Annotated in this window: 55 protein-coding genes and 1 pseudogene; 28 read left to right on the top strand and 28 right to left on the bottom strand. The window is 41.4% G+C overall.

Features of this window, described 5'->3' with window-relative positions; translation table 11 throughout:
• The first annotated feature begins 427 nt into the window (after positions 1 to 427).
• The 7 genes from G8761_RS13675 (at position 428) to G8761_RS13645 (ending at position 5,878) form a co-directional block, all read left to right on the top strand.
• Positions 428 to 1,180: a nucleoside phosphorylase gene (locus G8761_RS13675; RefSeq protein WP_166027561.1), complete on the top strand. Its 753-nt coding sequence runs from the start codon at positions 428 to 430 to the stop codon at positions 1,178 to 1,180.
• Between the two features lie 80 nt (positions 1,181 to 1,260).
• On the top strand, positions 1,261 to 1,866 hold the full coding sequence (locus G8761_RS13670; RefSeq protein WP_166027560.1) for an ECF transporter S component: 606 nt from the start codon (positions 1,261 to 1,263) through the stop codon (positions 1,864 to 1,866).
• A gap of 75 nt (positions 1,867 to 1,941) precedes the next feature.
• Positions 1,942 to 2,709, top strand: coding sequence for an energy-coupling factor transporter transmembrane component T family protein (locus G8761_RS13665; protein ID WP_166027558.1), 768 nt, complete (start codon positions 1,942 to 1,944; stop codon positions 2,707 to 2,709).
• The gene (locus G8761_RS13660) at positions 2,706 to 3,551 is read left to right on the top strand and encodes an energy-coupling factor ABC transporter ATP-binding protein (RefSeq protein ID WP_166027557.1); all 846 of its coding nucleotides are present in this window, start codon (positions 2,706 to 2,708) and stop codon (positions 3,549 to 3,551) included. Before G8761_RS13665 ends, G8761_RS13660 begins: the two co-directional genes overlap by 4 nt.
• On the top strand, positions 3,548 to 4,360 hold the full coding sequence (locus tag G8761_RS13655) for an energy-coupling factor ABC transporter ATP-binding protein (protein ID WP_166027555.1): 813 nt from the start codon (positions 3,548 to 3,550) through the stop codon (positions 4,358 to 4,360). Before G8761_RS13660 ends, G8761_RS13655 begins: the two co-directional genes overlap by 4 nt.
• Positions 4,361 to 4,689: 329 nt before the next feature.
• Positions 4,690 to 5,094, top strand: coding sequence for a sporulation protein (locus tag G8761_RS13650; protein ID WP_166027553.1), 405 nt, complete (start codon positions 4,690 to 4,692; stop codon positions 5,092 to 5,094).
• A gap of 16 nt (positions 5,095 to 5,110) precedes the next feature.
• Positions 5,111 to 5,878 (top strand): TerC family protein, encoded by a 768-nt coding sequence (locus G8761_RS13645; protein ID WP_166027551.1) that lies wholly within the window; start codon positions 5,111 to 5,113, stop codon positions 5,876 to 5,878.
• A 525-nt stretch (positions 5,879 to 6,403) separates the two neighbouring features.
• On the opposite strand, the gene G8761_RS13640 is transcribed toward G8761_RS13645, so the two are convergent.
• Complete coding sequence (locus G8761_RS13640) at positions 6,404 to 7,741, bottom strand: MATE family efflux transporter (protein WP_166027549.1); 1,338 nt, start codon at positions 7,739 to 7,741, stop codon at positions 6,404 to 6,406.
• Between the two features lie 149 nt (positions 7,742 to 7,890).
• Positions 7,891 to 8,244 (bottom strand): hypothetical protein, encoded by a 354-nt coding sequence (locus tag G8761_RS13635; RefSeq protein WP_166027547.1) that lies wholly within the window; start codon positions 8,242 to 8,244, stop codon positions 7,891 to 7,893.
• 142 nt (positions 8,245 to 8,386) lie between these two features.
• Here G8761_RS13635 and G8761_RS13630 point away from each other — a divergent pair, with 142 nt between their 5' ends.
• Positions 8,387 to 8,965: a glycerol-3-phosphate acyltransferase gene (locus G8761_RS13630; protein WP_166027545.1), complete on the top strand. Its 579-nt coding sequence runs from the start codon at positions 8,387 to 8,389 to the stop codon at positions 8,963 to 8,965.
• Positions 8,966 to 9,131: 166 nt separating this feature from the next.
• Here G8761_RS13630 and G8761_RS13625 read toward each other — a convergent pair whose 3' ends face one another.
• Positions 9,132 to 10,226 carry a CdaR family transcriptional regulator gene (locus G8761_RS13625; RefSeq protein WP_166027543.1) on the bottom strand — a complete coding sequence of 365 codons (1,095 nt, stop codon included), beginning with the start codon at positions 10,224 to 10,226 and terminating at the stop codon, positions 9,132 to 9,134.
• Between the two features lie 143 nt (positions 10,227 to 10,369).
• Between G8761_RS13625 and G8761_RS13620 the strand changes: the two genes are divergently transcribed.
• The 4 genes from G8761_RS13620 (at position 10,370) to G8761_RS13605 (ending at position 15,613) form a co-directional block, all read left to right on the top strand.
• Positions 10,370 to 11,533: a glycerate kinase gene (locus tag G8761_RS13620; protein ID WP_166027541.1), complete on the top strand. Its 1,164-nt coding sequence runs from the start codon at positions 10,370 to 10,372 to the stop codon at positions 11,531 to 11,533.
• Between the two features lie 118 nt (positions 11,534 to 11,651).
• Positions 11,652 to 12,623, top strand: a complete 972-nt coding sequence (locus G8761_RS13615) for a 2-keto-3-deoxygluconate permease (RefSeq protein ID WP_166027539.1) — start codon at positions 11,652 to 11,654, stop codon at positions 12,621 to 12,623.
• Between the two features lie 211 nt (positions 12,624 to 12,834).
• Positions 12,835 to 14,097 (top strand): nickel-dependent lactate racemase, encoded by a 1,263-nt coding sequence (larA, locus tag G8761_RS13610; protein ID WP_166027537.1) that lies wholly within the window; start codon positions 12,835 to 12,837, stop codon positions 14,095 to 14,097.
• 289 nt (positions 14,098 to 14,386) lie between these two features.
• Entirely contained in the window at positions 14,387 to 15,613 is a 1,227-nt protein-coding gene (locus G8761_RS13605) for a cation:proton antiporter (protein ID WP_338000957.1), read from the top strand.
• A 108-nt stretch (positions 15,614 to 15,721) separates the two neighbouring features.
• On the opposite strand, the gene G8761_RS13600 is transcribed toward G8761_RS13605, so the two are convergent.
• The 4 genes from G8761_RS13600 to G8761_RS13585 all read right to left on the bottom strand — a co-directional run bounded on the left by G8761_RS13600 (position 15,722) and on the right by G8761_RS13585 (position 19,842).
• Positions 15,722 to 16,903: a hypothetical protein gene (locus G8761_RS13600; RefSeq protein WP_166027536.1), complete on the bottom strand. Its 1,182-nt coding sequence runs from the start codon at positions 16,901 to 16,903 to the stop codon at positions 15,722 to 15,724.
• Positions 16,904 to 16,905: 2 nt separating this feature from the next.
• Entirely contained in the window at positions 16,906 to 18,117 is a 1,212-nt protein-coding gene (locus G8761_RS13595; protein WP_166027534.1) for a DUF58 domain-containing protein, read from the bottom strand.
• The gene (locus tag G8761_RS13590; RefSeq protein WP_166027532.1) at positions 18,114 to 19,067 is read right to left on the bottom strand and encodes an AAA family ATPase; all 954 of its coding nucleotides are present in this window, start codon (positions 19,065 to 19,067) and stop codon (positions 18,114 to 18,116) included. The genes G8761_RS13595 and G8761_RS13590 overlap by 4 nt, the downstream gene beginning before the upstream one ends.
• A gap of 292 nt (positions 19,068 to 19,359) precedes the next feature.
• Positions 19,360 to 19,842 carry a VanZ family protein gene (locus G8761_RS13585; protein ID WP_166027530.1) on the bottom strand — a complete coding sequence of 161 codons (483 nt, stop codon included), beginning with the start codon at positions 19,840 to 19,842 and terminating at the stop codon, positions 19,360 to 19,362.
• A gap of 356 nt (positions 19,843 to 20,198) precedes the next feature.
• Here G8761_RS13585 and G8761_RS13580 point away from each other — a divergent pair, with 356 nt between their 5' ends.
• Complete coding sequence (locus G8761_RS13580) at positions 20,199 to 21,128, top strand: MBL fold metallo-hydrolase (RefSeq protein ID WP_420800253.1); 930 nt, start codon at positions 20,199 to 20,201, stop codon at positions 21,126 to 21,128.
• A 144-nt stretch (positions 21,129 to 21,272) separates the two neighbouring features.
• A complete protein-coding gene (locus tag G8761_RS13575; protein WP_166027526.1) occupies positions 21,273 to 23,186 on the top strand; it encodes a PhoX family protein in 1,914 nt (637 codons plus the stop codon).
• 50 nt (positions 23,187 to 23,236) lie between these two features.
• On the opposite strand, the gene trhA is transcribed toward G8761_RS13575, so the two are convergent.
• Complete coding sequence (gene trhA, locus G8761_RS13570; RefSeq protein ID WP_166027524.1) at positions 23,237 to 23,884, bottom strand: PAQR family membrane homeostasis protein TrhA; 648 nt, start codon at positions 23,882 to 23,884, stop codon at positions 23,237 to 23,239.
• 142 nt (positions 23,885 to 24,026) lie between these two features.
• On the opposite strand from trhA, the gene G8761_RS13565 reads away from it, so the two are divergent.
• From G8761_RS13565 to G8761_RS13555, 3 genes are all read left to right on the top strand, one after another.
• Complete coding sequence (locus G8761_RS13565; protein ID WP_166027522.1) at positions 24,027 to 24,647, top strand: DUF1836 domain-containing protein; 621 nt, start codon at positions 24,027 to 24,029, stop codon at positions 24,645 to 24,647.
• Between the two features lie 22 nt (positions 24,648 to 24,669).
• A complete protein-coding gene (locus G8761_RS13560; RefSeq protein ID WP_166027520.1) occupies positions 24,670 to 25,641 on the top strand; it encodes an aldo/keto reductase in 972 nt (323 codons plus the stop codon).
• Positions 25,642 to 25,922: 281 nt separating this feature from the next.
• Complete coding sequence (locus G8761_RS13555) at positions 25,923 to 26,153, top strand: hypothetical protein (RefSeq protein ID WP_166027518.1); 231 nt, start codon at positions 25,923 to 25,925, stop codon at positions 26,151 to 26,153.
• Between the two features lie 421 nt (positions 26,154 to 26,574).
• Here G8761_RS13555 and G8761_RS13550 read toward each other — a convergent pair whose 3' ends face one another.
• Positions 26,575 to 27,084, bottom strand: a complete 510-nt coding sequence (locus G8761_RS13550) for a DoxX family membrane protein (protein ID WP_166027680.1) — start codon at positions 27,082 to 27,084, stop codon at positions 26,575 to 26,577.
• Positions 27,085 to 27,329: 245 nt separating this feature from the next.
• On the opposite strand from G8761_RS13550, the gene G8761_RS13545 reads away from it, so the two are divergent.
• A complete protein-coding gene (locus tag G8761_RS13545) occupies positions 27,330 to 29,054 on the top strand; it encodes a DEAD/DEAH box helicase (RefSeq protein ID WP_166027516.1) in 1,725 nt (574 codons plus the stop codon).
• A 331-nt stretch (positions 29,055 to 29,385) separates the two neighbouring features.
• Here the strand turns inward: G8761_RS13545 and ilvA are convergent, their stop codons facing one another.
• The 10 genes from ilvA to ilvE all read right to left on the bottom strand — a co-directional run bounded on the left by ilvA (position 29,386) and on the right by ilvE (position 41,470).
• On the bottom strand, positions 29,386 to 30,339 hold the full coding sequence (gene ilvA / locus G8761_RS13540; RefSeq protein ID WP_166027514.1) for a threonine ammonia-lyase: 954 nt from the start codon (positions 30,337 to 30,339) through the stop codon (positions 29,386 to 29,388).
• A gap of 51 nt (positions 30,340 to 30,390) precedes the next feature.
• A complete protein-coding gene (gene leuD / locus G8761_RS13535; RefSeq protein ID WP_166027512.1) occupies positions 30,391 to 30,975 on the bottom strand; it encodes a 3-isopropylmalate dehydratase small subunit in 585 nt (194 codons plus the stop codon).
• Positions 30,976 to 30,988: 13 nt separating this feature from the next.
• Positions 30,989 to 32,410, bottom strand: a complete 1,422-nt coding sequence (leuC, locus tag G8761_RS13530) for a 3-isopropylmalate dehydratase large subunit (protein ID WP_166027510.1) — start codon at positions 32,408 to 32,410, stop codon at positions 30,989 to 30,991.
• A gap of 99 nt (positions 32,411 to 32,509) precedes the next feature.
• A complete protein-coding gene (leuB, locus tag G8761_RS13525) occupies positions 32,510 to 33,616 on the bottom strand; it encodes a 3-isopropylmalate dehydrogenase (RefSeq protein WP_166027508.1) in 1,107 nt (368 codons plus the stop codon).
• Positions 33,617 to 33,634: 18 nt separating this feature from the next.
• Positions 33,635 to 35,179: a 2-isopropylmalate synthase gene (locus G8761_RS13520; protein WP_166027506.1), complete on the bottom strand. Its 1,545-nt coding sequence runs from the start codon at positions 35,177 to 35,179 to the stop codon at positions 33,635 to 33,637.
• Positions 35,166 to 36,197 (bottom strand): ketol-acid reductoisomerase, encoded by a 1,032-nt coding sequence (ilvC, locus tag G8761_RS13515; protein WP_166027504.1) that lies wholly within the window; start codon positions 36,195 to 36,197, stop codon positions 35,166 to 35,168. The genes G8761_RS13520 and ilvC overlap by 14 nt, the downstream gene beginning before the upstream one ends.
• A gap of 24 nt (positions 36,198 to 36,221) precedes the next feature.
• Positions 36,222 to 36,743: an acetolactate synthase small subunit gene (gene ilvN, locus G8761_RS13510; RefSeq protein ID WP_166027502.1), complete on the bottom strand. Its 522-nt coding sequence runs from the start codon at positions 36,741 to 36,743 to the stop codon at positions 36,222 to 36,224.
• Positions 36,740 to 38,464 (bottom strand): acetolactate synthase large subunit, encoded by a 1,725-nt coding sequence (ilvB, locus tag G8761_RS13505; protein WP_166027500.1) that lies wholly within the window; start codon positions 38,462 to 38,464, stop codon positions 36,740 to 36,742. The genes ilvN and ilvB overlap by 4 nt, the downstream gene beginning before the upstream one ends.
• Before the next feature lie 423 nt (positions 38,465 to 38,887).
• Entirely contained in the window at positions 38,888 to 40,555 is a 1,668-nt protein-coding gene (ilvD, locus tag G8761_RS13500; protein ID WP_166027498.1) for a dihydroxy-acid dehydratase, read from the bottom strand.
• A gap of 9 nt (positions 40,556 to 40,564) precedes the next feature.
• Positions 40,565 to 41,470, bottom strand: coding sequence for a branched-chain-amino-acid transaminase (gene ilvE, locus G8761_RS13495; protein ID WP_166027496.1), 906 nt, complete (start codon positions 41,468 to 41,470; stop codon positions 40,565 to 40,567).
• A gap of 401 nt (positions 41,471 to 41,871) precedes the next feature.
• Between ilvE and G8761_RS13490 the strand changes: the two are divergent.
• Positions 41,872 to 42,676 (top strand): annotated as a pseudogene (locus tag G8761_RS13490) (formate/nitrite transporter family protein).
• Positions 42,677 to 42,731: 55 nt separating this feature from the next.
• Here the strand turns inward: G8761_RS13490 and G8761_RS13485 are convergent.
• The 4 genes from G8761_RS13485 to G8761_RS13470 form a co-directional block, all read right to left on the bottom strand.
• A complete protein-coding gene (locus tag G8761_RS13485; RefSeq protein ID WP_166027494.1) occupies positions 42,732 to 42,893 on the bottom strand; it encodes a hypothetical protein in 162 nt (53 codons plus the stop codon).
• Positions 42,894 to 43,053: 160 nt separating this feature from the next.
• Complete coding sequence (gene pepT / locus G8761_RS13480; RefSeq protein ID WP_166027492.1) at positions 43,054 to 44,286, bottom strand: peptidase T; 1,233 nt, start codon at positions 44,284 to 44,286, stop codon at positions 43,054 to 43,056.
• 93 nt (positions 44,287 to 44,379) lie between these two features.
• Complete coding sequence (locus G8761_RS28095; RefSeq protein ID WP_166027490.1) at positions 44,380 to 44,745, bottom strand: RDD family protein; 366 nt, start codon at positions 44,743 to 44,745, stop codon at positions 44,380 to 44,382.
• A 2-nt stretch (positions 44,746 to 44,747) separates the two neighbouring features.
• A complete protein-coding gene (locus G8761_RS13470) occupies positions 44,748 to 45,116 on the bottom strand; it encodes a DUF4339 domain-containing protein (RefSeq protein ID WP_166027488.1) in 369 nt (122 codons plus the stop codon).
• Positions 45,117 to 45,254: 138 nt separating this feature from the next.
• Between G8761_RS13470 and G8761_RS13465 the strand changes: the two genes are divergently transcribed.
• From G8761_RS13465 to G8761_RS13430, 8 genes are all read left to right on the top strand, one after another.
• Positions 45,255 to 45,854, top strand: coding sequence for a GNAT family N-acetyltransferase (locus G8761_RS13465; protein ID WP_166027486.1), 600 nt, complete (start codon positions 45,255 to 45,257; stop codon positions 45,852 to 45,854).
• A 9-nt stretch (positions 45,855 to 45,863) separates the two neighbouring features.
• Positions 45,864 to 46,283 carry a GNAT family N-acetyltransferase gene (locus G8761_RS13460; protein WP_166027484.1) on the top strand — a complete coding sequence of 140 codons (420 nt, stop codon included), beginning with the start codon at positions 45,864 to 45,866 and terminating at the stop codon, positions 46,281 to 46,283.
• Between the two features lie 112 nt (positions 46,284 to 46,395).
• On the top strand, positions 46,396 to 47,100 hold the full coding sequence (locus G8761_RS13455) for an MBL fold metallo-hydrolase (RefSeq protein WP_166027482.1): 705 nt from the start codon (positions 46,396 to 46,398) through the stop codon (positions 47,098 to 47,100).
• A 14-nt stretch (positions 47,101 to 47,114) separates the two neighbouring features.
• Positions 47,115 to 47,708, top strand: a complete 594-nt coding sequence (locus G8761_RS13450) for a TetR/AcrR family transcriptional regulator (protein ID WP_166027480.1) — start codon at positions 47,115 to 47,117, stop codon at positions 47,706 to 47,708.
• On the top strand, positions 47,692 to 48,033 hold the full coding sequence (locus G8761_RS13445; RefSeq protein WP_166027478.1) for a YrdB family protein: 342 nt from the start codon (positions 47,692 to 47,694) through the stop codon (positions 48,031 to 48,033). The genes G8761_RS13450 and G8761_RS13445 overlap by 17 nt, the downstream gene beginning before the upstream one ends.
• A gap of 266 nt (positions 48,034 to 48,299) precedes the next feature.
• On the top strand, positions 48,300 to 48,593 hold the full coding sequence (locus tag G8761_RS13440; RefSeq protein ID WP_166027476.1) for a putative quinol monooxygenase: 294 nt from the start codon (positions 48,300 to 48,302) through the stop codon (positions 48,591 to 48,593).
• Positions 48,594 to 48,634: 41 nt separating this feature from the next.
• Positions 48,635 to 49,303 carry an NAD(P)H-dependent oxidoreductase gene (locus G8761_RS13435; RefSeq protein WP_166027678.1) on the top strand — a complete coding sequence of 223 codons (669 nt, stop codon included), beginning with the start codon at positions 48,635 to 48,637 and terminating at the stop codon, positions 49,301 to 49,303.
• Between the two features lie 34 nt (positions 49,304 to 49,337).
• Positions 49,338 to 50,459 (top strand): NADH-dependent flavin oxidoreductase, encoded by a 1,122-nt coding sequence (locus G8761_RS13430; protein ID WP_166027474.1) that lies wholly within the window; start codon positions 49,338 to 49,340, stop codon positions 50,457 to 50,459.
• A gap of 587 nt (positions 50,460 to 51,046) precedes the next feature.
• Here G8761_RS13430 and G8761_RS13425 read toward each other — a convergent pair.
• From G8761_RS13425 to G8761_RS13405, 5 genes are all read right to left on the bottom strand, one after another.
• Positions 51,047 to 52,729: a glycosyl hydrolase family 28-related protein gene (locus tag G8761_RS13425; protein WP_166027472.1), complete on the bottom strand. Its 1,683-nt coding sequence runs from the start codon at positions 52,727 to 52,729 to the stop codon at positions 51,047 to 51,049.
• 205 nt (positions 52,730 to 52,934) lie between these two features.
• Complete coding sequence (locus tag G8761_RS13420) at positions 52,935 to 53,651, bottom strand: exonuclease domain-containing protein (RefSeq protein WP_243450013.1); 717 nt, start codon at positions 53,649 to 53,651, stop codon at positions 52,935 to 52,937.
• Positions 53,652 to 53,668: 17 nt separating this feature from the next.
• The gene (locus tag G8761_RS13415; RefSeq protein WP_166027468.1) at positions 53,669 to 54,640 is read right to left on the bottom strand and encodes a DUF294 nucleotidyltransferase-like domain-containing protein; all 972 of its coding nucleotides are present in this window, start codon (positions 54,638 to 54,640) and stop codon (positions 53,669 to 53,671) included.
• Positions 54,641 to 54,715: 75 nt separating this feature from the next.
• The gene (locus G8761_RS13410; protein ID WP_420800252.1) at positions 54,716 to 55,981 is read right to left on the bottom strand and encodes an ammonium transporter; all 1,266 of its coding nucleotides are present in this window, start codon (positions 55,979 to 55,981) and stop codon (positions 54,716 to 54,718) included.
• 154 nt (positions 55,982 to 56,135) lie between these two features.
• Entirely contained in the window at positions 56,136 to 56,459 is a 324-nt protein-coding gene (locus G8761_RS13405; RefSeq protein WP_166027464.1) for a MerR family transcriptional regulator, read from the bottom strand.
• Positions 56,460 to 56,646: 187 nt separating this feature from the next.
• On the opposite strand from G8761_RS13405, the gene G8761_RS13400 reads away from it, so the two are divergent.
• Positions 56,647 to 57,564: a DUF2971 domain-containing protein gene (locus tag G8761_RS13400; RefSeq protein ID WP_166027462.1), complete on the top strand. Its 918-nt coding sequence runs from the start codon at positions 56,647 to 56,649 to the stop codon at positions 57,562 to 57,564.
• Positions 57,565 to 57,671: the final 107 nt, after the last annotated feature.

Raw genomic sequence — 57,671 nt, 5'->3', positions numbered from 1 at the left:
TTTGAGCATCCTGAAGCCGCGGTCAGGCATTTAAATAGGAAGACGTGCATTCCAAACTGAGGTTGTGCGTTCCGAGGTGAAGACGTGCATTCCAAAGTCGAAATCGTGCATTCCGGAGTCGAAATCGTGCATTTTGAAGCTGAATTCGTGCATTCTGAAGCGAAATTCGTGCATTCTGAAACGAAAGTCGTGCATTTCAAAGCCAAACTCTATCATTCCTTAACCGAAAACTCATTTTTTTTAAAAAAACTTGCCTTCTTTCACCAAATGAGATGAAAAGTATGATTATTTTAATAGAAAACGAACCTTATTAAAAAAAAAAGGTTCCAAATGAAAATAGAGGACGTCCCACATCGGGAACCTCTATTTTTTATTGTCTTGATAATGTAAAATATAGTTAATATTACCAAATCTAGAGGAGGCAGCAATGGATAAAAGTCTTCAGCCGCATATAAGAGTAGGAAAAGATATTGGGATCCAATATGCCCTGCTGCCGGGTGATCCTGGAAGGGTTAAAACCGTCGCGGAGTTTTTAGATCAGCCTAAGGAAATTGCGTATAACCGTGAGTATCGGAGTATTTCAGGTTCATATAGAGGGATTCCTATTTTAGTAACATCAACAGGAATCGGGGGAGCCTCCGCAGGAATCGCAGTAGAAGAATTAAAAAATATTGGTGTTAAAGCGATGATTCGAATAGGAAGCTGCGGGGCTAACCAGCCTGGAATTAGGGTGGGAGACTTGATAATAGCATCAGGTGCTGTAAGGAATGACGGAGCATCAGCGGCCTATATCGATCAAGCATACCCTGCTGTTCCTGATACAGATTTACTGTTTCATATAGCAAGTGCTGCAAAAAGATTATCTTACTCCCACTTCAAAGGTCTTGTCAGGAGTCATGACAGCTTTTATACTGATGAAGAACAGTTGATTGACGAATATTGGGCGGGAAAAGGAATACTTGCTTCTGATATGGAAACGGCAGCTTTATTTGTAATTGGCGGCTTGCGCGGTGTAAAGACCGCATCCATATTAAATGTAGTAGTAGAAAAAGATGAGAATCTTGAAGGGGGAATCAATAACTACATTGATGGTGACAATGCCGCAAAGCTCGGAGAAGAGAGAGAAATCCGAACCGTACTTGAAGCTATCGTATCATTTCACAATTCATTCCATTCCTGACAAGCAGCATACAGCATGAATCCAGCTCGTTCATTTAATAGCTTGATATTTATTAAGAAAACAAATGGGAGGGTTCACTCATGCAAAAACAAAGCATGTGGTCTTTGAAATTTTCAACAGCAGCTCTTGTATTAATACCAACTGCAGTAGGAATAAATTATATCGGAAAGCTTTTTGCAGGGCTTTTGAAATTGCCGTTATGGCTGGATTCAATTGGAACTGTTTTGGCAAGTATTCTGGCAGGTCCCATCATTGGTGCTCTGGCGGGGGCAGTAAACAACGTTATTTATGGACTTACAGTCGATCCGATTTCGTTTGTTTATGGAATAACGAGTGTTGCCATTGGCCTTGCTGTTGGAATTTTATGTTATAAAGGGTGGCTGTCCAGCTGGTCGAAGGCAGCTCTAGCCGGACTTATAGTGGGACTTGTAGCAACGATCGTTTCAACACCAATCAATATCGGATTTTGGGGAGGGCAGACAGGTAATGTTTGGGGAGACGCTTTATATGCGATCGTCCTAGCCAAGACAGACTCTGTGTGGCTAGCTTCATTCCTTGATGAAATCGTAGTTGATGTTCCTGATAAGCTGCTTGTTGTGTTAATAAGCTTTGCTATATATAGAGGACTTCCTGGCAGCGTCTCTCAAATGTACAATAACAGTAATAAATTTGAGAGCCTGGATTAAGACAGTACAGAAAGAATCCCAGCGGGAGTACCGAAAAATGCGTGCTTCCGCTATATTTTTAGAGGGTGATTCCAATTGAAGCAGATCAGTTTATACGCAGACAGAAATTCCTTTGTACATGATCTCGATCCAATCAGCAAGCTTTATTATATACTTTTTTCTATACTGGTTCCGGTCATTCTTCCCTCCATCAGCGTTACTTTAATTTGTTCATTCCTTAGTATTATCCTTCTCCTTTTGGCAAAGGTTTTCAAAAAGGCACTGCCTGTTTTTTTATTGGTTTTCATTGTCCTTATTACAGTTGTAATCATTCAGGGCCTGTTTCGCCCGGGTAATGAAACCATTTTTTTAAAAATTGGACCTGCAGTATTTTATAAGGAAGGTCTCCTGTATGCACTTAAAGTAACTTTAAGGGTTACCGATATTGTTGGTGCCTTTCTGATTCTCGTACTGACAACAAAACCATCAGATTTAGTTGAGTCGCTTGTGAGGAGAGGATTGTCACCAAGAATCGGTTACGTGGTTATCTCAGTTTTTCAAATTATCCCTGAGATGACATCAACAATGAGCACTATTATGGATGCCCAGAGGGCTAGAGGCCTTGAAACGGAGGGCAATTTAATTACCAGAATAAAAGCATTTATACCGCTTCTCGGACCGGTAGTTCTTGGGTCTCTTGTTAATACAAAGGAAAGGGCAATGGCCTTGGAGGTAAGAGGTTTTAATGCTCAGGGGAATAAGACATTTTTAAATGAGGAAAAAACCTCCGTTTTAAGTAAACCTATTCAATTGGGGCTTCTGCTTATTGTAGTGATGGCATTCGTTTGGAGGCTGCTAACATGACCAAAATCATAGCTGATAACCTAAAATATAAGTATCCCTTATCCGATAAATTGGCCCTTGATAATATTTCCTTTAAGGTAGAAAAAGGAGAGTTTATTGGAATTATTGGTGCAAATAAGGCAGGGAAGTCCACGCTGTGCCAGGCACTTACAGGACTTGTACCTCATTTTTACAAAGGGGCCTATGGCGGTAAGGTTTTTGTGGACGGATTGGAAGTGAAGGAGCATTCCATAGCGGAAATATCTTTGAAGGCTGGTATTGTTTTTCAAAATCCTTTTACCCAAATGACTGGCTCAAAGATGACAGTTTATGAGGAAATTGCCTTTGGGCTTGAGAACCTTGGTATAGCGCGCGAAGAAATGCAGAAGCAGATTGACCATGCTATGGAGTTAATGGATATTGCTTCTCTAAAGGAGAGAAATCCCTTTGATTTATCAGGGGGGCAAATGCAAAGGCTGGCTATTGCCAGTATTATCGCCATGAATCCGGAGATTATCGTCCTGGATGAACCAACCTCACAGCTTGACCCTGAAGGATCGGAAGAGGTATTTCTGGCCGTTCAATTGTTGTCCAGGCAAGGAGTAACGGTCATTATGGCAGAGCACAAAATGGAGAAGGTTGCGAAGTATTGTGACAGAATTTTGCTCCTTTATAATGGGGAAATAATTGATTTTGATACACCTGGAAAAATCTTTTCAAGAGATGATCTAAAACAGTATGGCGTTGTTCCGCCTATCTTTACTTCGGTATGCAGAGAGCTTGGAGTGAAAAAGTCAGGGACAGACGAGTATCCAGTTACCCTTGAGGAAGCAAGAGCAGCATTGGGGAGGAAGGTTAAATGATAAGAGTTGAAAATTTAACATTCTCCTATCCGGATGGGCCTGAAGTGTTATCTGATATTAACCTCGATTTTGATATGCGATCTACCGCTATCATTGGCCAGAATGGGGCAGGGAAAACTACCTTTGCCAAATTGCTAAAGGGCCTTTTAAAACCTTTTATTGGCGATATATATATAGGGGATACGAATGTTAGGGATACCTCAGCTGCTATGCTTGCTGGTAAAATTGGCCTTGTTTTTCAAAATCCAAATGACCAGATTTTTAAAAGCAGGGTCCTGGACGAAGTGATGTTCGGTCCCCTTAATATAAAACTGGATAAACAAACAGCCAGGAAAAAAGCCATTGAAGCATTAAAGATAACCGGCCTTGCTGATAAATTGGAAGTAAATCCTCATGATTTAAGCCTTTCGGAAAAGAAGCTGCTTTGTATGGCTTCCGTTTTAGCTATGGATACAGATATTTTTATCCTTGATGAGCCAACCATTGCCCAGGATCATACTGGGAAGGAAACCATCCGAAAAATCATCCAAAGCTTAAAGGAAAGAAACAAGCTTGTTATGACGATCATCCATGACATGGATTTTGCTGCTGAAAATTTTGAAAGAATCATTGTTTTTAATGGTGGCAAGGCAATTCTAGACGGAGATGCCAGTTTTGTTTTTGGGCAAAAGGACATTCTGCAGCAGGCCAGAGTCGAAGCTCCTGCTGCTGCAAGGCTTGCTGAGGAACTGGGACTCGCCGGCACTTTCTTAACAGAAGAAGAGTTGATTAAAGATCTCCGGCAATGCGGGGAAAGAGCACAACTTTAACTTGGGACAGACTTGTATTGACACATTTCCTGGAAGTTGGTATAATATTAGTAATTAGTTGAATAGTAATCTCCTAAAGGGGAGTAGCTTTTACAACAAAGTCGTCATTACGGAGTAGATCTCCCGGCTTTGTTGGCAACATAACGTTGTTAGCAAGACCTTTACCCATGGGTAAAGGCCTTTATTTATTTTTAAGCCTTTACCGCGCGACGGTAAAGGCTTTTTCTATGTCCTTTTATCCATGGTGCGGGGATAACAAGATAAAAGGAGAGATGGAGATTGAAAATGTTCAAAAGAAAAGTCAAAGTTAAACGGGAGGTGGGGAGCCGATGATTTTAAGAAAATACATGTCTCTTATTGGTATTGGATCTGCAGAAGTCGATCTGGTCCTTAATAAAGATGTTTATAGGCCGGGGGAAGCTGTTCATGGCTGTTTCTATATTAAGGGAGGCACAATTGAACAGCAAATTAAACGGATCGATTGCGATTTAGTGGTGGAGGACAGTTCCATTCAAAAGGAGGAAACTGTTGATTCAATATCCATATTGTCTGCTTCACAAATTGAATCAGAGAAAACAGTCCAGTTTCCATTTTCTTTTCAGCTTCCGGAATCCCTGTCAGCTTCAACAGAGCAGATATCCTACAAGTTTAAAACATTACTTACCTTTACAGTAGGTCTTGAAAGTAAGGATTCCGATCATATAAAAATCATTTCAAAAAGAGATCAATCATAAAAGGAGGATACGACAAATGGATCTTTCATTATTGCTTGAATACGGATGGGTATTGCTTATTTTAATTCTTCTGGAAGGACTCCTAGCAGCAGATAATGCAGTTGTTTTGGCAATAATGGTTAAACATCTGCCAGAGGAGGAAAGAAAGAGGGCCTTGTTCTACGGGCTTGCAGGTGCTTTTGTTCTTCGTTTTGGTTCGCTGTTTGCCATTTCTTATCTTGCTGATGTTTGGCAGGTGCAGGCCGTTGGGGCAGCGTACTTATTGTTCATTGCACTGAATCATATTTTCAGAAAACTTTTGGTTCATAAAAATAATCATGTAGAAAACGAAGATAGCCAAAAGAAAGTGTCTGGCTTTTGGTTAACAGTACTTAAGGTAGAACTGGCGGACCTCGCCTTCGCGATCGATTCTATTCTTGCCGGGGTCGCACTGGCAGTGGCTCTCCCGGAATCGGGCTTACCGCAAATCGGCGGACTTGATGGCGGAAAATTCCTGGTTATCTTTGCTGGTGGGCTTATTGGAGTCATTATCATGCGCTTTGCTGCGAATGTCTTTGTAAATCTCTTAAATTCAAGGCCTGGCCTGGAAATTGCTGCATTTATGATTGTAGGCTGGGTGGGAGTGAAGCTTTCTGTTTACTCGCTTTCTCATCCTGCACTGGCGATTTTGCCGGAAGGATTTGCTGAGTCTTCAGCATGGAAAATATCTTTTTACGCTGTCCTTGTTTTAGTTGCCATGGGCGGATGGTTTTTATCGAAGGAAAAGAAAGAACTGCCGCAATAAATCAACTGGTTTCTAGGTGTAATCGATTATATTGGACTATTAATCAAGCAATTTCAGGGACTTATCAATTAAGTTGAGGGGGTTATCAACCATTCCAGGGGATTTTTCCTTTAAATCCGATAACTCGTTAAGTTTAAAAGCCAGGCGAATGCCTGGCTCTGTTAATTGGGTCTTCTCTTTTTTTAAAATAAATCAAACTGGTCCAGGGTTAATCAATCAAATATAGGACTTTATCAATCAATTTCAAAGGTTAATCGATTAAAATGTGCATCTAATCAATCATTTTGACAACTATATCACTTAAAGTGATATAGAAAAAAGCGCCCTCGGGCGCTTTTTTAATGGATAAGAAGATATAAAGTTTTACCTACTATATTGTCTAGCTCCAGCGCCTAGCGCCTAGTGTCCATCCCGCTTCTCCCTACGATAAGTCAACATCGAAATGCTTTGCATTTTCGTGTATCCTTTATCTCAGTCGAAGTGGGCCCCAGTCCATACGTCGCTGAACGGGCGCTTGCGCCTTTCTTATTCGGCAACCGTCAGTTTAATTTCGTTCCAGTCTCTGCGGTAGAATCTCATGAGCAGAACGAGGCCGAAGATTGATAGATAAGTATATAAAGCAGTCCAGGCACCATAGCTTGATAGACTTAGAACAAATACCATCAGATACGTTAAAGGCACAAAGAAACCCCAGGCAAGAATGAGGGAGGATCGGAGTAAAAAGGTTGTATCTCCTATACCCCTTAAGCCGCCGCCATAGAAATTGAAGAAGCCATCAAAAATCTGTAAAAAAGCAGAGACTATAATTAGCTTTGCAGTCAGCAAATAAACATGAGGGTCATCGGTATAAATTCTGGCGACTGATTCAGAAAAAAAGAATTCAAAGCTTCCCAGAACGAATAGGAAAAGGCCGCCCATAATAGCAGTTTCCGTCCCCATTTTTCTTGCTTTATCAGGATTGTTTCTGCCAATTTCCTGACCTACCAGAATTGTGGCTGTAGAACCAAATGCCCCCGCGGGCATAAATCCGAAGCTCATAATGCTGAGAGCAATTTCATTTGCTGCAAGAGCGTTCGTACCTAGTCGGCCAACAAAAGCGGTGAAAACAAACATGGCCATACTTTTTGAGAATTCCTGAGTCCCCAGCTTAAGGCTTTCTTTAAAAATTAATTTTGACTCATTTATGCTTATTGACTTTATAGGAATAAATCCAATTTTTTTATTTACAATCACAAAAAACGCAAAGGCACTGATTAGCATTGCTGTAACTTCACCAAGAAATACTGCCCAGCCTGCACCGATTAATCCCATGCGCGGAAAACCTAGGTGTCCGTAGGTAAGGGAGTATGTAAAAAGAATCATAATAGCATTTCCTGCCAGAGAGGCAATCATTGGGGTTTTGGTATTTCCAACACCTCTAAAGAAACCGTGGAGAGTAAAAGTAAGGATGGAGAAAAACATCGCAAAAAAGCGGATTCGCAGATAGCCGGTTCCCGCATGTGCTATTTTTTCAGATCCCCCAAGAATATTCAAAATTCCTCCCGCAGCCACAAAGCCAATAATCAGGATGGCGATACCCGCTAAAATACTTAAAATCAAACTGATATAGGTTCGTTCCATTCCTTTTTTCATATCATTTGAGCCGTAGTTTTGAGCCACAAGATAGTTAACTGTATTACCGATTCCGGAAAAGGCAGCCCAGGCATTGTACATAATAATGTTGGACACCCCAACAATGGCAATTGAAAGAGCACCCAATTTTCCAATCATAATTAAGTTAATCATCCCGGTTACCGTCATAGAGGCAAAGGAAGCAATTGAGGGGATAGCAAGACCTAAAATTTGTTTCCAGTTTGTTAGCATTGCTGTCTCCTGTTCGTTCTCTAGTTATGCTTATCCAAAACCTTCGAAATGCGAAGGAATATGGAAGGCTTTATCCATATTACCATGAAAACACTCTTTTGGCTCACAATAAATAAAGCAGATTCAAAAAGAATCTGCCCCGGAAAAGTTCACTGTTCATTTGGATGAAAACCAATTAATTGAGCCTTTTTATCGACTCCCAATGTTGTTTCATTAGGAAAGGTAATAATGGAACTGATATATTCCCAGCGAAGTAAAAGATTAGTTGTGCAAGTTTCCTCTATCTGGTCTTCGCTTGGAATGGTTGTACCATCTTCGTCTGCTACCTTTGTTCGTTTGTAGCACGGATTTTCTACCCAAATGCCCATATTCTCCGTGTTAATGAGTTTTACTAAATACCATTCATCCGGCTGGAATATCCCTGTGATCGGTCCAGTTAATCCCTCGGGAAAACTCTTCAGTTTAATTTGGATTTTTTGATTAATAAAGCTGTCTAGGTACATCTTCCGCGCCTCCAATCATGAAATAAATCCATAACACTTTACTAATTCCTTATTAAGAAACATCTAAACTTGAAATTGAAGGAAAAGCGGTGATGCTTGCAGAATCATAGAGAAGAAATTCTAGAAAAATGAGGGTAATGAAATGTTAATTTATATATATTTGCTTGCGGCTTACTTTTTAGGGAATTTTTTAACAGGTTTCTTTATCGTTAGGCTTTTGGGAAAAAAAGATATCCGCCAGGAGGGCAGCGGGAATCCAGGAGCACGGAATGCCGGGAGGACGCATGGAAAGCTCGCTTTTGTACTAACTTTTCTAGGAGATGCCCTTAAAGGTGCCCTCGTTGTTTTAGCTGGAGAATATGCTGGTCTTGGCCAGGAGATTCTCCTGCTGGGTCTTGGCGCTGCTCTTGTCGGGCATATTAAGCCGATTTTATTCAGGTTCCGGGGAGGAATGGGGATCTCTGCTTTTATTGGTGGAATGCTTGCATTCGAACCACTATCTACTTTAGTCATTGTTGCAGGATTCCTTATTTTTTATCCACTTACTAAAAGTTTCACCATTGCGGGGCTCATCTCTTTTATTTTGATTCCCATATCCTTTTTCTTTTTGGGGTACAAATTGCTGCCTATCTTTATTACAGTACTGCTGGTCATCCTAATTTTGTTTGTCCATGCTGAGGATATCAGGGAAAGATTCGATAAAATGTTTTCAAAATCATAGACCTGAATTTCAGTCCCTCCCTAATGAGAGGGGCTGAAATTGTTAAAAGAATCATCAAAACTAAGAGTATGAGATAGCATTTCCGAGGAGTCTCGCGCCTTTTGCTTCAATCAAATAAAGGGAAAATCAACAATGAGCTTTTACAGATCCTTTTAAAAAGAAAAACCTAACCTCTTTCAACTCTTTTGGTTGCCCATATAGCGAGCTGAAGTGTTAATGCATCCATAAACACTTTTGGGTCATATCCTGTCTCTTTTTCTATTTTAGTCAATCTATAAATTAATGTGTTTCTGTGGATGAAAAGTGCCTGAGCCGTGCTTTGGATGTTTAAATTGTTTTCAAAAAAAGCTTCCAGGGTATCTGAATATTTTTCCAAAGTTTTATTCATGATACGTTGTGAAAATTTAGCTGCTTCAGGAAAATCGGTTTTATAAATTAGTGCCTTTGATTCTACTTTGGAGAAAGGAACTATATCAATCGTATTATCTGTAATGTCCAGTGCAAGGTCACAGTCTAAATAGGATTGATAAAACTTATCTAAGCTGTTGAAGGGAGTGCTGAAAGAAAGACGGAAGTTGATTTTATGCCTTTTTAACTCGGCTGCTATCTTATCAAAAACTTTTTCTGTCCCATGGAAATTGCATTCGGATAGAGCTATAAAAATTCTATTTATATTGATAAAACCAATAATCCCTTGTTGTTCACCCAGGATTAATTCCAGGTTTTTGATAAGAGTATTGTTGGAGATTTTCCGTTCATTCATTTGCAGTACACAAGAAATAAAGGGGGGCTCAAGCCGTTGTTCCAGCAAACCCAGCCTGCGTTTAATTTGATCATAGGAAGGCGTGGCCTTAAGCATTTCTTCAATTATTAGTTCCTTTGTTCTCTGCTGCCATTCCATTTGTGTTGATAGATAATTTTGATTGATCATCAGTTCTGTAGCCATTTTTACTAATCCTCCTAAAATCTGAATCTCAGAAGGATGGCCAGTAATCCCGATTACGCCTACAATGGAATCCTGAAAGACAATGGGAAGATTGATCCCAGGCTGAGAGCCTTTTAATTTCTCAGCTTGCTCAGCGGAAATACTCAAGGTTTGTCCAGTTTTTAATACAGTTAAGGCTCCCTCATGAATATCTCCTATTCTTTTGGTATCTCCCGATGCAATAATTACACCTTTTTCATTCATTATATTTATATTTCGATTTAGGCGAAGAGAGGTCTCATTAACAATAGTGGAAGCAATTTCCTTTGTTAGCATATTTCCTCCGTTAAATTAGTTATGGAATACAAAAAAATGAAAAAATTCTTATTTCTTTTCGTTTATTATACACGATGTAATGAGTAATTAAAAAAAGTATAATGAAGGTACGTTATATGAAAGCGTTTACTAAGGAGGTTGCCATGAAAATCGTAATCGCCCCTGACTCATTCAAAGGCAGCATGAGTTCAGTAGAGGCAGCTAACTCAATAGAAAAAGGGATATTGCGGGCTTTTCCTGAAGCAGAGACGATTCTGCTGCCTGTTGGAGATGGCGGAGAAGGAACGTTAGATACACTTGTAACAGCTACAAAAGGATATACTGTTCCAGTTTGTGTGAAAGGTCCTCTTGGAGATATGGTCAAGGCTGAATACGGCATTTTGGGAGATGGAGAAACCTGTGTAATCGAGATGGCTAAGGCCTCCGGGCTTGCACTAGTTCCAGCCTCTCAGTTGAATCCTTTAAAAGCGACCACATTTGGAACTGGAGAATTAATTAAGAAAGCGCTGAATGATGGCTTCAAATCTTTCATTCTAGCTTTAGGCGGATCTGCCACTAATGATGGCGGTGCGGGGATGCTACAGGCGCTTGGATTGAAGATTCTGGATGAAAGTGGAGAGGAAATTGGTGTTGGTGGGGCAGAGTTAATAAGAGCGGCTACTATAGACACTGCGGCTTTTGATGCTAGGATTTCAGAATGTAAGTTTCTTATAGCTTCAGATGTCCAAAATCCTTTCATAGGCCCAGAAGGTGCATCTCACGTTTTTGGCCCTCAAAAGGGTGCTTCGCCTAAGGATGTAGAATTCCTGGATACATGTTTAAGCAACTTTGCGGCTGTAACAGAAAGGGCTACGGGAGTTCATTTACATGACCTGCCAGGTGCCGGGGCAGCAGGCGGAATTGGTGGTGCTTTTCAAGCCTTTTTCCCTTCTGAAATGAGGCGCGGCATTGATGTGGTAATTGAATACACCAGGCTGAACCAGTTGGTTGAAGGAGCAGACCTTGTTATTACAGGAGAAGGAAAGGTAGACTTCCAAACTGCTTCAGGGAAGACACCAATGGGGGTTGCACAGGCAGCACAATTCAAAAATATTCCTACTATCATCATTGCAGGATCGGTAGGAAAGGGTATCGAGTCGCTTTATCAGCATGGTGTTGTAAGCGTTCACAGTATTATTAACAAGCCGATGGAGTTGGCGGAAGCCATGGAACAGGCTTGCGAATTAGCAGAATCAACTGCCGAACAAGTGGTTCGTTCGTTTTTTTATCAAAAAGAGTTACTAGTAAGCGAAGTTGGAAGTAACTAAATTTTTTCTAGTCGCTAGGTATTTGAAAAAGGTCTTAACATAACAGTCGTGTACAACGAGCGTTTTAGGTAATTAATTTGATTGAAAAAATCGTAATCCTAGAGAGGAGCTACACTTTATGAAAATCAAAGCTACACTTGATAAGATTCCAGGCTCGATGATGCTTTTCCCACTACTTCTCGGCGCAGCATTAAACACTTTATTTCCAAGCACGCCTACATTTTTCGGTTCCTTTACCGGTGCACTTTGGACAGGCGCGCTACCAATTTTGGCGGTATTCTTTTTCTGCATGGGTACTACTTTAAGTTTTAAAGCTACACCTTATATTTTGAAAAAAGGCGGCGCATTATTATTCTCTAAGATTGGTGTTGCGGCTATTGTTGGTATTATTACTGCTCATTTTATTGGTAATGGCACCATTCTTGGCGGTTTGTCAGTATTGGCAATTGTTGCTGCTATGAATGATACAAACGGTGGCATGTATATGGCCTTAATGGGCCAGTTTGGAAAAGCTGAAGATGCAGGTGCATACTCCATTATGTCCCTAGAATCAGGTCCGTTCCTGACAATGGTTACATTAGGAGCAGCAGGTCTAGCAGGTTTCCCTTGGCAGACTATGGTTGGTGCGATTCTTCCATTAGTTTTAGGTATGGTTATTGGTAACCTGGACAAAGATTTCAAAGAATTTTTTGGAAAAGCAGCCCCTGTTCTGATTCCATTCTTTGCCTTTGGACTAGGTGCAGGACTTGATTTCAAAAAAGTAGCAACGGCTGGTTTAACAGGGATTCTATTAGGAGTTGGTGTTGTCGTTATCACTGGTACTGTTTTATTCCTTGTAGATCGTTTAACAGGCGGAAATGGTATCGCTGGATTAGCTGCCGCTACTACTGCTGGTAATGCGGCCGGTGTTCCTGCTGCTGTTGCTGCAGCAAACCCTGCGTATGCTTCTGTAGCTGGTTCTGCAACAATAATGGTTGCAGCCAGTGTTATCATAAGTGCTATCCTATGTCCGATTGTAGTTGCCTGGTATGCAAATAGGCTCAAGAAAAAAGAGGCATATAAGCTGGAAACCCAAAAAGTCAGTGCTTGATAATTCATAAAAGTCTGGCAAAATGGTATGCTTTATGATATCAACGAAAAAAGAGAGCTATTGCCCATCGGTAAAAAGAAATGTGCCCCTGAGAGCAATCTCAGGGGTTTATCTTTCATTACTAATTGAAAGTATAAACGAGAATAATAATTTGATTATTTATCAGAATGACCCTTGGAATTTTTGAAAAAATAGAAAGAGAGTGATTGATATGAAGACAAACCTGCTGTATGGCCAAAACGGACTTGAGGTTGAGATACCAGATCAGGCATATATTGTTGAACCTAAAAACCTTCCGGGCTTAGAGAATGACCGTGAAGCTATAAAACAGGCATTAAGAAATCCGATTGGCACATCCCCACTTAAAGAAATGGTTAAATCAACAGATACTGTAGCCATTGTCATTAGCGATATTACAAGGCCAACCCCGAATCATATACTTGTTCCTTTGTTAATTGAAGAGCTTAGTCATGTGCCACTCGAGAATTTTGTTGTAATAAATGGTACAGGAACTCACCGTGACCAGACTAGGGAAGAGTTCGTACAAATGCTGGGCGAGTGGGTAGTTAATAATATCCGAATTATTAATAATAACTGCCATGATAAGGATACTTTATCAAATGTCGGCCATAGCAAATTCGGCTGTGATGTTTACTTAAATAAGGAATATGTTGAAGCGGATTTCCGAATTGTAACAGGATTCATTGAACCGCACTTTTTTGCTGGATTCTCAGGAGGGCCAAAAGGGATTATGCCTGGAATCGCAGGGCTCGAGACAATCATGACCTTCCATAATGCCAGAATGATCGGCGATCCACTTTCCACATGGGGAAATATGGTTAATAACCCTGTTCAGGATATGACGAGGGAAATAAACGGACTTTGCAAACCACATTTTATGCTGAATGTTACGCTTAACAAAGAGAAAGAAATAACATCTGTATTTGCTGGAGAGCTCTATGAAGCCCATGACAGAGGATGCGAATTTGTTAAAGAACATGCTATGATCCGTTGCGAAGACCGGTTTGATGTGGTAATCACTTCAAATTCCGGTTATCCTCTTGACCAGAATCTTTACCAGGCAGTAAAAGGAATGAGTGCTGCGCAGAAGATTGTCAAAAGAGGGGGCGCTATTATTGTGGCATCCGAATGTTCAGATGGATTGCCAAGCCATGGCAATTACTCTAAGATTTTTGAGCTTGCTGATAGCCCTCAAGGATTGCTGGATCTTATTAATAATCCGGAATTTAAAATGTTTGACCAATGGCAGGTCCAAAAACAGGCGGTTATCCAGGTATGGTCAGATGTTTACGTTTATTCAAAGCTTACCGATGATCAGGTAAAAGGAGCCATGCTCAAGCCAACTCATAATATCGAGCAAACTCTTCAGGAACTAAAACAGGTTTATGGTGGAAACATGTCAGTTGCAGTCCTGCCACTTGGCCCACTCACCATACCATATGTTGAGGAATAATAGAGGAACTGGAATTAGTAATTGCATAAGATATAACACCACATTGAAAAACGGCAGTGATAAATCTGCCGTTTTTTGTTATGTCTTAAAAATAATAATTTTAATCAAACGTTTGATTAAAAATGATCTCAGGCTTTGAGAAAATTGAATCTTTATCAATAATACCATTAGCCGATTATGTTATTTTCATTATCTCAAAAAAATGTATACAGGAAGATTTCCTTTTTAAAGAGTAAATAAAAAAGTAGGTGGTATATGATACTAATACTAGTTGATTAGAGGTGAAGCTGTGGATTTTCAGGGAGTGTTTATCGAAATTCTTATTTTGCTGGCAGTTTCTATATTCGTTATTGCCGGAGCAAAATTAATAAAGCAGCAATATTCTATTGCACTTGTTCTAGTAGGGCTTGTATTAGGTCTTACGGATATTCCTTTTTTTGAAGCGTCGGAGAATTTTATAACAAAGTCAGAGGTTTTTCATGCCATTATCGTTTCGCTTTTTTTACCGATATTGCTTGGTGATGCATCCTTAAAGATGAATGTTAACCACTTTTTTGATTACCGCCGTTCCTCCATGTCTCTTGCTTTTCTGGGAACTCTGTTAACGTTTTTTATTATTGGCTTCGCGGGTTATTATTTTCTTCACCTGCCCCTGGTTACTGCATTTACGTTTGCTTCTCTTATGAGCGCTACTGACCCTATCAGCGTCGTTTCGATTTTTAAATCAATGGGTGTTTCGAAGAAGCTTTTAACCGTAATGGAAACGGAATCCCTTTTCAATGACGGTGTGGCCGTCGTGCTTTTTAAAATATCTACGGTTTACCTATTAACTTATATTGAATCAGGAATAGCCGGAATTGGAAGCGGAATCCTACTATTCCTTCAATTTTCTATTGGAGGGTTAATTGTAGGAGGGATAATGGGTTATATTTTTTCTCAAGTTATCAGGCTGTTTGATGACTATCCCTTAGAGATTGCCTTTACGCTGCTTCTGTTTTTTGGCAGCTACTTTATTTCGGAACACTTCCAAGTATCTGGCGTTATTGCAGTTGTTGTTACTGGACTTATTTATGGCAGCTATGGAAAAAGGATTGGTATGAGCCAGACGACAAGCCACAATATTAATGCGTTTATGGATACCATTACAGAGCTGGCCAATAGTTTGATTTTCTTAATGATCGGTCTGGAAATTAAAAATATCGAATTTGCGCATCAATGGTATGTTATTTCTGTTGCAATTGTTATTGTCCTGATAGCCCGAACCATTGCTGTTTATATTAGCACGGCATTTAGCAAAAAAATACCTGGCAGCTGGAAAGCTATCCTTAACTGGGGCGGTTTAAAAGGGAGCCTTTCTATCGCTTTGGTTCTGAGCTTGCCTGCATCGTTTGAAGGCAGAAATATCATTCTGATCTTAACCTTTAGCATAGTCGTATTTTCTCTAATTGTACAAGGATTGACAGTAAAGCCACTTATCTTAAAATTAGGGCTTACAAAAGAAGACTCAAAATCATAAAAAGAGCCGTAAAATCTTTAAATGATTTTACGGCTTTATTTAAGTAAATCAGATTTTATAATCCTAAATGCATAAGAAAAACAAGGGCATCGGCCTAAAGGACTTTTTCTATTTAATTTTCTCTTTAATATCCTTTTTGACCTTTTCAACTAATTCCTCGAAATGCCTTGCATCCTTTTTTAAGAGTATGCCCTTTCCATAGCGAATATGGTCATACGCGTTAAAGAAGTCCTCCTGAGAAGGGAAACCTGTACGCTCAAACCATTCCCGAAGCGTTTCGTATTCTTTACGTCCTTTTCCGTGTTTGTCGGCAAAAATTTGCAGATCATAAACCAGCTTCCTTAGATATTCCTGAGGAGAACTGGTTCCAAAGAAACGACGGCTTCTCTTAGTCCCACCTGAAGGGGAAAGGAATTCCACATTCAGAATCCCGGATGCTTCGACCGTATCTATATTGTCTGTTCGAAATTTCTTTACGAGGAGCCATACAGCAAGGATTGCAAGGATTCCCACTATAATCCAGACCCAAGAGGAAATATGAAGATAGAGAGTATCGATTTCTTTTTTGGGGGCATTACTTTTTCCAATAACACTATTCGGTATTGCATTTTGGAAAGAGTGAGATTGTATAATTCTTGCCAGCTTAAATAAAGGAGCAGCAAGTACGCTCGCTATAAGAACCAGTCCCGCGACTGTTTTGAAGAAAAGCCATTTAATGGCAGGCATAAAAATCCCGGCGATGCCAGCGGCAAGCAGGAGTGCCAGTCCAAAAAACAAACCAAAGCTTTTCGTATCATGTACTCCGTTTTGTTTTTCTGTGCTCTTTATTAGCTTTCCTGCACTAAACAGTGCTGTAAATAGAATGATAATAGCAAAGAGCCAGTTAATATAAGGGTATTTTAGCATCCAGCACATCATAAAAAGAGGGATACTGCTGCAATACATAATGAAAGGCAGTTTGGTCCGTTCCGAGGACCATAATGTTGAGTCCTTTGAAAAAGCATCCAGCCGGATAATAAGAAAAATGGTACAAACGAAAGCAGACATAATACCAAATCCCAAAAGAAAACCAGCACCACCGCCCAGGATGCCGCCAGCCAATGAAATCGCAGGGGCAGCCTGTTTAAATTTCAGAGAGGTGGCTAAGCATAAAATACCTGCTGCTATAATAGCGATAAATGCAGGAACGGAAGGGACTTTGCCTTCCCCTATATAAAACACAAACAATAGAAAGTATAAACAAAGTCCTTCTAAAAACAAATAATAAGCCGGAAGTACGTAATTTTTCACTTTTACCACCTTCCTGCTGATTGCGCGCGCCCCAGAGGGATAATCGAGGCGTTCTCGAGTCCGTCCTGGAGAAGAAATATCTGCTGGCTATTTTTTTGCATCTTTGAAAAACAAGGCTCATCCAAATTTTCAAAGGATCCGCCAATAATCACGACTGGTGAATTTTGCTGCTGCTTTTCCACACTATGAAGAAAGTTGCTAATAGGAAGGGTAATTCCAATACGCCCAATCCTGGCAAGAAGATCAAGCATCTTTGCCAGCTGGCGAGGTCCTTCTCCCTTCGGCAAATGATATACCGATGACTGGCTCCCTACTCTCAGGTTCAGAAACACTTCATATGGTATAGATTGTTTTGCTGCATATTGTGCTAAAAATGCTATATTTGCAGCAATTGATTCTATATTTTTAATAATCCCCAATCCATGCCTAACATCTGGATCTCTAAGATTTACTATAAAAGTCCATGAATAATCGGCTTTGTGTTCAAATACCTTTGTTTGAAGGGCCTGAACTTTAGCACTGGCCTTCCAATGGATTTGTTTGAAAGAGTCGGTGTAAACATAGTCCCTTGTACCAACGGGAGCCAGGATCTCTTCATGGATACTGTTTTGAATCGTATAGTCCCCAATAGATTTAGCGGAAGCCAGCCGCCTCATAGAAACAGGTATTGGAGTAGGATAAATGAGCACTTCCTTATGGATATAAGGTTTGTAATTGAGTTCAACGGAACCGATCCCGAAAAAGTTTTCTACCGTTAATTCCAGTGACTTAATTCTTGTTGCCCCGCGTGTCAGCCCCTTAATTGGTATCGAAACAAGGATGGCTTCTTTACCTTTTAAATGAAGGGGAACCGTAAATTCCACTTCGTCTCCCTTCAATTTTGAGGGAAAACCCGCCCCAGTTACACAAGCCTGTAGCCTGACCCTTAAGGAAGCTTGAAAGACAGGCAGACGGCTGAGCTGGGAAATCTTCAGTGCAAAAAGGGTTTCTTCGCCTATGGAAATTCGTAGGGTTTTCTTTTCATTATCAAAAACGAGTTGGTCAGAGACATGTTTAAGATAATAGATGCTCATTCTGCTGAGGATGAGCAAAAGGGCCCCAAGAAAGATGAACCAGAAAGAGGGCTGATAAAGGCTGAAGAACAGGATTAAAGCAGAAATGGCTGTAATAGCTTCAAGTGCCTGGATTCCCTGTATTTCCTTGTTCCATATCATCTGCTGGCCCGGCCTGTTTCTACAGGAACTTCTACCTGTGTTAAAATTGATTCCACTACCTGGCTGTTCGTCTTTTTCAAGGAAGCATCAAGCGTTAATACAAGACGGTGGGCGAGCATGCATACCGCAACATCCTTAATATCCTTAGGAGTGACAAAGCTGCGGCCCTGTAAATACGCTTTCCCCTGAGCTCCTCTCATTAACGCCAGAGTTCCACGCGGGCTGACCCCCATCTCAATTTCATCGTGATTTCGAGTCAGTTCTGTAATTTTTAAAATATAGTCCTCAACATCTTCAGAGAGTGTAACATGCTTGACCTCTTGTTTCATTCCTGCAATTTCTTCAAGGGAAAGAATTGCTTCCAGTTTGCTGAAGGGAGTGCCATTTCGATAAGCGCGCATAATCTGCTTTTCTTCGTCCATAGTTGGATAACTTAATGGAATTTGCATAAAGAAACGGTCCATCTGTGCTTCTGGAAGGGCAAAGGTTCCCTGCTGTGACTCAACAGGGTTCTGTGTCGCAATGACCATAAAAGGATTAGGGAGAGAGATGGTTTCCCCATCAATTGTTACCTGCCGCTCCTCCATAACCTCAAGAAGGCTGGCCTGAGTTCTTGGTGTGGCCCGGTTAATTTCATCGGCGAGGAGTATATTGGTCATTACGGGGCCGATTCTAAGCTGGAAATCCTGCTCTTTAGGATGAAAAAATTGAATCCCGGTTACATCGCTCGGCAATAAATCGGGTGTGAATTGTATCCGTTTGAATGAACCTGTAATGGATTTAGCAAAGCTTTTTGCTAATTGTGTTTTTCCTGTTCCCGGAACACTTTCGAGCAGTACATGTCCATCATTCAGCAGGGCGATAATCAGCATTTCCACGGTATCTTCTTTTCCGATAATAACCTTGCCAATTTCTGCTTTAAGCTGTGAAACTTTATCTATTATTTTCATTGAGTAACTCCTTGTCTATATTAGGAAACGAATAGTTTAAAATTGAGATACTATTATTTTATATTTTAATTATCAGGACGTCTATTTGGGAATGGAAAACAAATCTATAGAAATAGCAAAAGGCTGCTTTCGGTTGAGCAGCCTGGGATTACTTTTCAATAGTCCTCCTATACGTTTCATATAGTATGGGAATCTGCTACACTCCAGCGGAAATACGGGCTGGCAAGACCTCACAGCGAGGCACGAGTGAGGAGGCTTGCCGGTTCGTCCGCGGAAAGGGAGCGAAATCCCGCTATTTATAAAAAAACCGGAATAATAGATAGGCAATTTTGAAGATGATAAATCCAATAATTCCGCCTATGGTATTAAGGATAATATCATCAACATCGAGACTGCCAACTTTTAGCTGAAATTGCAAAAGTTCTACAAGGATGGTTGAGCTAATAACCAAAAGAAGAGTACGCCAAAATGAGAAATACTTTGGAAAAAGCAGGGGAAGAAAGAAACCAAGAGGCATAAATACCAGAACATTGCCCGCCAAATTAGAGAACCAGGCGTTGAAGTTAATGTGGTCGGATGCTTTAATATAATTTCGTATCGTCCAGAAAGGGACAAGGTTATAGGCAGCCCCGCTATCCTCAAATCGTGAATGGGCAGACTGGCGATAAGGGCTAAAAAATAATAGAAATATACTATAAAAGATATATAGAGTAAAAATGAAATAGGAAATAGCAGCGAATAGGCTTTTTCCTTTAAAGTGGAATTTAGGCAGCATGCTTGTCTCCTGTAAACGCTTATTTTGTTTAATAGTTTACCAGAAATATATGAGTGAATGTTAATTATATGCAAGGAAAAACACTCACTATACTATAGAATTAAAAGGTTTTTGGAATGAGGTAAATCAGTATATACTGTTAATCAGAATCGATTGGCTATTTTTAAAAGGAAGTGGAGAGTATGTATATCGCTTTAATAGTAATTTTAATCCTCGCGGCATTGATTCTTTTCAGTATTATTTTTATGCAGGCAGCCCCGGTTTTTGGAGGGACAATCTCTAAAAAGAGAAGGGGCGAACTTAATCGTTCAAAAAACTTCGCTGACGGAAAGTTCGTTAATCAAATACCCACTTTTATGAATATGGGCTTAAAAGAAAATATTAGTACCTTAAGAGATTTTATGAAAAAAGGCGGACATAGAGAACCTGATGCTCCTATTCCGGTGGAAACTTACGTATTGGGGAATGGAGAAGGCGGCACTAGAATTACTTGGTTTGGGCACTCAGCATTTTTGATGGAACTGGACGGAAAGGTTATTCTGATTGACCCTATGTTTGGCAATGTTCCTTCTCCTTTTCCTATGATTGGGGGTAGGCGGTACAGCAGCAGACTTCCAATTGAAATCAAAGACCTGCCGAAAATCGATATCGTCCTTCTTTCTCATAATCACTATGATCATCTTGATTACGGAACCATTTTAAAAATTAAAAACAAAGTTGACCAATTTATTACACCTCTTGGAGTCGGGACCAATTTGGAAAAATGGGGAGTAACAAAAGAAAAGATTTCAGAGCATGACTGGTGGGATGAAGTCAAGGTTGATAACCTAAAGTTTGTTTGTACACCGGCAAGGCATTTCTCCGGAAGAAGTCTTCTTGACCGGAATAGCTCTCTTTGGTGTTCCTGGGTAATAAATGGGCAGAATTCCAAAATCTTTTTTAGCGGGGACAGCGGATATGCGCCCCATTTTAAAGAAGTAGGCGAAAAATATGGCCCGTTTGACGTAACGCTAATGGAATGCGGACAATACGACAAACGCTGGGCGGCCATCCATATGGTGCCTGAGGAAAGTGTACAAGCACATCTCGATGTAAAAGGAAAGGTTATGATTCCTATTCACTGGGGTGCATTCACCCTGGCTCTGCACAGCTGGACGGACCCCGTTGAACGAGCCTCCAAAGCCGCAAAGGAACGTGGCGTTGTCTTGGCCACTCCGAGGATTGGGGAAACAGTTGAACTTGACTCTTTTGAATATCCTTCATCTTTTTGGTGGAGAGTACTATAGACCGAAGGCTGCCTTGGCAGCCTTTTGGCATTTACATTAATGTAATAGTAAATTTACAAAACCTAACAATTCCGGAAACATACCCTTTACATTTTTATTGTTTAATGAAGTAGGTAAGAAAAAATTAAAATTGTGGAGGCAATCATGGCTATAAAAGTAAGCAGCAAAACAACTGCATCACTAGCTTTAGCACTTGGACTAATGATTCCAGCAGCAATCCCTGCAGTGCATGCACAAGACAATGATCTAAAAATTGATTCTGTTAAATTTAACAGCATGAAGGCTCCTGCAACCATCGATGAAATGGTAAAAACATATACGAACGCCTCAGTTGATGTGAAGTATAGTGATGGCTCGGTCAAAAATTTTCCTCTCACATATAAATATTTATTTAAATCAGAAGACAAAATCGCAGATGTAAAGGGCGAAAAGATTGCAGCGGGTACTCCTATCGATTTACATGGAAATCCGATCGTGGATGTAAGTGTTCCTGAAAAAACATACTTCGTTTCAGATGCCCCTGACAGCAACAGCTTCCTAAAGCCAATTAAAGGGCAAAACTTTATGGTTACCCATTATGAATACGACACGATTGATGCTGCAGGAAAATCTGCGTATGGACTAGTACCGGCATCTATGTCATTGACACGTTTGGACCAGGATCAAAAGACAGGTGAATTAAAAGCAGCGGAAGTAAAGAAAATTGATTTTTCAGAAGTTAATGGTCTTTGGATTCCTTGTAATGGTTCTGTTTCTCCCTGGAACACACATTTAGGTTCTGAAGAATATGAGCCGGATGCACGCCAATTTGAAACCAATCCAAATTCTCAGGCAGCTACTTGGACTAAGAGCTTTGCCAAGTTATATTTCGGGGACGAGAAAAAGGCAAATCCTTATTTTTATGGTTATGTTCCGGAAATAAAAGTTAATGCTGACGGTTCACCCAAAGTGGTTAAACACTACAGCATGGGCCGTAAATCCCACGAACTTTCCAAAGTTATGGCTGATAACCGTACTGTATTCTTTGGAGATGACGGACAGAACACGATGATGTTCATGTATGTTGCAGATAAAGCCCGCAATCTATCAGCTGGAACTTTGTATGCTGCCAAATTCATTCAAACTAGTACTGAAAATGGCGGATCCGGAAAGCTTCAGTGGATTAATCTGGGACATGCAGCCGATTCTGAAATTAAGCAAATCATTGATAAAGGTACCAAGTTCAGTGATATTTTTGAAACATCGGAAAAGCCGGCAGAAGGCTTTAAGGCAATCAAACAATATTCTTATGGAAAAACAGAATATCTAAAGGTAAAGCCTGGCATGGAAAAAGCTGCTGCATTTATGGAATCACGCCGTTATGCAGCAATGCTCGGCGCCACTTCTGAATTTAATAAAATGGAAGGCATTACTGCCAACAATAAAGACAAAAAGGCCTATGTTGCCATTTCCGACTTAAGCAAATCAATGGAAAAGGATACAACAGGAACTGAACCCTCAGATGACATTCGTCTTCCTAAACGGAAATCTGGGGCTGTATTCCAATTAAATCTATCTGGAGGTATGAAGGATCAGCAGGGACATCCAATTAAAAGCGGATATGCAGCATCATCTATGAATGCAATTGTTATCGGGGAGGATCTTCCAGCGGCTGACGCTTATGGTAACACGGCAGCTGTTGATAAAATTGCAAGCCCGGATAATTTAAGTTTTTCCGAAGATATGAGAACCCTGTTTATCGGTGAGGACAGCAGCCAGCATACAAACAACTTTGTCTGGGCCTATAATGTTGACACAAAAGAACTTTCCCGAGTACTGTCTGCACCAGCTGGAGCGGAATCCACAGGACTTATGGCCGCAGATAATCGCAATGGTTTCTCTTATGTAATGAGCAACTTCCAGCATCCAGGAGATGAAGTGGAGGGCAAAACGATTACTGCAGTTGATAAAGAGGAACTGCTTAAAGAGATTGACAAGCAAATCGGAATCAACAAAACCGGTGGAGTAGGATATATCTCCGGTCTTCCTTCTTTGGAAGGTTTACAAAAGGAAGACTAAAAAAGATAAATTATAAGGAAAATGGCCGTCCCTATGGGATGGCCATTTTCTTATAACACATAAAGATAAACGCTTAGAAAATGGGCAAGGGTGCCGAGCAGAATAAAAATGTGGAATATTTCATGGAAGCCCATAAGCTTAAATTTTAAAAAGTTTGGCTTGCTTCCGTAAATGACAGCGCCAATGGTATAAAAAATTCCGCCCAGCAGCAGAAGGAACAATCCTGTTGCATTTATAACATGCGAGAGTGGAGAAGAAACAAACACAATCATCCATCCCATGGCAACATAAATGATGGTTGAAATCCAGCGGGGACAGTTAAACCAAATCATTTTGAAGAGTACGCCAGAAATAGCCGCAATCGAGATAGTAGAAAATAAAACCCAGCCAATAAGCCCATTTAAACTAATAATGCAAAAAGGGGCGTAGGTTCCCGCAATCAGAATAAAAATCATGGAGTGGTCAAGACGCCGTAGGAATGCAATAACCTTATCCCTTGCCATAACCATATGATAGGTTGCAGACGCAGAGTACAGAAGTATCATGCTTATTCCGAAGATAATCACGGCTGCAATGGCAAGCGGAGAGGATTTTTCAATTGAAGCTTTAATTACCATTGCCAGAAGGGCAGCAAAAGATAAGAAAGCACCTGCAAGATGGGTAAATCCATTAATTGGTTCGCGAATATAAGTATTCAAACTTTATCCCTCCACTACGTTATGTAGTTTTTGATACTACATATAATGATACGACCATTATAATATATAGTCAATCCATATTGAGAAAAAAAGAATTTCATGTATGATGGAAGTAGAAGAACATGGATGGCGAGGTATCCAAATGAAAAAAGTAAACGAAACAATTTCACAGCTTGTACAGGCCAATCAGCTTCCTATAGACGAAATACCCCAAATTGATTTATATATGGACCAGGTGATCCAGCTTTTTGAAAAAAGGTTCGGCGGGTCTAAACGAAATGACCAGGAAAAGGTCTTAACCAAAACCATGATAAATAATTACGCAAAAGGTAAGCTTTTCTTTCCTATAAAAAATAAGAAATATTCGAAAGAACATCTAATCTTGATTAGTCTTATCTATCAAATGAAGGGCGCTCTTTCGATTAATGATATTAAATCTGCGCTTGAAGGGCTGAATGAAAAGGCGGCAGAGGAAGGTGTCGACTTTTTTTACGAAAGTTTTCTCCATCTTTCCGCCAAAAATGCCGAGCGTTTCCGGGAAGATGTTTTTATCAGGGGAAAGGAAGCGGAGGAAGAAGCTTTAGGATGGCCGGAACCCTCTAGTGATCTTGAAAGAGCCTTATTAATTACTTCATTAACGGATATGAGCAATCTTTACCGCCGGGCAGCTGAAAGACTAGTAGACGGACTTGCTGAAGAACGCAGCCAGAAGATAGAGAATCAGCAGTCTGAAAATAAAAAGAAACAAAAAAATCGGAAATAACATTTATTAAGGGGGTTTTTAAATGGCAGAGCTTCGAAGACTGGGACAGTCAGATATTAATATTTCAGCACTCGGACTTGGAACATGGCAGTTTAGTAAGGGTAATGGCCTTGTTGGCCGCTACTGGCCGGTGATTGAGAAAGAGGATGTCAGAGACATCGTAAGAATGAGCCTTGAAGGCGGGATTAATTGGTATGATACAGCGGAAGTCTATGGAAAAGGAAAATCAGAAGAAGCTCTGGCAGATGCCTTGAATGCACTTGGAGACAAAGCCGCGGAGGCTTTAATAGCGACCAAATGGTGGCCTGCCTTCCGTACAGCGGGTTCCATTACCGCAACGATTGACCAGAGGATCGAGGTATTAAAGGGAAGAACAATTGACCTATACCAAATCCACCAGCCGTTTTCCTTTTCGAGTATAAAAGCAGAAATGGAAGCTATGGCGGCTTTATTAAGAAATCAGAAAATTCGTTCAGCTGGAGTTAGTAATTTTAACGAAACCAAAATGAGACAGGCACATGCTGTATTGAAGGACCATGGTTTTCCACTGGTATCTAATCAGGTAAAATACAGTCTTCTTGATAGAAGAATTGAGCATAACGGGGTTTTGTCAGCCGCAAAAGAACTGGGAATAACCATTATTGCTTATTCACCACTTGAACAAGGTATCCTTTCCGGAAAGTACCACAAAAATCCAGAGCTTTTGAAAAATGTATCGGGTCCCCGAAAGTATATATCTCATTTTAAGCCATCCGGTCTTGTCAAAACACAGCCTTTAATTGATGTGCTTGAACGATTGGCAAAGGAGTACAACGCTTCGGCAAGCCAAATTGCTTTAAACTGGCTGATTCATTTTCATGGTGAAACCGTTGTTGCCATCCCCGGTGCATCTAAGAAGCATCATGCTGAAGAAAATATTGGTGCACTAACTTTTAAACTCACACAATCTCAAATGGACGAGATTGATAGGATTTCAAGGGAAGTATCCAAATAGAATATTAGATAAATCATAAGGGTCACCAAGCCTTGGAACCCTTTTCTATTCGAGAGTGGCATACGTGTCCGCTTCAGGTTTATAGAGGAAAAACGATAACAAATGCCTGGCGGCTCCCATATCTGAGCCATCAATTTTAATTAGTATTTCAACCCGAATTACTCTTTTTAAAAGAGAAGAAATGAACTATAATTGATTTATAAAAGTTCACAAATTTGTCGAAAATAAATAGTGACACTGCACGGTTTTTGGTATATTTTGGTGAGTTTAGGAGGATAGAAATGATTAGAGCGGCAATCGCAGGAGTACTAGGGTTTATCTTGATTTTTATCGAATCTCTAATTGTTATGTGGCTTAAAGGATTACAAACAATCGAGTTCGATGGAATGTCTCCGTTTATCAGTATATGGGCAATGAATTTTTTCCTCGTTTTCACAATAGCTACACATATTCAAACCTGGTTTGTTAACCGTCCAAATTTCAATAAAGCAGAAGAAGATAACTTCTATTAAATAGAAAAAACGCCTCAGGCATCGGCAATCCGGACCGAGGCGTTTTTTTATCGTTTAAAAATTATGATTTTTATCTAGTGGATAACTCCAATAGGTTAATGTAATCTAGCTCCAGCGCCCAGCCAGTTTTCCTCGAGAATAAGCTTCTTTGAATATCTTGTGAGGATTATGACCGATAGGTGATGATTCGAACGCTCGGGGTCATAAGCCAAATCACTTCAGAAATCAGGACAAGGAACGCTTCGGAAGCATCCGCATCGCACGAAGGAAAAGCTTTCGCTTTTCCGAGGATGACTGCGTGATTCGTCTTATGCCTGTTGGAGGCCCACAGGACGTGGGTCAGAAAGGCGTTGCCACAGGAGGTGGACGTGGCGTATTTAGCCTTTCATCATCTGAACAGGGCGCTTGCGCCTTTTGTTCTTTAAACATTTTGTTCGATGGCATTATTTCGTTTGAAAACAGTTTTGCGGATGAAGGGAACAATCCAGCGATCTAAGCCGAATTTTCCTGCGTTTAAGCCAGCGAACAGGATGATGGCTCCAATGAAAAGGTCAGTTGGTATATGAGATACTGTTCCAGCAAGGAAGAAAGAAAAATTCATTAGAAGTCCGAAGAACATTGCGGCAGTAGTCATGCATCCAAGAATTAAGCCAAGACCTACCAGGAATTCACCGAGAGGAACGATTGTATTGAAAATATCAACGTTTGGAAGTGCAAAGCCTTTTAAGAAAGATACATACCAGCCATATACGAGCGCGCCGTCGGGACCTTTGGCTGGATTGGCAATGGCTCCTTTCAAGTAACCAGAAGCATCAAACCCGCCAGTCAGTTTATGCAAACCTGCAGTCAGCCAAGAGTAGCCTAAATATATACGTAAAACTGCTAAAATACCAGAAGCAACAACATTTTCCCTTAACCACTTAACCATGATAAATCTCCCCTTTTTTTGTTAATAAGTTTGATATGGTGTTTACACTGTTAATATATCAAATAGCTGCTAAAAAAAATCGCCGTTTTCTAACTATTCACGTTTCTGTAAAAAAGATTTGAACACTTTTCAAACAATTGATTTTTTTGAAAAAGTAGTTGAAATAATTGTCTATTTGCATTTTCCTTACATCAACGGCAATAATAGGGGAAGTGGAATAGAGGCATTAAAAGAAAGCAGGGGTTTTATTGACTGATTTTTTATCATTGGGAATATCGCAGGCTTATGCGAATCTATTAAAAGCAAACGGGATAGCAGTACCGACGCCTATTCAGGAAAGGGCTATCCCTCCTATTATGGAAGGAAAGGATGTTATCGCCCAGGCTCAGACAGGAACCGGAAAGACTTTTGCTTTTGTTCTGCCAATCTTGGAAAAGCTCATCCCGGAAGCGCATCATGTTCAGGCATTAATCGTCACGCCTACAAGGGAATTGGCGCTTCAAATAACAAGTGAAATCAATAAATTTATTGAAGAGAGAGAAGATATTCGCGTTTTGGCGGTTTATGGAGGCCAGGATGTAGAGAAGCAATTGAAAAAGCTTAAAAAAGGTCCGCAAATTGTAGTTGGAACTCCGGGACGGATGCTTGACCATATTCGCCGGGGAACAGTTCAATTATCAAGAGTATCGTTTTTGGTATTGGATGAAGCAGATCAAATGCTGCATATTGGCTTTCTAAATGAAGTGGAGGAAATTATTAAGGAGACGCCGCGAAGCCGGCAGTCCATGCTTTTCTCTGCTACCATGCCAGATGAAATTAAAAATTTGGCTGGACGGCATATGCGCAGCCCGGAAAACATTCAGATCCAAAAAAAACAAGCACCGGCCTTAAGCGTAAACCAGCTTGCAATACATTCTACAGACCGTGCAAAGCAGGCTGTACTGATGAAATTAATTGAAACACATCGCCCATTTTTAGCCGTTATTTTTTGCAGAACGAAGCGGCGAGTAAGCAAGCTTTATGAGGTACTGAGAGCAAACGGTTATCAATGTGATGAATTACATGGAGACCTGTCCCAGGCAAAAAGGGAACAAGTTATGGAAAGATTCCGGAAGGCAGAAATCCAGCTTTTGATCGCTACAGATGTGGCAGCAAGAGGACTGGATGTCGAAGGAGTGACCCACGTATTCAATTACGATATCCCTCAGGATACGGAAAGCTATATTCACCGGATCGGCAGAACAGGGCGCGCAGGACAAAAAGGGCTTGCCATTACTCTATACAGTGCGAAGGATAAAGAGGCTCTTTATTCCATTGAAAAAGATTTAAATATCACCATTAAAAAAGAAAATAGTGAACAATCCGTCTCCCCGGAAGATAAAAACGGTGATGAAAGAGTGGATCGTGGGAGGAAAGAGAGCAGGCCAAGACCATCTGGAAAGAGCCGTGGGGACAGAAGCCATAAACCACAGCGTGAAGGTGGAAGAGGGGCGGCTCCAAATCGGGGAACTGGAAACAGCAGGAGAAATGAAGAAAGCAGAACATCTAAGGAACGCCCTTTTTCTAAAGAGAGGGACTCCTTTAGAAGCAATGAGGGCAGAAACAGGCCCTCTGGAAGAGGGGCTTCCACGTCATCAGGTTTTGGATCAGGGCGTGAAAGAATGGATGAAAGAGGGTCTAAGCCAGCCCGGAGAACTGATGACCGAGTGCGGAAAGATGAAGAAAACAAACCTTCACGGTTTAAAACGGAACGTCCATTTTCAAGAAGCAATGAAGGAAGAAACCAGCGCCCAGGGAAACGGGATTCAGAAGGTATTGGTACAGGGCGTGAACGTTTGGAAGATAGAGATGTAAAACGAGGAAGAAAGCCTGAGCCGGATAAAAAGTTCGGAACAAGACCGGGTAAGCCAGGCAGGCCAGCTGCAAAAAAAACGAGAAACAGTATAAGCGAGAATCGCGGTAAAAGAAAATAAAGGCGAAGGGTGAAATCATCATGATTTCACCCTTTTTTTATCTTTTCTTAAAAGAATGTACCAATTCCTCTTTGAATGAAACAGAGGTCGGATTTGTAGAAAGGAACTAAATTTTTGTAGATAGTGACCGCGATTTTGTAGAAAAGAACTTAACTTTTGCAGAAAGTAAACTCAATTTTGTAGAACAGGTACTCTTTTTTTGTAGAAAGACCCTCTAACAATACTACAAGAGCCCGGGATTCTCCCCGGGCTCTATTTTTTAGCTGATCAGAATTTATATCCGCATAAGAAAAACTAGGGAATCCGTCAAAAGCTTAAAATACAAAACTTTTTATGCCAGGCATGATAGCAAATTCTGCCCGGCAAGGCTCTGAATCTGAGGCATTCTGGAAAGATCGATATTTCCCCCGCTGACAATTACTCCGCAGTGGGCTGAGCGAAGATGACGGGCATGGGCGAGAACCGCTGCAAATGCAGCAGCTCCGGCTCCTTCAATCAAGGTTTTTTTTCGTTCAAGCATAAAGATCATAGCTGCTGCAATATCGGTATCCGAGACGGTAAAAATATCATCTACAAAATCTTTAATAATAGGAAAGGTCAGTTTGCCTGGCTGCTTTACAGCAATTCCATCCGCTATGGTGGAGACACCCTTCACAGAATCTGATTTGTATCCATGGAAGTGATTGTATAATGCGTTTGCCCCTTTAGCCTGAACACCAATTATCTTAATTTTAGGATTTACCATTTTTGCCGCTACCGCAATGCCTGAAATTAATCCGCCTCCTCCAACTGGTACGAGGATCGTATCTAGTAAAGGCTGTTGATTAAGCATTTCAATAGCAATGGTTCCCTGACCGGCCATCACATCATAATCATCAAAGGGATGAACAAAGGTGCTTTTTGACTCCTGCTGTTCCGCAAGAGCTGCCTCACAGGCTTCATCAAAGGAGGCACCCTTTAGGACAATGGTTGCCCCGTAGCTTCTGGTTGCCTGAATTTTAGCATCCGGTGTCTTTTCAGGAACATAAATTTTTGCTGAGATGCCCCGTTTTGCTGCAGCAAGAGCCACCCCTTGAGCATGATTGCCTGCAGATGCAGTAATAACACCATTTTTAACTTGTTCGTTAGAAAGGTTGGCAATTTTAAAGCTTGCGCCTCTTACCTTAAAGGCACCCGTTTTTTGCTGATTTTCCATTTTAAAGTATATGTTCATCCCTGCCATCTTATTGACAGAGGTTGATACAGAAAGGGGAGTTTGATGTACAACCGACGAAAGATGTTCCATCGCTTCCTTTACCTTTTCTTCTGTTAAGCAATTCCCAATGGGTTCACACTCCTAGTGTTGTGCAGTTTCAAATTCCCTGATTTTATCTTCAATGTTTAAGGTGATGGCAATATCATCCCAGCCATTCAAGAGCATTTCCTTTGAATAAGGGGAAATATCAAACGATGCCTCAAACCCCTGATTATCATAAATCCGCTGTTCTTCAAGATTAACAGTAAGCTGGTATGAATCCTGTTCGGCACGATTAACGATTTCTTGTACCTGCTCATCTGTAAGCTGGACAGATAGTATTCCATTTTTAACACAGTTGTTTTTAAAAATATCCGCGAAGCTTGGGGCAATAACAATGTTAAAGCCATAATCCTGCAAGGCCCATGGAGCATGTTCACGGGATGAGCCGCAGCCGAAGTTTTCTCCTGCTACAAGGATGGAGGCACCCTTAAATTTCGGGTCGTTCAAATTGAAATCTTCGCGAAGGCTTCCATCATCCTTAAAGCGCCAATGGTAAAAGAGAAATTGCCCGAAGCCCTGGCGTTCAATTCTTTTTAAAAATTGCTTGGGTATAATTTGGTCAGTATCTATATTGGCCCGGTTCAATGGATAGACGAGGCCCTTATGAATTCGAATGGGTTGCATATTTTATAGCCTCCTATGAATTGAGTACTGCCTGAGAAAATTGGCGAACATCAGTAAAACGTCCTTCAATTGCAGCTGCGGCTGCCATTTCCGGACTTACCAGGTGGGTACGCGCCCCGTTACCCTGACGTCCTTCAAAGTTACGATTGGAGGTTGATGCGCATCGGCCGCCCGGAGGAACAAAATCATCATTCATAGCCAGGCACATACTGCATCCCGCGTCACGCCATTCAAAGCCAGCTTCTTTAAAAATAACATCCAATCCTTCTTTTTCAGCCTCAGCTTTAACACTTGCGGAACCGGGAACGACTAGTGCCCGGACTCCGGGATGTACCTTTCTGCCCTGAATTACTTCAGCTGCGTTCCGAAGATCGCTAATTCTCGAGTTCGTACAGGAACCGATAAATACATGGTCGATTTCAATGCTTGAAATAGGCTGGCCAGCTTCAAGACCCATATATTCAAGAGCACGCCGAATTTCATCTTTTTCGCTTTCTTTTGCAGCAGATTCGGGATTAGGAACAAAGGAGGTAACTGGAAGGCACATTCCAGGGTTTGTACCCCAGGTAACCTGTGGAGCAATTTCTTCAGCCTCAATTTCGATGACAGCATCATAAGAAGCGCCCTGATCAGATGCCAGAGCTCGCCAGCTATCAGCTGCTTTTTCAAATTCCTCTCCCTGAGGGACAAATCTTCTGCCTCTTAAGTACTCAATTGTGGTTTCATCAGGTGTAATCAAACCAGCCCGAGCCCCAGCCTCAATGGACATATTACAAACCGTCATGCGTTCTTCCATTGAAAGGCCCCTGATTGCTTCGCCGGTAAATTCAATAACAAAACCAGTTCCAAAGCGGACACCGTATTTTCCAATAATGGCGAGGATCAAATCCTTTGCGGCAACTCCCTTGCCAAGCTGGCCGTTTACTTTTACATTAAGCGTTTTAGGGCGTGCCTGCCAGAGGGTCTGCGTAGCAAGTACGTGTTCTACCTCACTTGTTCCAATTCCAAAAGCAAGCGCACCAAATGCGCCATGGGTAGAAGTATGGCTGTCACCGCAAACGATGGTTTTGCCAGGCTGTGTTAGTCCCAGTTCAGGACCTATGACATGAACGATTCCATTTTCGGGATGATCGATATCTGCAAGCGTAATACCGAAGTCGGAACAGTTTTGTTTAAGAGTATCCATCTGTGTTTTAGAAATTAAATCTTTAATAATATGGCGCTCCCTGGTAGGAACATTATGATCCATGGTGGCAAAAGTAAGATCAGGACGCCGTACCTTACGGCTGTTCATACGCAATCCTTCAAAGGCCTGGGGAGAAGTAACTTCATGGACAAGATGCAGATCGATGTATAGTAAATCCGGTTTGCCATCCTCACGATGGACAACATGCTTCTCCCAGATTTTTTCGATAATATTTTTTGGCTTTTGCATTCGTATCCCCCCAATTATTAAAATGAATAGTTAGCCTGCAGCCCCCTTGGAAATTGTCTCATCCCAAGAGGGGAGGCTAAACGGGCGCTTTCGCTTTTCTTATGCGTAACATCCCATGATGCATTTAGATGCATTTTGAGTAACAATGTAATCAATGATTCTGTGAGTCATTTCAACCGTTCCAACTTTGCGCCCATTCGGAATCTGAAGGTCAGCTGTCTGGTATCCGGAATCCAGTACTGCCTGCACAGCTTCTTCGATTAGCGATGCTTCTTTTTCCATCTGGAATGAATATCTCAGCATCAGTGCAGTCGATAAAATCATCGCAACTGGGTTGGCAATGCCTTTTCCGGCGATGTCCGGTGCAGAACCGTGAACCGGCTCATAAAGTCCGACTCCATCCTCACGAAGGCTGGCTGAAGGGAGCATGCCCAGTGAACCAGTTAGAACAGATGCTTCATCACTTAAAATATCGCCAAACAGATTCTCGGTGACAATTACATCAAATTGAGATGGATTAGTAATCAGTTTCATAGCCGCAGCATCTACCAGAACATGCTCTACTTTAACATCAGGATACTGCGCTTTTTTCTCTTCAACTACCTCGCGCCACATTTTGCTGGATTCAAGAACATTAGCCTTATCAACAGAGGTGAGGTGACCGCGCCGGGTCTGTGCAGCCTGAAAGCCCTTATCTACAATTCTTTCAATCTCTTTTCGGGTATAAGCCAGAGTATCTACAACAGCTTCGCCGCCATTCACGCGTTCACTCGGAGTTCCAAAATATAGGCCTCCAGTGAGCTCGCGAACAATGAGAAGATCGCTTCCGCTTACAACAGATTCCTTAAGGGGAGAGGCGTGAAGCAAATTTTTAAAGCTTTTTACTGGCCTTAGATTTGCAAATAGGTCTAGTTCTTTTCTGATGCCAAGCAAACCACGTTCAGGCCTTAGATGAGAAGGAAGCTGATCCCATTTTGGCCCGCCGACAGCACCCAATAAAACTGCATCAGCTTTTTTACAGGCATCAACAGTTGCCTGAGGAAGGGGGGTGCCATGCAAATCAACTGCTGATCCGCCTATATCGTGGGTTTCAAACTCAAAGGTATGATTGAATTCTTCAGCAATTACCTTTAAAACTTCCTTAGCAGAGTGGATAACTTCGGTTCCGATCCCATCACCGGGCAGCAGTACAATTTGTTTTTTCATTCTGGTTGGCCTCCTAGGTTAAATTAATGCCTTTTCCTTTTGAATTGCCTTTGCATTGAAAAATACACGATTCACCGCGTTTAGAAAGGCTTTGGCTGAAGCCTCCAGTACGTCCTGAGCAGAACCGCGCCCGCTTACAGCTGTTCCATTTACGGTCATGCTGACATGAACTTCTGCCAATGCATCACGTCCCTGCCCGACAGAGCTTAGTTTGAAATTTGTTAGGTGAATTTCTTCTTTAATTAGCGCTTCTAGTGTATTGTAAAGAGCTTCCACGCTTCCCTGGCCGGTTCTCGCTGTTTCTGCACGAATTCCTTCAGGGGTAGTTAACGCTACGGTCGCCGTTGGAAGATTAGCTGATCCATATTGAACCTGGAAGGCCTCAAGCTCATATTTTTTAACGTCAGAGAAATCAGTTTGAATATCGGTAAGTATTGTGAACAGATCTTCGTCTGTAACTTCCTTCTTCTTGTCGGTTAAAAGTTTAAAGGCTTTAAAAGCTTCTGAAAGTTTATCGCTTGAAAGAGAAAATCCAAGCTGTTCTATTTTGTCTTTAAAGGCGTGGCTTCCTGAATGTTTGCCAAGTACGAGCTGGTTTGATTGAATACCTACTAGCCCAGGAGTAATAATTTCATAGGTAGATGCATGCTTCAGTACTCCATCCTGATGAATCCCAGATTCATGGGCAAAGGCATTTTTTCCAATAATGGCTTTGTTAGGAGGTACCGCCATCCCGGTAAATCGGCTGACCAGGTCACTGGTACGTTTAATTTCTTTTAATACAAGATTAGTAGTATAAGGGTATCTGTCTTTACGGATATTCAGGGCAACCCCGAACTCCTCCAGCGCTGCATTCCCGGCACGTTCTCCGATTCCATTAATGGTGCCTTCAATTTGAGTGGCACCGTTCTCCATTGCCGCCAGGGAGTTGGCTACTGCGAGACCTAAATCATCATGGCAGTGGGCGGAAAGAGCCACCTTATGAATATTTGGAACGTTTTCTCTAACGTAACGGAAAATTCGTCCGTATTCCTCGGGAGTTGTATACCCAACAGTATCAGGGAGGTTAATAACTGTAGCGCCTGCATCAATGACTTTCTCAATGATTCTTACAAGGAAATCAAGATCAGATCTTGAAGCATCCTCAGCTGACCATTCGATTTGGCCAAATTTCTTTTTAGCGTAAGAAACCATGCTAACCGCGGTGTCGATAACTTCCTCTGGTGTCTTTTTGAGCTTATAGGTCATATGAATAGGGGAGGTTGCCAGAAAAACATGCAGCCTTGGCTCGCTTGCGACCTTTAGGGCTTCCCAGGCAATATCGATGTCCTGCTTTGTTGCTCTGGCAAGACCTGTAACCGAAACATTTTTGATCGTACGAGCAATTGCTCTTACAGCTTCAAAGTCACCCTGGGAGGAAGCCGGAAATCCGGCCTCCATAACATCTACTCCAAACCGTTCAAGCTGTCTTGCTATTTCAAGCTTTTCAAGCTGATTAAGATTGACGCCCGGTGACTGTTCTCCATCACGCAGTGTTGTATCAAAAATGTTAATGTGAACCATGGACAGCCACTTCCTTTTTCGCATTTACTGGACGTTTAATAAATGGCATCAGTTCGCGAAGCTCCCGGCCTACTTTTTCGATTGGATGATTATTCTCGCTGCGGTTAATAGCATTAAATTGAGGGCGGTTTGCCTGATTTTCCAGGATCCAGCCTTTAGCAAAAACACCGGTTTGAATATCCTTCAAGATTTCCTTCATTCGTTCTTTTGTTTCCTCGTTTACAACACGTGGTCCAGAAACAAAATCTCCCCATTGGGCTGTATCGGAAATGGAATATCTCATATTTTCAAGTCCTCCTTCATAGAGAAGGTCAACGATCAGCTTCATTTCATGAAGACATTCAAAATAAGCAACCTCTGGCTGGTATCCTGCTTCAGTCAGTGTTTCAAAACCTGCTTTAATCAGACTGGTAACACCGCCGCAAAGCACTGCCTGTTCTCCAAACAAGTCTGTTTCGGTTTCTTCCTGGAAGGTTGTTTCCAAAACTCCGGCACGGCCAGCACCAATAGCTTTGGCATAAGCAAGAGCGAGGGAACGGGCATTTCCTGTATAATCCTGATAAATACCATATAGAGCCGGAACACCTCCGCCTTCTGTGTAAGTACGTCTTACCAAATGGCCCGGTCCTTTGGGGGCAACGAGGAAAACATCAACATCAGCTGGAGGGACGATCTGGTTAAAGTGAATATTGAATCCGTGGGCAAAAACAAGCGCATTGCCTGGGTTAAGGTTAGGTTTAATGCTTTCTTCATATACCTTTGGCTGAAGCTCATCTGGAAGTAGAACCACAACAACATCTGCAGCTGCTACAGCTTCCGCAACTGAACGGACATCAACCCCATCTTCAACGGCTTTATCCCAGGACCTACCGCCTCTTAAACCTACGACAACATCAAAACCGCTTTCCTGGAGGTTAAGCGCGTGTGCATGGCCCTGTGAACCGTAGCCCACAACTGCTACCTTTTTACCTTGTAGTACCTCTTCCTGAATATCGCTGTTATAAAGAACCTTTGCCATCTTTTATCATCCCTTCGAAAGTTTTTATTTTAATAGAGAGTAGGAATTCATTTCAGTTACCTGAGGCTGCTGTCCCCGTAAAAAGGCTGTCAAACCTGTTCTGGAAAGCTCTTTAATTCCATATGGGCGAAGCAGTTCAATCAGAGCTTCTATTTTTTCCGGCTTTCCGGTTACCTGAATAGCAAGACTGTCTTTGCTAACGTCAATAATGGATGCCCGAAAAGGTTCGATTATTCCTTTTATTTCGCTTCTAAGCTGTCCGCCGCCGGCTACCTTGATTAGGGCCAATTCTCTGGCAACAATAGCTTTGTCGGTTATATCGGAAACTTTTAAAACATCAATCTGCTTGTTTAGCTGTTTTGTAACCTGCTCCAGCTTCTGGCTGTCTTCCACATCAACAACTAGTGTCATTTTTGAGATGCCCTCTGTTTCAGTGGGGCCGACAGAAATGCTTTCAATATTAAACTGCCGTCTTTGCAGGAGCCCTGTTACGCGATTAAGGACACCGCTTCGGTTTTGGACAGTTGCGGTTATAATTCTTCTCATTCTTTCACCCCGATCATTTCGTGAAGCCCTTTTCCGGGGGCAATCATTGGATAGACGTTTTCCTGCTGGAGAACGCGGCAGTCCATCAAAACTGGTCCATCGTATGCCATGACATCAGGTAAAACAGAAAGAAGTTCTTCCTGCGAGGTTACCTTAATGCCGCGAACTTGATAGCTTTCGGCAAGCATTGAAAAATCAGGCTGGGATTGCAAAACGGAATGGGAATAACGATTTTCATAGAATGTTTCCTGCCATTGCCTAACCATTCCCAGAGCTCCATTGTTCACAATGATGATTTTAATAGGCAATTTCAGCTCATGAACCACGGATAATTCCTGCAAAGTCATCTGAAAGCCTGCGTCCCCAACGATTGCGATAACTTTGCTTTCAGGTGAGGCAATTTGAGCGCCTATTGCTGCAGGAAAACCGAACCCCATCGTGCCAAGCCCACCTGAGGTCACCCAGCGGTGAGGCTCTGAAAATTGATAGTATTGTGCTGCCCACATTTGATGCTGCCCTACATCTGTTGTAATGACTGCGTCCCCGTTTGTGGCTTGATGAATGGCCCGCATGAGCCACTGCGGACACATATCGGAATCGTTATTTTTGTACCAAAGAGGGAACTGCAATTTGTTCTGCTCGAGCTTTTCCATCCATTCGTGGTGGACAAGCGGTTCAACTGATTGAGATGACAGTTCGCAGAGTGCTTCTTTTGCATCTGAAACAATAGGAATATGTGTGATTACGACTTTTCCTATTTCTGCAGGGTCAATATCGATGTGTGCAACCTTAGCATTAGGAGCAAAGTGTTTAAGATTACCTGTCAGGCGGTCATCGAATCTAGCTCCAATATTGATGAGTAAATCGCACTCATAAAGTGCCATATTTGCTGTATAGGTCCCATGCATTCCGCCCATCCCAAGGGAAAGAGGGCTTTCAGCAGGGAAGCTTCCAAGGCCTAAAAGGGTAGTAACAACTGGCAGGGAATGTTTTTCAGCAAAATTCCTAAGCTCTTCAGAGGCTTTGGCATGAAGAACACCAGCGCCTGCTAGTAAAACCGGTTTTCTTGATTTTGACAGTGCCTCCGCCAGCTTCTTGATTTGAAGCGGATTTGGCTTTGTTGTCGGCTGATAGCCAGGCAGAAAAAAGTCTGACTTTAAATCACTGTCATCGATTTCACCCGCTGAAATATCCTTTGGAATGTCGATCACTACTGGACCCGGACGGCCGGTGGAAGCGATATGAAAGGCTTCCTTAACAATCCGGGGTAAGTCTCCGGCTGACCGAACTTGATAATTATGTTTGGTAATAGGAGTGGTGATGGCCATAATGTCTGATTCTTGGAAAGCATCTGTTCCGATAACACTCGTGGCCACCTGTCCAGTGAAAATAACCAATGGAAGGGAATCCATCATGGCATCAGCAATTCCTGTCACCAGATTGGTTGCTCCGGGTCCGGATGTCGCAATGACTACTCCGGGTTTTCCTGTAATCCGGGCATAACCTTCTGCTGCATGGATAGAGCCCTGTTCATGGCGGAAGAGGATGTGTTTAATTTCATCCCTTGCCCGGTATATCGCGTCATAGATTGGAAGTACGGCTCCTCCCGGATACCCGAACAACAATTCAACTCCCTCTTCAATAAGTGATTTGATGAGAAGATCTGCTCCCGTTTTGGGGGCTGTGCTGGTTTGTATGGCCAGCGCTGCTTCAACATTCACGTAGTAATCCCTCCTTGGTATAAAATAAGTAATTTAAAATCGGCATTTGCCGTGGTAAACATTTGAATTTTCTGCATTTTCTGAGTCTAATTATCCATAGAAAAAAGGCCTATTCCTGTCCGAATAAACTGCATATAAAGGATATACAGCTTAAACGGGGAGAAAAGGCCTTTGCTTTCCACGGTACCACCCGATTTCACAGCATTTTTGCAAATGCTGCCTTATGAAGCGGCATGAAATAAAGCGCCGCTTCTTTTTGGTAACGGGTATTTTAAAAATACCCGGCTCAGCCTAATTGGTTGACCGTTCAGCTCAGCACTCAGGGATGATGTCAGAATAAGAAGTATTGTCGGGCTTCCAGCAACCCCGGCTCTCTGAAAATACTTATTGTTATTCCTTTATTCCCGTCATCGATTTCAAAAGTTATATTTTCATCACTCCGCCTGTGTTAGCGGATGTTACAAGCTTTGCATATTTTGCAAGATAGCCAGATTTGATTTTTGGTTCAGGCTTTTTCCAGGCTGCACGTCTCTTGGCCAAAACTTCTTCTTCAACCAGAAGGTCAATGCTTCTGGTTTGGAGATCGATCATGATTGGGTCACCATTTTCAACGAAGGCAATAGGGCCGCCTTCAGCCGCTTCTGGTGAGATATGGCCGACTGAAATTCCGCGGCTTGCTCCTGAAAATCTTCCATCGGTAATGAGGGCAACCTCTTTATCGAGACCCCGTCCAGCTATGGCAGAGGTAGGGGCGAGCATTTCGGGCATTCCCGGACCGCCTTTTGGTCCTTCGTAGCGGATAACTACCACATGTCCCGATTCTACAAGGCCGTTGTCGATTCCAGCCTGAGCTTCTTCCTGGGATTCAAAAACAATAGCTTCGCCTAGGAAGGTTTTAATGGAAGGGTCAACTGCACCAACTTTAATGACGCCGCCATCGGGAGCGAGATTTCCAAAGAGGATGGAAAGGCCGCCAACAGGGCTGTATGGATTCTCTTTAGTACGAATAACCTTTTCATTTGTAATTTTTGCTTCGCTTACGCTTTCCGCGATGGTTTTTCCTGTAATAGTTAAGCAATCTTTATTTATCAGGCCGTCAATCTGGCAAAGCTCATTGATAATGGCACTGACTCCGCCAGCTTCATGAACATCCTGCATGGAATAATCGGAAGCCGGGCTTATTTTTGATAAATAAGGAACTCTTTCAGCAATGCGGTTGATTTCCTTAAGGTCATATTCAATACCAGCCTCATGGGCGATGGCTAAGGTATGAAGGACGGTATTTGTTGATCCTCCCATAGCCATATCAAGTGCAAATGCATTATCAAAAGCTTCTTTTGTTAAGATATCCCGAGGCTTGATATCTTTTTTGACTAATTCCATCAAATGCCTTGCTGCCTGCCGGATAAGTTCATGTCTTTCTTCGGAGGTGGCAACAATGGTTCCGTTGCCTGGAACTGTCAGGCCAAGGACCTCCATCAGGCAGTTCATTGAATTTGCAGTAAACATTCCTGAACAGGATCCGCAAGTTGGGCAAGCATGAGTTTCAAGTTCAAGCAGTTCCTTTTCGGAAATGGACCCCTTGTTATAGGCACCCACCCCCTCAAAAACAGATACAAGGGAGAGGGGCTTTCCTGATGGAGACATGCCGGCTTCCATAGGTCCTCCGGAAACGAAGACTGAAGGAACATTGGTGCGGGCAGCTGCCATCAGCATTCCAGGCGTGATTTTATCACAGTTTGGAATATAAAAGACCCCATCAAACCAATGGGCATTAATAACTGTTTCAGCACTGTCAGCAATAATCTCTCGGCTTGGAAGGGAATAGCGCATGCCGATATGGCCCATTGCAATTCCGTCATCCACTCCGATCGTATTAAACTCAAATGGGATACCGCCAGCTTCGCGAATAGCTTCTTTTACTATTTCTCCGAATTGATTAAGATGGCGGTGGCCTGGAATAATATCAATGTATGAATTGCATACTCCAATAAAAGGCTTTTCGAGATCACTAACTTTTACTCCAGTTGCGTATAAAAGGCTTCGGTGCGGTGCACGGTCCATGCCTTTTTTAATCATGTCACTTCTCATAAGGTCCTCCTAACTGTAAACGGCCTGTGTTTTTGGAGGGTAACAAGATACTCCATCTGTAACAACAGCCTTTCTGAATTCCTCTAAAAGATGATTTGTTATTGGGCCTGGCAGGCCGTCGTTGATTTTTCGTCCATCTGCTTCGATAACCGCGATAACCTCTACTGCGGTACCAGTTAAGAAAACCTCATCTGCTACATAGACATCATGGCGTGTAAATGGCGATTCCCTTAATTCGTAGCCTTTATCACGCGCAATATCGATAATGGCATTGCGGGTAATGCCTTCCAAGGCTCCAAGATATACAGGAGGAGTAAAGATTACTCCGTTTTTAACAATGAAAATATTATCAGCAGAGCCTTCAGTAACATAGCCCTGATCGTTCAGCATTAAAGCTTCATCCACGCCAGCCTGGTTGGCTTCCATTTTTACGAGGATATTATTTAAATAGTTTAGGGATTTTACCTGTGGGCTAAGAACATCGGGGCGATTCCGCCTTGTTGCCACTGAAGCAATTTTTAGCCCGCGTTCATAAAATTCTTTTGGATAAAGAGCCAGTTCCTCAGCAATAACAATTACACGAGGCTGAGAACAGGAAGAAGGATCAAGTCCTAGGTTTCCGGCTCCTCTTGAAACCACGACACGGATGTAGGCACTCTGGAGGTTGTTTTTTGTGACAGTATCGACGATAATTTGGCTCATTTCCTCTTTCGTGTAGGGAATCTGGAGCCTGATGGACTGGGCGGATTCATACAGCCGTTTAATATGGGCGTCAAGCCTGAAAACATTTCCGCTGTAAACCCGAATACCTTCAAACACCCCATCTCCATACAAAAAACCGTGATCATACACCGATACTACCGCATCTTCTTTCCTGACGAATGTACCGCCAAGAAAAATCCACTGACTTGTCATTGTTGAAACAACTCCAATCTTTAATAAATAACAGCTTTAAAGGATTAAAATAAAAGTTTAAAATAACAGCCTTATTGTCCATATTTTTTTATACCGAAGTCATGGAAAAAGGCTTCAAGGTTAATGGATGTTTTTCTTATTGTCGTTAATAATACAACCATTCAAAAATGTGGTCAATATATAATCTGACAATTCAAAACAATCTGAAATGAATGATAGCGTTTACATTGTTGTTAGGTTAAGAAATAGCGCCCAAAAAAATTTTTTTTGAAGAAAAAATGTAAGCGTTTTAAAAATGGTAGATAAAAGTTCACACGATTGAGAAGGGGGAATGCGGTAAAATAGGCATGCATATATGTGATAAACTTCACAAAAAAGAAAGTGAGAGGACTTGAGAGAGTATGGCATTCAAGAAACCTGAGGAAATAATGTCAGCCACTTTTTATATTGGTGTGAAAAAAGTGAAATATCCTTTCCGTGAAAAATTTATTCTTGGATTTGAAGCAGGTGCCTTCATTGCTCTTGGATATCTGCTTTTTATTAGAGTGACAGCCGGATTGGAAGGACCTATAGAAGGCTTGGAGAGTTTAATAGGGGCATCTGTTTTTCCAATTGGATAATTCTTACGCTCCTGGCTGGCGGAGAACAGTTAACGGGCAACATGATGGCGGTGCCTTTAGCTCGTTTTGCTGCAAAGGTTGGGTCTGGGGAGGTCCTAAAGAACTGGTTTGTTATAACTGCCAGTAATTTTATCCAGCCAATTTTGTAGCATATGTTTTTGGCCATTTGGCAGGGCTGACCGAAACGGGACCGTTTTTGGAAAAGACAGTCAGTATTGCTCAGCATAAACTCGAAACAAATTTTATGCAGGCCTTTTTATCAGGAATTGGCTGTAATTGGCTTGTGGCCCCGGCTATTTGGCTGTCTTACGGAGCAGACGATATAATGGGGAAAATCGCAGGAATTTGGTTTCCCACCATGACTTTTGTCGCAATTGGTTTTCAGCAAGTTGTCGCCAATATGTTTGTTATTCCGGCAGCTATTTTTGCAGGTCATTTTACCTGGATTGAATACCTGCAAAACTTTTTTCCAGTCTTCTTGGGAAATGCTACAGGCGGCTGTATTTTTGTGGGGCTCGCTTATTGGCTTGCCTTTAGGAAAAGCGAAACGAAAAAAGGTTCTTTTTCTTTTTCTAAAGAAAGATAGAGGATTCCGGACAAGGTTCTCCAAAAGTAAGTGAAAGTCTATAAAAGGTGCTATTTTAAGACTTGCGTACCTGTTCAAGTTTTTCAACGGTCCATAATGCTGATGACAATACGAAAGCAACCTCTCTCTGTGCATCCCTATTCTCTAAATCAAGTCCGTTTATTAGTTTGTTTAGGGCAAGTCTGACATGACTTAATTTATATTGATCCATACTCATAATAATGCCTCCTAATAATATATCCGAAGTCTCTTCTTACCCTCCAATATCCCCAAGTCCAAAGAAACTACACATAATTCAAAAATAGTTCATTAACTTGCCCTAAATTAAAAGCAGAACACAAAAAAAGCCATCCCAGCAATAGGGGCAGCCTGAATCTTTACGCTTTTTGTTCATACAGCTGAGCAATTCCGATTATAACGTTTACTGCTTTTAGCATGTTATCTACAGAAATGAATTCATATTTACCGTGATAGTTTTCACCACCGGTAAATATGTTTGGTGTTGGAAGGCCCATATAGGATAGCTGAGAACCGTCTGTACCGCCACGAATCGGCTTGATAATTGGTTTGATATCAAGCTTTTCCATTGCTTCGTGTGCGATATCGACAATAAATTTTACTGGTTCGATTTTTTCACGCATATTGTAGTAGGAGTCTTTTAGTTCTAACTGCAGCCGGTCTTCGCCATATTTTTTCTTTAAATTATTTACAATAGACTCCATTTTTTCCTTGCGGGCTTCAAAACTCTCGCGTTCGAAATCCCGAATGATATAGCTAAGGTTTGTATCTTCTACATCTCCATTAAAACCAAGAAGATGATAGAAGCCTTCATAGCCTTCCGTATGCTCTGGAGCTTCTTCTGCAGGAAGCATGCTGTTTAATTCCATTGCAATTTTGATGGAATTGACCATTTTTCCTTTAGCTGTTCCAGGATGGATGTTAGTTCCTTTGATTGTTATTTTTGCTGAAGCCGCATTAAAGCTTTCATATTCGAGCTCTCCCAAGGGACCGCCATCAACGGTATAAGCATAATTTGCGTTAAATGCTGCCACATCAAATTTATGCGGACCTCTTCCGATTTCCTCATCCGGAGTAAACGCTACTCTGATTTTTCCATGCTTAATCTCAGGATGGTTGATCAAATAGTCCATTGCTGTCATTATCTCAGCAACTCCAGCTTTATTATCCGCCCCAAGGAGAGTGGTACCATCTGTTGTAATAAGAGTGTGGCCTTTATAGTCAGGAAGCTGCGGGAAATCACTTGTTGTCATCACAATATTTAAGGATTGGTTTAAAGTGATATCCTTGCCATCATAGTTTTCAACTATTTGGGGCTGTACGTTCTTTCCGGTAAAATCAGTCGCAGTGTCTACGTGGGCTAAAAATCCGATTACCGGAACCTCTTTGTCTGTGTTGGCAGGAAGGGTTGCCATAACATACCCATTCTCATCCATATTTACTTCAGTCATGCCGATGGATGTAAGCTCATCCACAAGCATTCTGGCAAGCGTTAGCTGGCCTTTAGTGGAAGGGCATGTTTCACTGGTGTCATCGGACTGGGTGTCCACTTTTACGTATGTAGTAAATCTCTCAATGATTTCATTCTTCAAGTTTCTTCATCTCCTTAAAAAATAACTATAATCATCATATCATGATTGAAGGGTACTCATATATTCAGCAGATTATAATATTTTAAAAATTCCTTATATTTTCCCGAAAATAAAACCAGTACAAAATAAAGCATCAGGTAACAGAGCAGTGAATAAAAAGCGGCCAATACTGGTTTCTCCATAGAGAATTACTGTACCGCATTTTAAATCCCATGGAGACAAGCCGCTTTTAGGCCTACTAAAATGGGAACGTAGTGAAAATAGGAAACTAAAGAAAGGAATCCCCAACCCCATCCCGGATAATGCGATATAAAAACTTCTTCTAAACGCAGTTAAATAGTCCAGGGGCTCTCCAGTAATGCTGCGAATCCTCGTATTTAGAAGAGACTTTCCAAGTGTATTGCCAAAAATAGAAAGAATGATCGGTTCTGTTGCTGACCAAAGTGAAAGGATGAGCAATCCTAAAAATTTGAAGGATATTTCAGATAAAAAATCAGGTGAAAAAATGTGAGAAGGATACCAACAAGTGATGAAAAAATAGCAAGATCAAACATCCTTGCGATATATCTGATTAGTGACTGCCATTCAACTAGGCAATCAAGAGGCAGGAGTTCCTGGCGGTCTACTGATGATAATGTGTTTTTAAAAAAAGAGGAGAATTGATCCAATGACCCGGCCAAATTCCAGTCGTCCAAATCATTGTTCCAAATAAGGGTATTTTCGTAAAGCACACCTTGTTCAAACATTTTAGTTAATTCAAATAAACTGATGGGTCCCTCTTGCTGACGATTTCTGACGTAAAACCAAGTATTCTGGTTTCCGGGTTCCATATAATCGCCTCCTATATAAGTAAATTGTACCACATCAGATTTCTTATTTTTGGATAAATTTATCAGTTTTTTAAATTTAACTCAACCGGTTTAGAAAATTTTGTATAATAAGTGAAAATTTAAAATAGGGGTGGAAGCATGGAAACAGTCGAAATATACAGCGATTTGCCAATCCTGGAAACAGAAAGGATAATTTTGAGAAAGGTAACAATTCAGGATTTGGGTGATATGTTTGATTATTGTTCAAACAAAGAAGTTTCCCGCTTCGTAACCTGGGATGCTCATGAATCTTTAGACGATACAAAAGAATTTATTGGCTTTGTTTTAAATCAATATTTACATGGAAAAGTAGCTCCATGGGCTATTGAATATAAAGAGAATCATAAAATGATAGGAACAATCGACTTTGTATCCTGGAATCCGGGTCAAAATAGTGCCGAAATTGGGTACGTGCTTTCTCCGGAATACTGGGGGAAAGGGATTACAACAGAAGCAGCTAAGGAATTAATCCGTTTTGGATTTGAAAATATGGATTTGATACGGATTCAGGCGCGTTGTTTTACCGAAAATATTGGTTCTGCACGGGTAATGGAAAAGGCGGGTATGAAACACGAGGGCATTTTGCGTAAAGGGATGAAGATTAAGGGGAAACACTGGGATCTCCACGTTTATTCCATATTGAAGGAAGAATATTTTAGTTCGATTGAAGAAAATCGTAAAAAAACAATACATCTTTAGAGGGAGTATATGGATATACAAATCAGTAGTGATTTTACCGATGCAAATCTGGATGAAATGAGAGGAGTCTATTGCTCTGTAGGTTGGACAAAGCATACGAATGAAATTATTCAGCAAGTTTTTGAAGCCAGTAATGTTAAAGTATTGGTTACAGTGGATGGACGACTCATTGGATTTGGAAGAGCAATGACTGATGGATTTTTTAATGCGGCTATTTATGATGTTGTGGTGAAAAAAGATTTTCAGAAGCAGGGTATTGCGAAAAAAATAATGGAGTTTTTGCTGGAGAGGTTAAGCAGTGTCTCTTGGATACATTTAATTTCCACAAGTGGAAACGAGGAGTTTAACCGGAAGCTTGGCCTTAAAAAACTTAAAACAGGAATGGCCAGATACTTAAATCCTCAGCTAAGAGAGGAGTATCTTGAATAGGAAAAAGAGGGAGGCAAAATTGCCCTCTTTATTTTTGGAAAAAATACCCTTGATTTAACTAATGGTATTAGTTAAAATAAAACTAATAAGATTAGTTAAGGAGTGTGTTCTAATGAGAGCCATACGTGAAGGATATCTATATCAATTAACTTCTCTTGCCAGACTTTTCCCGGTGAATTGTTATTTGATCGAGGAGGAAGAGGGGCTGACACTTATTGATGCTGCAATGCCATTTAGTGCGAAAGGTATTCTGGAAGTCGCAAAGAAAATTGGTAAACCCATTACAAGAATTGTTCTTACACATGCTCATGAAGATCATGTAGGTGCCCTGGATGCTGTAAAAGCCGAGTTTGCAGCTGCACCAGTTTATATATCAAAAAGGGATGCAAGGATAATGGACGGAGATAAATCCTTAGAAGGGGGAGAGCCTCAAACAGTTATTAAAGGCGGAGTTCCTAAAAATCTTAAAACCAAGCCGGACATTTTATTAAACGAAGGCGATAGGGTTGGGTCACTTATTGCCATTGAAACTCCTGGCCATACACCAGGTTCAATGTCCTTTATGGATATACGTTCTAACGCCCTTATTGCCGGAGATGCCTTTCAAATAAGAGGGGGCATGGCTGTTGCTGGAGACAAAAGGATTTGGTTTCCTTTTCCTGCACTAGGGACTTGGGATAAAAAAACGGCATTAAAAAGTGCAAAAAAAATTCTCTCCTACCAGCCTTCAATACTTGCTGTTGGTCATGGAGAGATGATCAAAAATCCGCAATCAGAAATGGAAAAGGTCATAAAACGATTTGAAATGAAATTATAAAGGGAGTAAGTAAAATGTCACCGAGGCCTAAACATTCATTAGATTTAACTACAATTTTAAAGGAAGCTGCGAATATTGCAGATGAATACAGCTACCTTGAGGTTACATTAGCAACCCTTGCAAAAAAGCTAGGAATCCGTCCTCCCTCACTATATAACCATTTTAACGGGCTTGCAGATTTACGTGAAAAACTGGCTGTCTACGGAATTGAACGGTTATACGAAGAGCTTGAAGAACACACAATCGGGGACCCGGGTGAAAATAGGATATTAAATGTTAGTAAAGCTTATATAAGCTTTGCGCGAAAGCATCCTGGTCTCTATGAGGCAACCTTGTCTGCCCCCAATCCAGAAAATGATGAAGTACAGCGGGCGGGAAGTAAAATAGTTGAACTGGCCGTAAGTATGCTTCAGATTTATGGGCTGGAAGGAGATACTTCATTGCATGCCGTTCGCGGACTGAGAAGCATTCTGCATGGTTTTTCGATGCTGGAACAAAAGGGAGGCTTTGGCCTAGCACTAAATACGGATAAAAGTTTAGAGCTTATTATTTCATCCTTTCTTGGAGGGTTGGAAAGGTTAGGAGGAGAAAATGGTGGAAGTGATTAAATCAGGGAATCTGGCGTTGAGATTTTTGTTGGAGCTTGCTGCATTGGCAGCTCTCGGAATATGGGGATTCCATACTGGTAACGGAGGGGCAGTAAAATGGCTCCTGGGGATTGGAGCTCCGTTGGCCTTTGCTGTTGTTTGGGGTACTTTTGGTTCGCCGGGCGCTCCTTATCCTATAACGGGTATATATCGGACTTTGCTCGAGTTATTAATTTTCTCCATTGCTGCAGGTGCCTTCTTCTTTTCACTTCATCATAAGCTCGCAGGTATATACGTTGCCCTTGCTATTGTTAATCTATTCCTGCTTCGTTTTTGGAAACAATAATATAAATGTCGGGGGAGCCTCCCATTGGGAAGGCTTCTTTTCTTTGGCTGCTCAGAATTTATATCTATATATTCTGATTGCATAAAAAAATGTTTAACCATGTGCAGTAATGTAAAAACAAAAATGTCTGCTGCCCTTTTTCTTACGGAAAGCGGATAGGCAGAAAGTTTGTAAACAACAAGCTTGTTGTTTTAAGGTTGTATACATATAAAAGCATGGTTTTTAGTGGATAATAACACTTGGCCAACAAATAGGAGGGAAAGTTTATGATCATCATTCATGCGTTCATTAAGGTTAAACCAGAAAGCAAGCAGCAGTTTTTGCGTGCTGCTGATAAGGTAATGGAAGGTTCTAAAGCGGAAGAGGGAAATATCAGCTACCACTTATATGAAGATGTAAAGGATCCAAGCACCTTTGTAATGGTGGAGGAATGGAAGGATAAGGATGCCACCACTTTCCATCGTGAGACTGAGCATTATAAAGCCTTTGGCAAAGAAATTAAGGAACATTTGGCGATGCCAAATGAAGTTAAAATATTTGAAGCGGAAAAGCTATCGTAAATTATTCTCTGGTCCGAAGGGAGAGATTCACTGTGGCCGACATGATAGCAAAGAAACAGGAAATCTTAGAGTCACTGGAATTCAGGCATGCCACCAAGGAATTTGACCAGGATAAAAAGATCTCTGAAAGTGATTTTCGATATATTTTGGAGGCTGCAAGATTATCCCCCAGTTCTTTAGGGATAGAACCATGGAAATTTATTGTTGTCCAAAACTCAAGGCTTCGGGAAAGATTGAAAGAGGTGGCCTGGGGGGCACAGGGACAGCTTCCGACGGCAAGCCATTTTGTTCTGATTCTGGCAAGAACCATTAAGGATACAAAATATGATTCAGATTATATTGCCCATCAAATGAAAGAGGTAAAAAAAGTTCCAGAAGAAGTGCACCAGGGAATGCTTGTTAGATATCGGTCCTTTCAGGAAGAGGACTTTCACTTATTTGATAATGAGCGGGCAATATTGGACTGGGCAGGTAAACAGACGTATATCGCCTTAACAAATATGATGACGGCGGCAGCCTTGATTGGAATCGATTCTTGTCCAATAGAGGGATTCGATATGGATGCTGTAAACAAGATACTTGAAGAGGAAGGGCTTTTGGAAAACGGAAGGCTGTCAATGTCGGTAATGGCCGCCTTTGGCTACAGAGTTAAAGAACCGCGTCCAAAAGCACGAAGGCAGCTGGATGATATTGTCCAGTGGGTTGAATAAAATTTGATTTCAATAGCACCAAGGAGGAACAGAAATGAATCAAAAATATAATTCTTTATTTCAGCCGCTTTCTTTAAAAGATGGCGTGGAGTTAAAAAACCGTATTGTAATGGCACCAATGACAAATTTTTCATCCAATTCGGATGGAACTGTAACGGAGGCAGAGGTAAAGTACTACGCCCGCCGTTCAAAGGATGTCAGTATGGTTATTACTGCCTGCACTAATGTAACTGCTAACGGCCAAGGTTTTAAAGGGGAATTTGCCGGAGATCGCGATGAAATGATCCCAAGCTTAAAACAGCTTGCTTCAGCTATTAAAGAGGAGGGAGCAAAAGCAGTTCTCCAAATATTCCATGGCGGCCGGGAATGCCCGCCCGAGCTGGTTGATGGTGATGTTGTAAGTGCAAGCGGAGTTCAATCACCAAACAGACAGTCAGGACCAGTTCCTAGAGAGCTTTCCGATTCTGAAGTTGAAGAAATTATTAAGGCTTTTGGAGAGACTACACGCAGGGCAATAGAGGCAGGCTATGATGGAGTAGAAATCCACGGTGCAAACGGATACCTTATCCAGCAATTCTTCTCTCCTCATTCAAACCGTCGTGAAGATCGCTGGGGTGGAAGTCTAGAAAAACGAATGGCTTTCCCGCTTGCTATTGTGGATGAAGTACAAAGAGTAGTGAAAGAGCACACAAAAGAACCATTTATTGTTGGTTACAGATTTTCTCCTGAAGAACCGGAAACGCCAGGAATTACAATGGATGACACTCTTGCATTAGTGGATGTACTCGCAGGTAAGGGTCTTGATTATCTTCACGTTTCTTTGATGGATTTCTATTCTAAGCCAAGAAGAGGAGCAGATCTTGATCGTCCAAGGATTGAACAGTTAATGGACACAATCAATAACAGGGTGCCTCTTATTGGTGTAGGTTCCATCTACACAGCAGACGAAGCATTAAAGGCAATTGCATCTGGTGTTCCTCTGATCGCTTTGGCTCGCGAACTTATTATTGATCCTGACTGGGTTGAAAAAGTACAAAGCGGAAGAGAAGAAGAAATTGTTACGGAAATTGATAAAAACGATCCTGACCATCATGAGGTTCCAGAACCTTTATGGCAGGCGATTGTTAACTCACCGGGCTGGTTCCCTGGTGTTTAAGATATAACTAAAAGGCTGAGTACCTAATTGGTACCTCGGCCTTTTTAATCTTTTAGGAAATTAAGATTTTTACCTTGTGGATAACTTGAACTGGGTTATTGTAATCCAGCTCCAGCGCCCAGCCAGTTTTCCTCGGGAATATGCTTCTTTGAATATCTTGTGAGGATCATGACCGATAGGTGATGATTAGAACAGCTCGGAGTCATAAGCCAAACCACTTCAGAAATCAGGACAAGGAACGCCTCGGAAGCATCCGCATCGCACGAAGGAAAAGCTTTAGCTTTTCCGAGGATGACTGCGTGATTCGTCTTATGCCTGTCGGAGGCCCACAGGATGTTGCGTATTTAGCCTTTCATCATAAAAATAGGGCGCATGCGCCTTTTGTTCTTCCAATCTATAATATTTTGGCTGAGGCATTTCTAATCTTTATATTGAAAAGGAAATGACTCAATATATGACCAAAGAGGCCCTGGGAAATTGTTGAAAAAGTATTGCCGGCGATCTTGAAAGCAACAGGAGCAGCCATACGTTATCGGATTGAAAAAGGCTTTCCCAATGGGAGAGCCTTTTTCAATCTTGTAGAGTACTTATGAAATGGTTTTTGCCTCATCGCCAGCAATAGAAACAGAAATTTTATATCCATCGGCGCGGAAGTTGGAAACGAGAGTTCCGGGCTGTTCGGTCACAAGTCCTGCTTTTCCGTTTTTTCCTGTTGCTCTGATATTTTGGATGGACGCTGTTAAAATGCCTGATCCAATATGGATAGCTTGTGGGGCGGAGTCGTGAACAATAACATTGTTAATGGCCACATTTTCCGGGTGGTTATCTCCGCCGAATACCTTAATATCAATTCCCGCCTTTTTAAAGTGGCGGATGTTAACATTATAGAGCCCAACATTTCGCGACTTGTATTGAACAGCAATCACTGGGTTCTTCCGGTAGTCATATTCAGGGTCGCCTATTAAGGTGAAATGGTTAATGGCCACGTTTTTATATGCAGATACAACCAATCCTCTCGGTTCTGAATCCTTATAAAGATCTGTATAAATTGGTGCCAGAGCAGCCAGATTGGTTGCTTTGATATTATAAGCAGTTTTCGACTCGGGATCTGTGCTTTGGTGATGGCCAATATGCCTGAAGTTATAGGATCGGTTATCATTAACGGACAAATGGCCAATAATTTGGACATTGCAGGCTGCTGATGAAGTAGCATGTGCTTTTATTTCTACACCGCCAAAACATCGGGTTGAAGAATTATTAACCAGCCAGACATTCTTTGAGCCATCATCCACTTCAATCCCGTTTGAATTGGAAAAACCTTTTTTATGGGCACGGCCGCTAGGGTCGCACATATGGCAGTTTGTTATCAGGATATTGTCACTGTGGTGGGTTGTAATCCCATCGTCACCAAAACCGTAACCGGTCAATAAATCTAACCAGACGTATTGGCTCCCGCCTCGTGCACGGAATCCATCACCCGAATAATTATATAATGTAGAAGAAATATCGAAACAGTGGAGCCCAGGATTAATTCCCTCTACATTCTTAACCCAGCCGTATGATACATTCGCAAATGTCAGGCAGCTGGAATGGTTTCCCCAGGTACTTGTTTTTTCTGCAGTTCCTAGCCGTTCCACATTCCAATCAAGGCTCATTCCCTCCACAAGGATATTTCTGTTTCCTTTCCGATGGTGAAAATTTGTCACAAGGCGGGTGCCCTTTGGCGCTTTGTCGTGGAGTTTGATGGTGGTAACGCCTTTTCCTTTTCCGATTAAGCCGGTAAAAGAAGGGAGCCGAATGCCTTTTGTAATATAGGTTCCTTCCGGTACATGCACAATCACTCTTCCGTTTCCGGATGCTTTTTCAAAGGCTTCCGTACAGTCGGTAATACCGTCGCCTACCGCCCCGAAATCGGCTACATTCACTTCTCTCGCAATCTTCATTAAGTGAAGGTATTCCTCATCGAGCAATGGCTTCCATTCAGGCCAGGGGTTTCCCATTTCATCAACCGTTGTATTTAACATCGGTTCATCGGAGGATGCTCTAATGGTATAAAAGAACCTAAAAATTCCGGCTTTTAATCTTTGGAAAAAAGGAAGCTTTGGCTGGGGAGAAGCAGAGGGGATGCTGACCGATGGAGCAGTACTATTTTCCTGAAAAAGCTGATCCGTCTCTGCAAGCGCCTGTTTTAAGTCAAGCCTTTGTCCCGTAACCTCAGCAAGTAAGTTTCTGTTTTTAGCCGGGTCATGTTTTTTATCGAGATACAGCATTCCATACACCTCTCTTGATATTTATTACATTATTCCCGGTCTTGGGGGATATAACCTTTTTTCAAACTTTATTAATCATGCTAACGGTAAATGCCTTTTTGAGTCTGTGTTAAAACTCATGGCTGATTCTTCATTAAGTTGATTGCGGCGGAAAGCGAGCGCCGAGAGCGTTTAACAAAGCTTTTAGAAAAAAAGAAATGCCAGGCTATAGCCTGGCAAGATAATCGTAGACCTCATATAAATTGTTAAACCCGCTTTCAAGTGCTTTCTTCAAATAGTATTGCCAAATCCGGGCTGTCATTTTGGCATCCTGCAGAGCATGGTGGCGATTCATAACTTCAATCCCGCAATTGCTGCAAATGTTCTCCAATGGCTCTGATTTATAGGATTGCTGCTGCAGCCTGATAAGAAAGGAAGTATCCAGAATCCGATGTTCAAATGAAGAACGAAGGCAGTCACGGTTCCATTTTTGCATAAACGCTCTTTCGTGCTTCGCGTGATGAGCGATAAGAACATGGCTATCAATAAACTCATAGAATTTAAGTAACACTTCTGAAGGAGAAGGAGCTATAAGTAACTCTTCATCTGTTATGTTTGTTAGTTCAGCTATGTGTGCAGGAATTAATGAGTTCGTACGGACTAATGAATAAAAGCATTGCTCTTCCTTAATTTCGGTACCGGACATTTTAATAGCACCAATAGAAATAACCTGCTCTCCTTTATCTGGGTTAAATCCGGTTGTTTCAAGATCGAAAACAACTGTTTCCAGAAAAGCAAGATTTGTCCCTAACTGGTTTTTTTCTTTCATTTCTTTTTGCAGCTGGCGAATAAAAGAGATTTGCTTCGGATCGGTATTTCCATTTATGCCTGCATAAACATTTGAACCGAGCTTCCCAGACATTTGCCTGAAAAACTGAATCATTTCATGCATCCCCATAGTTATGGTTCCTTCTCGACAAGTTTACGGACAAATTGGTAAAGATGGGGCCCATTCTTAATAATATCCTTTACTTCTTTCTTCTGATGGGTCGATAGCTTACTGACCAAAAGAAAATGACCGGAATCATAATTCGAATGGTCACCAAATAGAAGACGAAAATTCAGAAGCTGATAAAATTGTTTTTCATATAACAGGCGTTTTGATGTTGGAATTGACTCCTCTGATAGCTTTTGAAGACGGGAAAGAGTGGAAGACTCGGTTATACACTCCTTCAGGGCAAGAATTCTTACCGCATTTATATAAGGATAAAGAGCCTTTTCTTTAATATTTAGTAATCCTGAATGGGGACCGTGCGTTTCGGTTAAAAATTGTCCCAGCAGCCCGACCCCTTTTTTTAGCAGCATCGTGTTATCGAGCATTCGGGCTAATAGATGGTCTTTATGAATTAACGAGCACGCTTCCTGTTTTAGTTCCTTAATAAACAAATCTTCCCCGGCCAAAGACCGGCCATCCATAAAAATCAATAAGTGACGGATCGTTTCCCATGAGGGTTCATTTATCCAGTTCTTTATCTGTACACTCCATTCATTCAGTGATTTACACCATAAAGGATTCCCGGCCATTACCCCTCCATCGCAAAGGGGATAACCGGTAATAAAGAGACCTTGGGCGATTTCTTTCCCCAGCCTTAAAAAATAATTTTGTGCCAGTTTGCTGTTCTCCTTAAAAATAATACCGTGATCCTGATCGCTCCAGACTGATTGTTCAAACCTGCCGGCGCTTCCCATGACAAAAAAGCAAAAGGAAGTGGGGGGTTCCCCCAGTTCCTCCTTAACTCGTTCTATAGAAATCTCAACGGCCTTTATCATTAATTCATCATGAAGGCGATTGAGTTCAAAATGATCCTTTGATGCTAAAACAATCCTTTGTTGACGATATTCCTTTAACTCTGAATAGGTATAATCAGTCAAAATAGTAGACACCTTCCTTCAAAGGGAGGCTGCTGATGCGGCCTAATCCGTTCACTTAATAGGATCCGAAAACACTTATTGTATAATTGCCTTTTTCGTTTCTGCTGAATTAAATTTTTGGTCACCTTTAAGGTTTTCAGAATGCAGAAGTTCAGGATAGCCGTAGCTTCCATGCTCACTCATATCCAGGCCGATTATTTCTTCCTCTTCGGTTACACGCAATCCTTTTATTACATATTTGACGGCTAGAAGAAGAACATAGGAAACAAGAAATGCATAAAGTCCACTTGCCGCCACTCCAAGTGCCTGAACTCCTAGCTGTTCAAATCCGCCGCCATAGAACAATCCTGGTTTTCCGATAGTAGCGAGCTCTTTAGTAGCAAAGAAGCCAGTAGATAAAGTACCCCAAACCCCTGCTGTACCATGTACGGAAAGAGCGAAGATAGGATCATCAATACCTTTCTTCTCAAAAAAGCGAATGCTATAGAATACGAGAACACCAGCAATAAGACCGATTACAACAGCTGCCAAAGTTTCTACGAATCCACACGAAGCAGTTATGGCAACAAGACCGGCAAGAGAACCATTTAACATCATTGGTACATCTGCTTTCCCCAGAACGATCCAGGAAATGATTAAGGCGGAAATGGTGCCAGCAGCTGCGGCTAAGTTGGTATTAAGCGACACAAAACCAAAAAATCCTGCATCCGCTGATAAAGTACTTCCTGCGTTAAATCCAAACCATCCAACCCAAAGAAGCAGGACGCTTAAAGCGGTAAAAACCTGATTGTGACCATCAAGCTGATTGGCTGAGCCATCTTTGTTGAACTTCCCAATTCTTGGCTTTAATAGAATAGTAGCAGCCAATGCCGCCATTGCACCAGTCAAATGGACGACAGTGGAACCAGCGAAGTCCTGCTGGCCATATTCAGAAAGCCAGCCTCCTCCCCAAATCCAATGTGCAATCGGCGGGTAAACAAATACAGAAAATAAAAGTGCGAATACAAGATATGAAGCAAGCTTTGCCCGTTCAGCAAATCCGCCAAAGGCAACTGTTAACGATATCCCGGCAAAGGCTAGCTGGAACATGAAGAAAACTGAACCTGAAAGCTGAATGCCTCCTATGTCATAGCCTGAGTAAAGGAATTTTGATAGCCCTATAAGTGCATTTCCTTTTCCAAAAATAAGTCCAAAACCCACTGCCCAAAAAACGATGGAGGAAATACCGAATGCCAAAATGGTTTTTCCTGCAATATGGCCAGCGTTTTTCATCCGTGTAGAACCAGTTTCCAGTAAAATAAATCCGCCAATCATTAAAATGACAAGAACGGAACTCACCATCACCCATAGGCTGTTTAACAAAAATGCTGTATTCAAATTCAACTCCCCCTTAATGTCTTGAAAAAGATATTTGTATTTTTACATAATGGTAGAGGGGGAATCTACATGCGTGTCAGAAAACCTGACATAGAATTTGAGAAAAGGTGCCGGAAAGCTATTTTCTTAGACCGAATTGGGCGTTGATCTGTCCCTGAATCATTTTTTTGCGGATGCTTTGTTCGTCCTCTGTCTTTTTCTTTCGGGACATTTCCTTTTTGATCTCGTGGGTTTGGACACCATCCTCAATTTTATTAGCAATATCCATTAACAATTCCACATCTGCAAAGGAATATTTTCGGCTTCCTCCTTTTGGCCTTTCAGGAAATATAAGTTTTCTTTCTTCATAATAACGAATCTGGCGCTCTGAAAGACCTGTTAATTCACTGACTACGCCAATGCTGATAACCTTCTTGTCTTTGTAGGAAAGACTGCTTTCCATATTCTCACCCTTAGTCCGTTTTATTTTGCATATTATACTACATGATATGTAAGTTTTCCTAACATGAGTTATCTTTAATGAAGAAGATTAATATATTTTTTAATAAAGAAAGAGATATTTGATTGAATGGAGGTAAAGGGAGGTATAAAAGGGGTAGCAATTTTTCAAATGAATGGGAGCATGGTATATGAATCTATTCGAAGCGTTGCAAGAGAGTGAGAAAAGGGATTTAAGAGTTCGTAAGAAAACCGATGGAGTGCTTTATCATTATACGAATTTGCAGGCCTTATATGCAATTATCAATACAGGCTATTTCTGGGGGACGAGAAGTGAGTTTTTAAACGATACCTCTGAATTAAAACATATAAAAGATGTTATTGAAGCGGTTGCCGTACAGGAAGGGGAGGGTGAAGCTAAACTCCCCTTTAAAGAAGCAATCTTCAGAATTCTAAACGGGCTTTATTTTAATATGCACCATAGAAGTAAATGCTTTGTACTGTCCCTAACCGATATTTCTGACTTAATAACGAATTGGTCCTCCTATTCAAGCTTTGATGGCTACAATATTGGCCTGGAGACCTCCTATTTGCACCAAATTCTTGAATATCGTTATCCGCACGCTTATATAAGCGGCTACGTGATTTATGATGAAGAAGTTCAGGAGGAAATTATCAGGGAAGAATATAAAGAGTTTTTTTGCATTTGGGAAGCGGTGGCGAATTTCTCCCAGGGGGCCCTGGAAACCATTACGGAAAAATTTATGGAGCGTATTTTGAAATACAGTTACTTTTTTAAACATCCCTCTTTTAAACAGGAAGAAGAATACCGGATAGCCTTCTTTCCAGAGAATTTTGAAGACCACCGTAAAACCGATGTAAAATTCAGAACCTCAAAAGGTGTCATTATTCCATTTATCGAGCTTAATTTTAAAGAAATGTCGGGGGATAAAACCAAGCTTCCGTTAAAAGAGGTGTGGATCGGACCTACAAATAAAATGGATAACGCCTTTCTAGGGCTTGATACTTTTTTAAGCACGCTTGGCTATGATACAGAATCACCTGATGGGGTCCAGATAAAAACCTCTGTGATTCCGTTGAGGTTTTAATAGTTGTTGCTAGATGTTAATGGGCATATCCACTTGACTTGGGCAAAAGTTCTCCATGAAGGGTATTCCATAATGAAGAAAGGCAGTCGTTTACCATTTACCAGGCA

The organism is Neobacillus terrae (assembly GCF_011393025.1).
In the GTDB taxonomy this organism is placed as follows: Bacteria; Bacillota; Bacilli; order Bacillales; family Cytobacillaceae; genus Neobacillus_A; species Neobacillus_A terrae.
The sequence above is the reverse complement of the archived record's forward strand: the minus strand, read 5'-3'. Positions and strand labels throughout refer to the sequence as shown.

Coding starts and splice junctions, on each gene's coding strand:
- G8761_RS13675 (WP_166027561.1), top strand. CDS start 428: ATGGATAAAAGTCTTCAGCCGCATATAAGAGTAGGAAAAGATATTGGG.
- G8761_RS13670 (WP_166027560.1), top strand. CDS start 1,261: ATGCAAAAACAAAGCATGTGGTCTTTGAAATTTTCAACAGCAGCTCTT.
- G8761_RS13660 (WP_166027557.1), top strand. CDS start 2,706: ATGACCAAAATCATAGCTGATAACCTAAAATATAAGTATCCCTTATCC.
- G8761_RS13655 (WP_166027555.1), top strand. CDS start 3,548: ATGATAAGAGTTGAAAATTTAACATTCTCCTATCCGGATGGGCCTGAA.
- G8761_RS13650 (WP_166027553.1), top strand. CDS start 4,690: ATGATTTTAAGAAAATACATGTCTCTTATTGGTATTGGATCTGCAGAA.
- G8761_RS13645 (WP_166027551.1), top strand. CDS start 5,111: ATGGATCTTTCATTATTGCTTGAATACGGATGGGTATTGCTTATTTTA.
- G8761_RS13640 (WP_166027549.1), bottom strand. CDS start 7,741: ATGCTAACAAACTGGAAACAAATTTTAGGTCTTGCTATCCCCTCAATT.
- G8761_RS13635 (WP_166027547.1), bottom strand. CDS start 8,244: ATGTACCTAGACAGCTTTATTAATCAAAAAATCCAAATTAAACTGAAG.
- G8761_RS13630 (WP_166027545.1), top strand. CDS start 8,387: ATGTTAATTTATATATATTTGCTTGCGGCTTACTTTTTAGGGAATTTT.
- G8761_RS13625 (WP_166027543.1), bottom strand. CDS start 10,226: ATGCTAACAAAGGAAATTGCTTCCACTATTGTTAATGAGACCTCTCTT.
- G8761_RS13620 (WP_166027541.1), top strand. CDS start 10,370: ATGAAAATCGTAATCGCCCCTGACTCATTCAAAGGCAGCATGAGTTCA.
- G8761_RS13615 (WP_166027539.1), top strand. CDS start 11,652: ATGAAAATCAAAGCTACACTTGATAAGATTCCAGGCTCGATGATGCTT.
- larA (WP_166027537.1), top strand. CDS start 12,835: ATGAAGACAAACCTGCTGTATGGCCAAAACGGACTTGAGGTTGAGATA.
- G8761_RS13595 (WP_166027534.1), bottom strand. CDS start 18,117: ATGATATGGAACAAGGAAATACAGGGAATCCAGGCACTTGAAGCTATT.
- G8761_RS13590 (WP_166027532.1), bottom strand. CDS start 19,067: ATGAAAATAATAGATAAAGTTTCACAGCTTAAAGCAGAAATTGGCAAG.
- G8761_RS13585 (WP_166027530.1), bottom strand. CDS start 19,842: ATGCTGCCTAAATTCCACTTTAAAGGAAAAAGCCTATTCGCTGCTATT.
- G8761_RS13580 (WP_420800253.1), top strand. CDS start 20,199: ATGAATATGGGCTTAAAAGAAAATATTAGTACCTTAAGAGATTTTATG.
- G8761_RS13575 (WP_166027526.1), top strand. CDS start 21,273: ATGGCTATAAAAGTAAGCAGCAAAACAACTGCATCACTAGCTTTAGCA.
- G8761_RS13565 (WP_166027522.1), top strand. CDS start 24,027: ATGAAAAAAGTAAACGAAACAATTTCACAGCTTGTACAGGCCAATCAG.
- G8761_RS13560 (WP_166027520.1), top strand. CDS start 24,670: ATGGCAGAGCTTCGAAGACTGGGACAGTCAGATATTAATATTTCAGCA.
- G8761_RS13555 (WP_166027518.1), top strand. CDS start 25,923: ATGATTAGAGCGGCAATCGCAGGAGTACTAGGGTTTATCTTGATTTTT.
- ilvA (WP_166027514.1), bottom strand. CDS start 30,339: ATGGAACATCTTTCGTCGGTTGTACATCAAACTCCCCTTTCTGTATCA.
- leuD (WP_166027512.1), bottom strand. CDS start 30,975: ATGCAACCCATTCGAATTCATAAGGGCCTCGTCTATCCATTGAACCGG.
- leuC (WP_166027510.1), bottom strand. CDS start 32,410: ATGCAAAAGCCAAAAAATATTATCGAAAAAATCTGGGAGAAGCATGTT.
- leuB (WP_166027508.1), bottom strand. CDS start 33,616: ATGAAAAAACAAATTGTACTGCTGCCCGGTGATGGGATCGGAACCGAA.
- G8761_RS13520 (WP_166027506.1), bottom strand. CDS start 35,179: ATGGTTCACATTAACATTTTTGATACAACACTGCGTGATGGAGAACAG.
- ilvC (WP_166027504.1), bottom strand. CDS start 36,197: ATGGCAAAGGTTCTTTATAACAGCGATATTCAGGAAGAGGTACTACAA.
- ilvN (WP_166027502.1), bottom strand. CDS start 36,743: ATGAGAAGAATTATAACCGCAACTGTCCAAAACCGAAGCGGTGTCCTT.
- ilvD (WP_166027498.1), bottom strand. CDS start 40,555: ATGAGAAGTGACATGATTAAAAAAGGCATGGACCGTGCACCGCACCGA.
- ilvE (WP_166027496.1), bottom strand. CDS start 41,470: ATGACAAGTCAGTGGATTTTTCTTGGCGGTACATTCGTCAGGAAAGAA.
- G8761_RS13485 (WP_166027494.1), bottom strand. CDS start 42,893: ATGAGTATGGATCAATATAAATTAAGTCATGTCAGACTTGCCCTAAAC.
- G8761_RS13470 (WP_166027488.1), bottom strand. CDS start 45,116: ATGGAACCCGGAAACCAGAATACTTGGTTTTACGTCAGAAATCGTCAG.
- G8761_RS13465 (WP_166027486.1), top strand. CDS start 45,255: ATGGAAACAGTCGAAATATACAGCGATTTGCCAATCCTGGAAACAGAA.
- G8761_RS13460 (WP_166027484.1), top strand. CDS start 45,864: ATGGATATACAAATCAGTAGTGATTTTACCGATGCAAATCTGGATGAA.
- G8761_RS13455 (WP_166027482.1), top strand. CDS start 46,396: ATGAGAGCCATACGTGAAGGATATCTATATCAATTAACTTCTCTTGCC.
- G8761_RS13450 (WP_166027480.1), top strand. CDS start 47,115: ATGTCACCGAGGCCTAAACATTCATTAGATTTAACTACAATTTTAAAG.
- G8761_RS13445 (WP_166027478.1), top strand. CDS start 47,692: ATGGTGGAAGTGATTAAATCAGGGAATCTGGCGTTGAGATTTTTGTTG.
- G8761_RS13440 (WP_166027476.1), top strand. CDS start 48,300: ATGATCATCATTCATGCGTTCATTAAGGTTAAACCAGAAAGCAAGCAG.
- G8761_RS13435 (WP_166027678.1), top strand. CDS start 48,635: ATGATAGCAAAGAAACAGGAAATCTTAGAGTCACTGGAATTCAGGCAT.
- G8761_RS13430 (WP_166027474.1), top strand. CDS start 49,338: ATGAATCAAAAATATAATTCTTTATTTCAGCCGCTTTCTTTAAAAGAT.
- G8761_RS13425 (WP_166027472.1), bottom strand. CDS start 52,729: ATGCTGTATCTCGATAAAAAACATGACCCGGCTAAAAACAGAAACTTA.
- G8761_RS13420 (WP_243450013.1), bottom strand. CDS start 53,651: ATGATTCAGTTTTTCAGGCAAATGTCTGGGAAGCTCGGTTCAAATGTT.
- G8761_RS13410 (WP_420800252.1), bottom strand. CDS start 55,981: ATGGTGAGTTCCGTTCTTGTCATTTTAATGATTGGCGGATTTATTTTA.
- G8761_RS13405 (WP_166027464.1), bottom strand. CDS start 56,459: ATGGAAAGCAGTCTTTCCTACAAAGACAAGAAGGTTATCAGCATTGGC.
- G8761_RS13400 (WP_166027462.1), top strand. CDS start 56,647: ATGAATCTATTCGAAGCGTTGCAAGAGAGTGAGAAAAGGGATTTAAGA.